This window comes from Flavitalea sp. (genome assembly GCF_035489435.1).
Taxonomy (GTDB): Bacteria; Bacteroidota; Bacteroidia; order Chitinophagales; family Chitinophagaceae; genus DATHKG01.
In genome coordinates, this window is sequence record NZ_DATHKG010000141.1 from 1 (window position 1) to 55,317 (window position 55,317).

46 protein-coding genes and 1 riboswitch are annotated in these 55,317 nt (G+C 41.4%); of the genes, 13 read left to right on the forward strand and 33 right to left on the reverse strand.

The window, feature by feature from the left end:
* The 5 genes from VK664_RS22140 to VK664_RS22160 all read right to left on the reverse strand — a co-directional run.
* On the reverse strand, window positions 1–328 hold a 328-nt coding region (locus tag VK664_RS22140), incomplete at its 3' end, for an NADPH-dependent FMN reductase family protein (RefSeq protein WP_461400889.1).
* 234 nt (window positions 329–562) lie between these two features.
* Window positions 563–1,189: a hypothetical protein gene (locus VK664_RS22145; RefSeq protein ID WP_461400890.1), complete on the reverse strand. Its 627-nt coding sequence runs from the start codon at window positions 1,187–1,189 to the stop codon at window positions 563–565.
* 138 nt (window positions 1,190–1,327) lie between these two features.
* Complete coding sequence (locus VK664_RS22150; protein ID WP_461400891.1) at window positions 1,328–1,798, reverse strand: (2Fe-2S)-binding protein; 471 nt, start codon at window positions 1,796–1,798, stop codon at window positions 1,328–1,330.
* A gap of 75 nt (window positions 1,799–1,873) precedes the next feature.
* Complete coding sequence (locus VK664_RS22155) at window positions 1,874–4,156, reverse strand: xanthine dehydrogenase family protein molybdopterin-binding subunit (protein WP_461400892.1); 2,283 nt, start codon at window positions 4,154–4,156, stop codon at window positions 1,874–1,876.
* Window positions 4,157–4,451: 295 nt separating this feature from the next.
* Window positions 4,452–4,715, reverse strand: a complete 264-nt coding sequence (locus VK664_RS22160; RefSeq protein ID WP_461400934.1) for a DUF4440 domain-containing protein — start codon at window positions 4,713–4,715, stop codon at window positions 4,452–4,454.
* A gap of 247 nt (window positions 4,716–4,962) precedes the next feature.
* On the opposite strand from VK664_RS22160, the gene VK664_RS22165 reads away from it, so the two are divergent.
* Together VK664_RS22165 and VK664_RS22170 are read left to right on the forward strand one after the other, a co-directional pair.
* Window positions 4,963–5,661 (forward strand): AraC family transcriptional regulator, encoded by a 699-nt coding sequence (locus tag VK664_RS22165; RefSeq protein WP_461400893.1) that lies wholly within the window; start codon window positions 4,963–4,965, stop codon window positions 5,659–5,661.
* Window positions 5,631–5,858: a helix-turn-helix domain-containing protein gene (locus VK664_RS22170; protein ID WP_461400894.1), complete on the forward strand. Its 228-nt coding sequence runs from the start codon at window positions 5,631–5,633 to the stop codon at window positions 5,856–5,858. The genes VK664_RS22165 and VK664_RS22170 overlap by 31 nt, the downstream gene beginning before the upstream one ends.
* 84 nt (window positions 5,859–5,942) lie before the next feature.
* Here VK664_RS22170 and VK664_RS22175 read toward each other — a convergent pair whose 3' ends face one another.
* The 11 genes from VK664_RS22175 to VK664_RS22225 form a co-directional block, all read right to left on the reverse strand.
* Window positions 5,943–6,665: a Dph6-related ATP pyrophosphatase gene (locus VK664_RS22175; protein WP_461400895.1), complete on the reverse strand. Its 723-nt coding sequence runs from the start codon at window positions 6,663–6,665 to the stop codon at window positions 5,943–5,945.
* Window positions 6,666–6,803: 138 nt separating this feature from the next.
* On the reverse strand, window positions 6,804–7,745 hold the full coding sequence (locus VK664_RS22180) for an ABC transporter substrate-binding protein (RefSeq protein ID WP_461400896.1): 942 nt from the start codon (window positions 7,743–7,745) through the stop codon (window positions 6,804–6,806).
* Between the two features lie 90 nt (window positions 7,746–7,835).
* Window positions 7,836–8,033: riboswitch (cobalamin riboswitch) on the reverse strand.
* A 67-nt stretch (window positions 8,034–8,100) separates the two neighbouring features.
* Window positions 8,101–8,940: an N-acetylglucosamine kinase gene (locus VK664_RS22185; protein WP_461400897.1), complete on the reverse strand. Its 840-nt coding sequence runs from the start codon at window positions 8,938–8,940 to the stop codon at window positions 8,101–8,103.
* A 30-nt stretch (window positions 8,941–8,970) separates the two neighbouring features.
* Window positions 8,971–10,263, reverse strand: coding sequence for a sugar MFS transporter (locus VK664_RS22190; RefSeq protein WP_461400898.1), 1,293 nt, complete (start codon window positions 10,261–10,263; stop codon window positions 8,971–8,973).
* A 35-nt stretch (window positions 10,264–10,298) separates the two neighbouring features.
* Window positions 10,299–11,129, reverse strand: a complete 831-nt coding sequence (gene murQ / locus VK664_RS22195; protein ID WP_461400899.1) for an N-acetylmuramic acid 6-phosphate etherase — start codon at window positions 11,127–11,129, stop codon at window positions 10,299–10,301.
* A 39-nt stretch (window positions 11,130–11,168) separates the two neighbouring features.
* A complete protein-coding gene (locus VK664_RS22200; RefSeq protein ID WP_461400900.1) occupies window positions 11,169–12,419 on the reverse strand; it encodes a sugar MFS transporter in 1,251 nt (416 codons plus the stop codon).
* A 35-nt stretch (window positions 12,420–12,454) separates the two neighbouring features.
* A complete protein-coding gene (locus VK664_RS22205) occupies window positions 12,455–13,645 on the reverse strand; it encodes a n-acyl-d-glucosamine 2-epimerase (RefSeq protein WP_461400901.1) in 1,191 nt (396 codons plus the stop codon).
* Window positions 13,646–13,664: 19 nt separating this feature from the next.
* Window positions 13,665–15,266, reverse strand: coding sequence for a beta-N-acetylhexosaminidase (locus tag VK664_RS22210; protein WP_461400902.1), 1,602 nt, complete (start codon window positions 15,264–15,266; stop codon window positions 13,665–13,667).
* A 7-nt stretch (window positions 15,267–15,273) separates the two neighbouring features.
* Window positions 15,274–17,406: a hypothetical protein gene (locus VK664_RS22215; RefSeq protein ID WP_461400903.1), complete on the reverse strand. Its 2,133-nt coding sequence runs from the start codon at window positions 17,404–17,406 to the stop codon at window positions 15,274–15,276.
* Window position 17,407: 1 nt separating this feature from the next.
* Window positions 17,408–19,141 (reverse strand): RagB/SusD family nutrient uptake outer membrane protein, encoded by a 1,734-nt coding sequence (locus VK664_RS22220; protein ID WP_461400904.1) that lies wholly within the window; start codon window positions 19,139–19,141, stop codon window positions 17,408–17,410.
* Window positions 19,142–19,159: 18 nt separating this feature from the next.
* Complete coding sequence (locus VK664_RS22225; protein WP_461400905.1) at window positions 19,160–22,300, reverse strand: SusC/RagA family TonB-linked outer membrane protein; 3,141 nt, start codon at window positions 22,298–22,300, stop codon at window positions 19,160–19,162.
* A gap of 162 nt (window positions 22,301–22,462) precedes the next feature.
* On the opposite strand from VK664_RS22225, the gene VK664_RS22230 reads away from it, so the two are divergent.
* Window positions 22,463–23,698 carry an ROK family transcriptional regulator gene (locus VK664_RS22230; RefSeq protein ID WP_461400906.1) on the forward strand — a complete coding sequence of 412 codons (1,236 nt, stop codon included), beginning with the start codon at window positions 22,463–22,465 and terminating at the stop codon, window positions 23,696–23,698.
* Window positions 23,699–23,800: 102 nt separating this feature from the next.
* On the opposite strand, the gene VK664_RS22235 is transcribed toward VK664_RS22230, so the two are convergent.
* The 4 genes from VK664_RS22235 to VK664_RS22250 all read right to left on the reverse strand — a co-directional run bounded on the left by VK664_RS22235 (window position 23,801) and on the right by VK664_RS22250 (window position 29,135).
* Entirely contained in the window at window positions 23,801–24,562 is a 762-nt protein-coding gene (locus VK664_RS22235) for an ABC transporter permease (protein ID WP_461400907.1), read from the reverse strand.
* 29 nt (window positions 24,563–24,591) lie between these two features.
* A complete protein-coding gene (locus VK664_RS22240; protein WP_461400908.1) occupies window positions 24,592–25,506 on the reverse strand; it encodes an ABC transporter ATP-binding protein in 915 nt (304 codons plus the stop codon).
* Between the two features lie 39 nt (window positions 25,507–25,545).
* On the reverse strand, window positions 25,546–27,978 hold the full coding sequence (locus tag VK664_RS22245) for a TonB-dependent receptor (protein WP_461400909.1): 2,433 nt from the start codon (window positions 27,976–27,978) through the stop codon (window positions 25,546–25,548).
* Window positions 27,979–28,487: 509 nt separating this feature from the next.
* Complete coding sequence (locus tag VK664_RS22250) at window positions 28,488–29,135, reverse strand: ankyrin repeat domain-containing protein (RefSeq protein ID WP_461400910.1); 648 nt, start codon at window positions 29,133–29,135, stop codon at window positions 28,488–28,490.
* Between the two features lie 174 nt (window positions 29,136–29,309).
* Between VK664_RS22250 and VK664_RS22255 the strand changes: the two genes are divergently transcribed.
* Window positions 29,310–29,786 (forward strand): PPC domain-containing DNA-binding protein, encoded by a 477-nt coding sequence (locus VK664_RS22255; RefSeq protein ID WP_461400911.1) that lies wholly within the window; start codon window positions 29,310–29,312, stop codon window positions 29,784–29,786.
* Between the two features lie 21 nt (window positions 29,787–29,807).
* Here VK664_RS22255 and VK664_RS22260 read toward each other — a convergent pair whose 3' ends face one another.
* Complete coding sequence (locus VK664_RS22260) at window positions 29,808–31,421, reverse strand: TonB-dependent receptor domain-containing protein (RefSeq protein WP_461400912.1); 1,614 nt, start codon at window positions 31,419–31,421, stop codon at window positions 29,808–29,810.
* Window positions 31,422–31,934: 513 nt separating this feature from the next.
* Here VK664_RS22260 and VK664_RS22265 point away from each other — a divergent pair.
* The gene (locus tag VK664_RS22265; protein WP_461400913.1) at window positions 31,935–34,097 is read left to right on the forward strand and encodes a TonB-dependent receptor; all 2,163 of its coding nucleotides are present in this window, start codon (window positions 31,935–31,937) and stop codon (window positions 34,095–34,097) included.
* On the forward strand, window positions 34,078–34,401 hold the full coding sequence (locus VK664_RS22270; protein ID WP_461400914.1) for a hypothetical protein: 324 nt from the start codon (window positions 34,078–34,080) through the stop codon (window positions 34,399–34,401). The genes VK664_RS22265 and VK664_RS22270 overlap by 20 nt, the downstream gene beginning before the upstream one ends.
* A gap of 67 nt (window positions 34,402–34,468) precedes the next feature.
* On the opposite strand, the gene VK664_RS22275 is transcribed toward VK664_RS22270, so the two are convergent.
* The 4 genes from VK664_RS22275 to VK664_RS22290 all read right to left on the reverse strand — a co-directional run bounded on the left by VK664_RS22275 (window position 34,469) and on the right by VK664_RS22290 (window position 37,218).
* Window positions 34,469–35,665: a winged helix-turn-helix domain-containing protein gene (locus VK664_RS22275; RefSeq protein WP_461400915.1), complete on the reverse strand. Its 1,197-nt coding sequence runs from the start codon at window positions 35,663–35,665 to the stop codon at window positions 34,469–34,471.
* 373 nt (window positions 35,666–36,038) lie between these two features.
* The gene (locus tag VK664_RS22280) at window positions 36,039–36,395 is read right to left on the reverse strand and encodes a hypothetical protein (protein WP_461400916.1); all 357 of its coding nucleotides are present in this window, start codon (window positions 36,393–36,395) and stop codon (window positions 36,039–36,041) included.
* A gap of 98 nt (window positions 36,396–36,493) precedes the next feature.
* Window positions 36,494–36,934, reverse strand: coding sequence for a hypothetical protein (locus tag VK664_RS22285; protein ID WP_461400917.1), 441 nt, complete (start codon window positions 36,932–36,934; stop codon window positions 36,494–36,496).
* A gap of 41 nt (window positions 36,935–36,975) precedes the next feature.
* Window positions 36,976–37,218 carry a hypothetical protein gene (locus VK664_RS22290; RefSeq protein WP_461400918.1) on the reverse strand — a complete coding sequence of 81 codons (243 nt, stop codon included), beginning with the start codon at window positions 37,216–37,218 and terminating at the stop codon, window positions 36,976–36,978.
* Window positions 37,219–37,423: 205 nt separating this feature from the next.
* Between VK664_RS22290 and VK664_RS22295 the strand changes: the two genes are divergently transcribed.
* The 4 genes from VK664_RS22295 to VK664_RS22310 all read left to right on the forward strand — a co-directional run bounded on the left by VK664_RS22295 (window position 37,424) and on the right by VK664_RS22310 (window position 43,059).
* Window positions 37,424–40,540, forward strand: a complete 3,117-nt coding sequence (locus VK664_RS22295) for a ligand-binding sensor domain-containing protein (RefSeq protein WP_461400919.1) — start codon at window positions 37,424–37,426, stop codon at window positions 40,538–40,540.
* A 46-nt stretch (window positions 40,541–40,586) separates the two neighbouring features.
* Window positions 40,587–41,219 carry a response regulator gene (locus VK664_RS22300; RefSeq protein ID WP_461400920.1) on the forward strand — a complete coding sequence of 211 codons (633 nt, stop codon included), beginning with the start codon at window positions 40,587–40,589 and terminating at the stop codon, window positions 41,217–41,219.
* Window positions 41,220–41,321: 102 nt separating this feature from the next.
* On the forward strand, window positions 41,322–42,020 hold the full coding sequence (locus VK664_RS22305) for a twin-arginine translocation signal domain-containing protein (protein WP_461400921.1): 699 nt from the start codon (window positions 41,322–41,324) through the stop codon (window positions 42,018–42,020).
* A 10-nt stretch (window positions 42,021–42,030) separates the two neighbouring features.
* On the forward strand, window positions 42,031–43,059 hold the full coding sequence (locus VK664_RS22310) for a c-type cytochrome (protein WP_461400922.1): 1,029 nt from the start codon (window positions 42,031–42,033) through the stop codon (window positions 43,057–43,059).
* Window positions 43,060–43,096: 37 nt separating this feature from the next.
* Here the strand turns inward: VK664_RS22310 and VK664_RS22315 are convergent, their stop codons facing one another.
* The 6 genes from VK664_RS22315 to VK664_RS22340 form a co-directional block, all read right to left on the reverse strand.
* Window positions 43,097–43,555, reverse strand: coding sequence for an SRPBCC family protein (locus tag VK664_RS22315; RefSeq protein ID WP_461400923.1), 459 nt, complete (start codon window positions 43,553–43,555; stop codon window positions 43,097–43,099).
* A gap of 12 nt (window positions 43,556–43,567) precedes the next feature.
* Complete coding sequence (locus VK664_RS22320) at window positions 43,568–43,891, reverse strand: ArsR/SmtB family transcription factor (protein ID WP_461400924.1); 324 nt, start codon at window positions 43,889–43,891, stop codon at window positions 43,568–43,570.
* A complete protein-coding gene (locus VK664_RS22325) occupies window positions 43,872–44,324 on the reverse strand; it encodes an SRPBCC family protein (RefSeq protein WP_461400925.1) in 453 nt (150 codons plus the stop codon). Before VK664_RS22325 ends, VK664_RS22320 begins: the two co-directional genes overlap by 20 nt.
* Before the next feature lie 166 nt (window positions 44,325–44,490).
* A complete protein-coding gene (locus tag VK664_RS22330) occupies window positions 44,491–46,143 on the reverse strand; it encodes an ankyrin repeat domain-containing protein (protein ID WP_461400926.1) in 1,653 nt (550 codons plus the stop codon).
* Between the two features lie 342 nt (window positions 46,144–46,485).
* A complete protein-coding gene (locus VK664_RS22335) occupies window positions 46,486–47,103 on the reverse strand; it encodes a DUF3667 domain-containing protein (RefSeq protein ID WP_461400927.1) in 618 nt (205 codons plus the stop codon).
* A gap of 130 nt (window positions 47,104–47,233) precedes the next feature.
* A complete protein-coding gene (locus VK664_RS22340) occupies window positions 47,234–48,289 on the reverse strand; it encodes a serine hydrolase domain-containing protein (protein WP_461400928.1) in 1,056 nt (351 codons plus the stop codon).
* Between the two features lie 361 nt (window positions 48,290–48,650).
* On the opposite strand from VK664_RS22340, the gene VK664_RS22345 reads away from it, so the two are divergent.
* Window positions 48,651–49,949, forward strand: coding sequence for a dienelactone hydrolase family protein (locus VK664_RS22345; RefSeq protein WP_461400929.1), 1,299 nt, complete (start codon window positions 48,651–48,653; stop codon window positions 49,947–49,949).
* A gap of 59 nt (window positions 49,950–50,008) precedes the next feature.
* A complete protein-coding gene (locus VK664_RS22350; protein ID WP_461400930.1) occupies window positions 50,009–50,485 on the forward strand; it encodes a DoxX family protein in 477 nt (158 codons plus the stop codon).
* Here VK664_RS22350 and VK664_RS22355 read toward each other — a convergent pair.
* Both VK664_RS22355 and VK664_RS22360 read right to left on the reverse strand, forming a co-directional pair.
* Window positions 50,476–51,546 (reverse strand): tetratricopeptide repeat protein, encoded by a 1,071-nt coding sequence (locus VK664_RS22355; RefSeq protein ID WP_461400931.1) that lies wholly within the window; start codon window positions 51,544–51,546, stop codon window positions 50,476–50,478. The two genes, VK664_RS22350 and VK664_RS22355, sit on opposite strands and share 10 nt — an antisense overlap.
* Before the next feature lie 399 nt (window positions 51,547–51,945).
* Window positions 51,946–54,099 carry a DUF4331 family protein gene (locus tag VK664_RS22360; protein WP_461400932.1) on the reverse strand — a complete coding sequence of 718 codons (2,154 nt, stop codon included), beginning with the start codon at window positions 54,097–54,099 and terminating at the stop codon, window positions 51,946–51,948.
* A 493-nt stretch (window positions 54,100–54,592) separates the two neighbouring features.
* Here VK664_RS22360 and VK664_RS22365 point away from each other — a divergent pair, with 493 nt between their 5' ends.
* A complete protein-coding gene (locus VK664_RS22365; RefSeq protein ID WP_461400933.1) occupies window positions 54,593–55,279 on the forward strand; it encodes a flavin reductase family protein in 687 nt (228 codons plus the stop codon).
* Window positions 55,280–55,317: the final 38 nt, after the last annotated feature.

Here is a 55,317-nt window from a genome sequence, read left to right on the forward strand (position 1 = left end):
CTATGAAAACCAGCTCGTATTTTTGAATGTTATCAATTTTTGATTTTAATGGTGGCAGAAATCCAGTCTCATTTTCTTTTACCACCTGTTGAACCGTAGCCTGGTAATTCTCAGGATATGGCTTTTCTAATTCGAGCGCCACCATTGTACCCCCAACATTGCTATGGATAATTTCAGCAATGGCTTTAGTATTCGATGTTCGGGATAAATAAACTATTAATATTTTATCGGGATCTACGGCAGCATGCATTTCAGCTTTCGAATCTTTTAATTCCGATGAAGAGCATGCAGAAAAAGAAAGTAATAATCCCAGTAAAACTTGTATCATGGAAGTAGTTATTTTCATTGCTTTACTGACCCATTAAACGGGTAAATGATAGCGAGCCCAACATCCATTTTCCCTTTTCCTTTACATATACTTCAGTAACCATAAATGGATTGGTCACTTCATTACCACCTACCACAGCCAACAGCGTTATTCTGTTTAATAGTATTGCAGTATTATGGACGAACATCGACTTTTCATGGAAGAGCGCTGCAAGGCGTTCGTTGCGCAGAATCTTTATTTTGCCGGAGCGTAGCCGCCCGTATTTAACCAGTTATCCCAGGCGGTAACAAAATCTTCATAGCTCACGGGTGGAGGAATTCGACCTTCACCCATATTCCATCCCGCCTTAACCAATGTATCACGGGCATGTTCTATCAGTTTTGCCTTGTCTTTGTGTCCATTTTGTTTGTAGTCCATGATTTGAATAGCTAACTGCCGCTCGCTCTTTCCTTCAAAAACCATTTTCATATCTGCCGGGGGCAGTGCCCATTTTGGATTGCCTGGAGGAGTGTTCAGTCCAGGGGTGTTTGTCGGTTGATGACAGTTCGAACATTTCATTGCATAGATTCCCTTACCATCCTTGCCTCTTTTGGGAGACATCTGATGGAGGTGGCTGTCATCGCCCTGTAAAGGAACATCACCTGTAGGATGACAGTTCATGCACCGGGGACTCATCAACACTTTATAAACCACACCAAATGCTTCGATCGAAGCTAAACTGTCCTTTACCGGGCCACCCGATGGATGAGGGGAAGGCAAATGGTTTTTCTCGTCAATCCCAAATGCGGTGATGCCAATAACTGCAATGACCAGGGACAAGACGATCAGCATTTTTGTTGGAAAGAACGTTTTTGATTTCATTTGAATATTTGTATTAAGTCTTCTTCATCCGTAATTTATCATCAATCAAATAAAGGATCCAATATTCCTTTCATTTTTGTACAGATAGGGAATCGTTGCTAAAAAGTTGGGGCCATCTATCGATATCATTTTACAACTTTACGTTTTTACAACTTTACGCTGCATCTCTGCTGCTAACTTAATCGCTTTCTGAATCCGCAGGTAAGTACCACAACGGCAAATATTACCTTCCATAGCGTTGATGATATCCTGATCTGTTGGATTTTTATTTTCCCGGAGTAGTACTGCAGCAGACATGATCTGGCCGGATTGACAATATCCACATTGAGGTACGTCTAATTCCTCCCAGGCTTTCTGAAGCGGATGATCGTTATTTTCAGATAATCCTTCTATCGTTATCACTTTCTTATCTACTGCCCTGCTCACTTTTGTGACACAGGAGCGGACCGATTCGCCATTGAGATGTACAGTACATGCACCACATTGTGCTATCCCGCATCCATATTTTGTTCCCATAAGACCAATCGTATCTCTGAGCACCCATAATAAGGGGGTATCAGGATCAACATCTACTTCATAATTTTTTTTATTGATGCTTAGCTTGATCATAAATTAGTTTTTATGTTGACTATTTTTGTTCAAATCAGTAAAGCCGCCATTACATGCAACAGTTGTGTATAATGATTAGAATGTCTTTTTATTACTATTATTGTTGTTCACCGGTTGCTCAGCATCAAGGAAAGGCTGGTTATAATGCCTTTTATTAGTGCTCTTGTATAGTGCATTCGCTACTGCACCAAATACAGGCGGAAAAGGTGGCTCACCCAAACCGGTGGGGTCGATATCATTCTCCACAAAAAACACTTCAATCTTTTTTGGGACTTCACTATGGCGAATCACTTTGTAACGGTGAAAATTATTTTGTTCCGCGGCACCATCCTTATGACTTAATTTTCCATAAAAGGCATTTCCTATGCCATCGATAACGGCACCTTCCACCATGTTTTTCGCTGACTCCGGATTAATCACAATACCACAATCCATAGCACTAAACACCCTTTCTACATAAGGTTTGCCATTTCTCATTACCATATCCACCACATGAGCGGCATAGGAGGCGTGGCAGAAATAGGCGGCGACTCCCCGATGATATTTTTTATTTTCCGCTTTGCCCCATCCTGATTTTTCTTTGATAAGTTTCAAAACTCCGGCATACCGGTCAGCATCATAATCATTGTTTTTACCAACAGGATTTTCTTTTGCGCGTTTAAGTAGCTCAAGCCTGAAATCAATCGGGTCTTTTCCCATAACTTCTGCCACTTCATCTAAAAACGATTGTTCTGCAGCCGCATTGAAGTTTGATCTTGGAGCCCTGAATGCTCCAATGGTAATATTAGAAGCTATCTGCCAACCTTCAGCCAGGTAATTATCAACTGCACCTGCAGGAAACCTGTTTGCATGAATAGCATGTTCAGGAATGCCGCCGCCCTTTACGGAAAATGCAATAAGATTCTTATTAGCGTCTAATGCTGCCCGATAGGTAGCCGTATACATAGGCCGATAGATACCGTAAGTCATATCATCTTCGCGAGTGTATATAAGCTTGATAGGGGCTTTCACCTTCTTTGAAATAAGGGCTGCCTCATAGAGGTAATGTCCATACGCCCTGCGTCCAAAGCCTCCACCCATCCGGGTCATCTCAATCTCAATTTTATCGGCCGGCAGGTTTAACAGTTTTGCAAGAGTAGGTTCTGACCAACCCGGAGCTTGCAGAGGTCCGGCCACCAGGGCTTTTTCATCTGTAACATGAGCAAAGAAATTTATCGGCTCCATGCAGTTATGTGCTAAAAACGGTGCATTATATGTGCGTTCAATAATCTGCGCGGCATTTTTAAAAGCCGTTTCGGGATCTCCGTCTTTTCTTAATTGTTGAGCTGGCTTTTGAGCATATTCCTGCATTTTTGCCAACTGTGCAGTGGTGCTTTCAAGTTCTCCCGGAACAACAACTTCTCTTTTTGCACCTCTGCCTCCAATTGTATCTTTTATATCTCCGGCAGGCTCCCATTCCACTATTAATTTTTTACGGGCATTCATTACTTCCCAGGTAGTATCGCCTACAACAACCAGCAAGTCGTTAAAAGTACGTGTATCAAAACCGCCTTGTTCGAAACCATCTTCATATAACTTCATACTAAACACTTCCTTAATGCCCGGCATTTTCAAAGCCTGAGATGCATCAAAAGATTTGAGTTTCATACCGAAACCCGGTGGATGATGAATCATGGCTATCAACATTCCTTCATGTTTATAATCCAATCCAAAAAGCGGTTTACCGGTTACGATTTTCGAGACTTCCACATTTTTCTTAGAGCTTCGTATTATCTTAAAATCCTTTACGTCTTTTAACTTAACTCCTTTTGGAATGGGAATGGCAGAAGCTTTTGATGCAAAGCTTCCATAGGTTCCTGATTTACCACTTTTTTCGTGATAAAGCAATCCGGATTTAGTCGTTACTTCTTCCATAGGCACGCCCCAGGTTTGGGCTGCGGCCTCTCTCAACATCTGGCGTGCTGCTGCCCCCGCTTCCCTTAATGGTTTCCAGTACATCCTGACAGAATTAGATCCGCCTGTAAATTGGGGCCCTAATTTTATACTGTCGTGCGGTCCCATTTCTACCACTACTTTTTTCCAATCTGCATCCAGCTCCTCGGCAAAAATCATGGGCAGAGAAGTCATTACATTTTGTCCAAATTCTGGGTTAGGATTAATGATTTTGATGATATTATCCGGTGTGATCTTGACATAACCGGTTATTTCAGTCCAATCTGCGACGTTTTTTAAGACTTTCGTTTTTTCTGCCAGTCCCAACCCCGGAAGTATACTGAAACTGATCATAAGACCCCCACCTGCCAAAAAGGAAGATTTCAGAAATGCACGCCTGTTACAGGCAGTTTTGGATTGTTCCATTTTAAAGTCTTTTTGTTTTTACAATTTAAACGAAAACGGATTGTGTTAAGATCCCACGAAGACTTCTTTGAAGCTACTCTATGGCTCCTTTAACACTACTCTGCTAACACCACGATTAATCCCTGGCAAGGGGCGGATAACGATAAACCTTTGAACTGCGTTACGGATAGTTACACCACAATAATTTACGAAATTTTTTGTTCATGTAAATCCTTTTATGAGATATTGAAAGGTTATAAGTTTACCTGTTAATGTTCAATTTTATGGGTGTCCCGGACACTACTAAAAGTCAATGTCAGCAATTTCCATTCCTTCTCTTGTTTTTATAGACTTCGGTAATGGTAAATTGAGTCACGGCGTCACTAATTTCTACCACAACATCATGGACATCAGCTTTCTTGTACCATATGCTGCCGGTTTTTATGATATCAAACTCCTCCTTCTTTTTCCAGGTACTACTCATATGGACAAATTTTGATTTGTCGTGGAAAAGTGAGGCCAGCTTATCGACATTCTTATCTGCCATCCACTGCCACTTTGCTTTGGAGAGATCCCTGATTTCCTGTTCAACTGCAGTGTTTTGTGCGAAGGACGATTGTCGTAATCTTCATGGCAGTTTTCGTGATTTAGCTGATGTTGTTCCAGTCAGTATAGACTAACGCTTCGACCCTATAAAGGTCATTGCATTTTTCTGCCTGGACTGTATACAGATTACGGTTTTACTTACCAATATCGCTGATTACTACAAGCGCTTCAATTACCGGATGCAGAAAACGGTAACTTTGATTCCTTTAAAAACTCCTTATATGGATGACCTGCGCCGGTTTGAAACAATCAATGATTACAATGTATTCAACAATAACGAAACACTCCATCCGCTGGTTAGTGTTGTCGATTTATCAAAGGCAAGTCCCCGACAGGGTTCCCGGATGTATTTTGGCTTCTATACTATATTCTTAAAAGATGTAAAATGTGGGGATATGGTTTATGGGCGTCACAATTATGACTACCAGGAAGGCACATTGGTTTTCCTTGCACCCGGGCAGGTGGCAGGCGTGAACAGCAATGGTGAAACGTATCAACCAAAAGGTTATGCCCTGGTCTTCCATCCCGATTTGATACCTGGCACATCACTGGGGCGCCATATCCAGGACTATACTTTTTTCGGTTATCAATCAAACGAATCACTTCATATTTCCGAACGCGAAAGAAAAATCATCCTGGATTGTTTTTCTAAAATTCAGTATGAACTGGAACATGCCATAGATAAGCACAGCAGGAGATTGATCGCATCCACGATCGAACTACTTTTAAATTATTGCATTCGTTTTTATGATCGCCAGTTTATTACCCGTGACCAGGTTCATAAAGGGATCTTAGAAAGATTTGAGCAATTGTTGAATGAATATTTTGCAACAGACAAACCTCAAACCATTGGTCTGCCTTCAGTAGCTACTGTGCCAACGAATTTCATTTGTCGCCTGGATATTTTGGCGACCTGGTAAAAAAGGAAACAGGAAAAACAGCACAGGACTACATACAATCGAAGGTGATTGAAATAGCCAAAGAGAGAGTATACGACCAAAGCAAATCAGTTAGCCAGATCGCCTACGAATTAGGATTTAAGTATCCTCAACATTTCACCCGTTTGTTTAAACAACGCGTTGGTCAATCGCCAAATGAGTACAGAATGCTTAATTAGCTGACCCGCTTTTGTTGTTATCAAAAACAGTAGTAAAAGGAGAGTGAATCTATTAAAAGGTATAAATTTTCTCTCATCAAGGTTTTAAGGGCTCAATAAGAGATCACAAAACCAGAAACCTTTTGTGCCGACATCCGGGACCTGGGTCGGATGATCAGACAGTTTTATTTCCAAAGCCTTATATGTTTTTTCACCGGTGACGATGCTGATGGCCTTATTAAAAAAAGGCGCCTCAAAACAAAAGGAATGGAATTCGCCATTCTCCCCGCAGGGATCTACAGTTGAGGGCAATTCTGATATAAAATCATTATCTATTATCCGACCGCACCAGGTTTCATCGAGGTAACCATCATTTATACAGCAGGTAACGGTCTTAAATCCTTTGCCAATGAAATCATCGACAATCCCAAGGGTTTCCATCTTCCAGAGCGGGAACACGCAATACATATCCAAAGCTGCCATTTTATTTTCCCGGTACTGCCTCAGATCTTCCAAAAAAATATCCCCGAAAATTACATGGTATATTTTTTCTGCTTTTGCTTTCTGCAATATAGTCTGCATCTGCTCCTCATATTCTGCATTGCTGGCTTCATAGACGTAGGCTTTCAGTATTGGTATGCCGATGCTGTCAGCCTGGGCATCGATTAATTCTTCCCTGACACCATGCATACTAAGCCTTTTGTAATGACCATTGATTGTACTGAGCAGGTACTTCACTTCATACAAACCCTCTTGCCGTATTTTGTGCAACGCATAGCTGCTGTCCTTTCCACCACTCCAGCTGAATATGGCAGGTATTTTATTCATAGAGACCTGCTTTAATTTTCACGCTCATGGCACCACCTGATATTAATAACACCATTCAATACTCCTTTTATAAATATATCATTCAATACTCCTGTTATAAATATCAACACTCAATACCCCGGTGATAATTATTCTCGTTCAAGACTCTTGTAACGAATACGAAGGATACAGCGGAGCTGATTTTTCCTGCAGATGATTTGGCATTGTAAACAATGCAGGATGAAACAAAGCAGCTAACAATTCAATGCCATCTACCAGTCCCGCGGCCGAAGGTTGAGTGAACAGATCAAAATCTGCGATGTAAACCTGTTTTGTTTTAACAGCAGCTATTTCATCCCAATTTGCCCTTTGCTCCAGCAGGTGTATTTCCTGTAGCGCCCTTTCCTGGTGAAAACCACAGGGAGCAATCACCAATACTTCGGGATTGTATTTTATAATTTTATCCCAGGGGGTAACGATGCTGTCTCCGGCGGGATTGCCCAACATATCAATACCACCAGCCATAGCCACCTGGAATGGTATCCAGTGCCCGCAATTGTAGATAGGATCGATCCATTCCATCATCATTACTCTTTTAAGCGGCATCTGGTGTTGCCGGAGTATATCAAGCAAAACCGATGTTCTTTTTTGTAACGAAGCCAAATAGGTATAGGCCGCTTCTTCATGACCCAGAGCAGTAGCGATGGTAACTGCTGTCTGGTACACATCATCAAGGTTATTCGGCGTTAGCGGTATTATGCGAGGCTGTTTGGTCAATTTAGCTACTGCTGCCGCTGTGCATTTGGTATCTATCTGGCAAACCTCGCAGGTGTCCTGTGTAAAAATAATATCGGGTGCTATCCGTTCCAGCATTGTTTCTTCGACATAGTATAAGCTTTTACCCTGCGCTTTGCTGGCAGAAAATACCTTGTCTATCTCCAGGCTGGTGTAATTTTTCCCTTCCATCACACAACGCACTACTTTCTGTTTCTCTGCCAGTGCCACAGCCGGGCACTCAAAGGTTACACCCTGCAACAAATGCTGAAGGCCCATGTCATATATCATCTGGGTAGCAGCCGGTAAAAAGGATGAGGCGATCATTGTAAATTTTTTTGTGACTGCTCCCGGTTATAAAAAAGATTGAAAATATAAATGCCTCACGGCTTCTACATCTGCTGCCTTTCACCCTGAATGATTGTTTCTGGTGCGGCAGGTCTTCTGACTTACTCCATTGTTCATTGCCTTCCCATAGCGCCTTGGCGCCAAAGTGGCTTGAAGATTGAACAACATATGAAGGAGCTTACAGCTACGGGGATAGTCCCGGAATTACACCGGATTCCCTTTTAATCCCATGCTTTGAAGCAGGAAACCGTTCCGCAGCAAATGTAGCTTTTAAGAACAATCAGACAAATTGATTTTTTATTAGCCCTTAAGTATTGGGTCGATGTTACCTGTTCTACGTTCGATGAAATTTAACAAGATCAACCATCGGATACCTGGTAATGCGACCGAAAGTTAAATCATGCTCTTCGCATAAGCCAGCTACTATATCTCTGTAGTTCCATGCGATTCCGCCGGTAAAATAAAGAGGTGCCTCACACTGCCGGACGCAATCAAGAATATGACGAACAAAAAAATCATTCAGCCCATTTTTCAGGATTTTTTCAATGAATTCATGACCCCGATTCTTTGCAAGAAAATAGGAAAACGAAGCAAGGTATCTGTTTGGTAAAGAGCTTTTATATACCCCTTCAAGAATCCTTGCATAGTTGTTATCATTGTCCTGTTCAAAACTGTTTTTAAGCTCCTCAGGAAATTCGTTGTAGAGATAATGTTGCAATAATATCTTCCCAAGATAGGCCCCGCTTCCCTCATCGCCCAAAACATAACCCAACCCCGGCTTATTCCATGTAATATCCTTACCATCATAAAAACAGGAGTTAGAGCCTGTGCCCATTATGGATACTATTCCTTTATCGTTTCCGCAAAGCGCCCGGGAAGCAGCCATCAGGTCATGTGTTATAGAAATTACCGCTTCCGGAAATATCGCCTTTAAAGCAATATCAACTACTTCGATATTGGCTTTGGAATTACAACCGGTTCCGTAATAATAAATCCTTGTAATCCTGGCTTGTTCGGGAAGCTTGACAAGAAGTTCAAGCTTTAAAATTTCACATATGTCAAAGCTTGTTTGAAAATAAGGACTTATTCCCTGAGTATTGACATATATATCATTGCCATCGTTTACCAGGCACCAATGCGCTTTGGTAGATCCACTGTCCGTGATCAATATCATTTCTATTATTTTATTTGAAGTCTTATTCAGCTATTCCGAATAAAGCGAAACGTTGAGCTTGTTACGCTTTCGGGTTTGTAATATGGATCTGATACAATAACAGATACTAAAAAAGTAACAGGGTAATAGCACCCAATACGCAGTTTGATTGTCAGAAATTTCCGCCATCCATCCATATAGCAATGGCATGATTGCTCCGCCTGCGATACCCATAATCAATATTGATGAACCCCTGTTAAGACTTCTACCCTTCAGGCCCTGCAACGCCGTCGGCCATATAGCGGGCCACATCAATGCATTCACTGCCCCGAGAAGGGCCACGAAAAAAACAGATGATCTTCCCGGAATGATTATAATTAAAATTGTTACTGCAATTCCAGCTATGGAACAATACAAATAAGCTCTTTCCTGAGTGATGAATTTTGGTATGACTATTACTCCGAGTATATATCCAGCCATCATCGCCGCAAGGGTATATGAAGTGAGACCTTTTGAAAAATCAAAGCTTAATTCATGATAAAGGCCATAATTACCTATTGTATCTCCGGCGATCACCTCCACTCCTACGGCACAGAAAATTGCTATAAAGCCCATCACAAGATTCATTGAAGATCCGGGAGCTTTCTTAATATCTGATAGACGGCCATTACCGGTTTCAGATTCCGGATTGATCTCGGGAAGATGTGCATATTTAAGCGCATAAGCTACCAGGATCAACAGCAGGGCTATAAGGCAATAAGGTAAGATCACAGCTCTGGCCAGAATATCCAGTTTTATGGTTTTTTCAGCAGCACTCAATACAGCCAGTTCTTTCATAAACTCATCAGCGTCTTTAAATATGATAGCTCCCAGAAGAAGTGGAGCCAGCATACCGGCAGTTTTATTGAAAATGCCCATCATGCTGATACGTTGAGCTGCACTGTTCACCGGACCAAGAATAGTGATGTAGGGATTCAACGCTGTTTGAAGCAAGGTAAGACCTATACCCACCACGAACAGGCCAACCAGGAAGATGGCATATGTGCGGGTTAAAGCTGCAGGTATGAACAGGAGACAACCAAATGCCATAACGATCAAACCCAACCGCATCGCCGTGATCATTCCCGTTTTATTTATCAATCGCCCTGAGGGAAAGGCCATGATGGTGTAGGAGATATAAAAAGCAAACGTCACCAGGTAAGTCATCCACTCTTCAAGTTCGCAGGCTATTCTAAGGTAAGGGATCAACGCACCATTCACCCAGGTGATAAAGCCGAATATGAAGAAAAAAAATCCAATGATGATAATTTGTCTCTTATAATTATGAACTCCCTGAATATCCATTGATAGTTGATATGGTACCTGGTTATTATTTCTGTTTATTTAGTCTTATGGTCTTCCTGCAAATGCTTAAGAGCAGAAGGAATGTTACCGTATTTCAATAATATGTCTTTGGCAACTGCGTAATCACTAAGTCCCCATTTCTCCATCAGCATTTTTACACCCCGGTCCAGCAGCTTATCATTACTGATCTGCATATTGACCATCCTGTTATCCTCCACTCTTCCCAACCGGATCATAACGGCTGTGGAGATCATATTCAGTATAAGCTTTTGCGCAGTACCGCTCTTCATTCTTGTACTGCCCGTAACAAACTCAGGACCTACGGTCACCTCTATGGGGTAATCAGTATGCTTTGCCACTTCACTTCCGGGATTACACACAATACAACCTGTTACAATATTATTTTCCCGCGCAATTCTTAACGCACCCGCAACATAAGGAGTTGACCCGCTCGCGGCTATACCTATCACTACATCATTATCAGAAACAGCATTTTTTTCAAGATCCTTCCATCCCTGGTATTCATCATCCTCAGCATCTTCAACACCGTTTCGTAGTGCGCCATCACCACCAGCCATTATTCCTGTGACCATGTATTCAGGTACTCCGTAAGTAGGTGGGCATTCACTGGCATCCAACACCCCAAGTCTGCCGCTTGTTCCTGCACCGATATAAAATAATCTTCCACCGTTTAACAGCTTTTCAGAAACAACATTGACCAGTTTTTCCACCTGCGGGATCACCTTCTCAACACTATAAGCAATTGATTTATCTTCATTATTAATATTAGTGAGTATCTCGTTTACAGACATTCTCTCCAGGTACCGGTAATGAGAAACCGATTCAGTAATTTTTTCAAAACTCATCAGTAAAATATTTATTATGATTTCATTAATTCAGATGATCTACCGGACATATTCACTGTTCTTTGACTTATATCCGTTAAGCCCGTAAAAGATTATATAGAGGTAACATATCATTGGTATAAGAAATGCTGTAGACCATGAAGACCGATCTATCAGTAGTCCTTGTAACACCACGATCACCGCTCCCCCGCAAATAGCTGTGGATAATATTGCAGAACCCTTAGTGATATAGGATCCCAGGCCGCTGACAGCCAACGTAAAAATAATCGCGAACATCACTGAATTGAACAGACCAACACCCAGCAAAGTCCATACAGCTACATAACCCGTTGTATTGATCGAGAACATTATCAGAGTCATTGCAATCAAAGCATTCGCTACCAGCATGGTGGTAGGACGTATGCACTTCAGCAGCAGTACACCAATTATTCTCCCCAATAACATAAAACCCCAATAAAAGGCCACGTAAAAATTAGCATCCGCATCCTTGATATGCAGGGTGTCAGCAATATAATTTGTCAGGAAGGAAGCAACGGCTATTTCTATTCCAACAAAGAAAAAGATACCAATCGCTCCTAATCTCAGGTTTCTGAAAGCAAAGACATTTTTTTTCTGAGAACTGGAATCATTGGATTCTTCAACTCTACTGATTTTAGGCAATTTCAACCGGACAACCACCATGCTGATCACCAGCATCGTAACCGCAATACCCAGATAAGGCATAGCGATCCTATCATTTGAACCGGCAGTTTGAATTCCCGGCATGATCACTGCGGCTCCGAATAAAGGCGCGACAATCGTTCCCACGGAACCAACGCTCTGGATCATATTCAGTCTCGCTGATGCTGTAGAAGGGCTACCCAGTGTAACGATATAAGGATTTGCTGACACCTGCATAAACACAATACCTGCCGCCAGAAACAATAACGCAGCCAGAAATAAATAATACTCATGAAATATTGCTGCAGGAAAGAACAGAAGGGCTCCGGCAGCAGTGATCAAAAATCCCCATATCATTCCCGACTGATATCCTACACGCTCGATAATTCTGCCTGCGGGTATGGAAATGATGCCATAGGTTAAGAAAAAATAAAACTGAACCAATGAGGATTCCGCATAGTTAAGTTTAAATTTTATTTTGAAGAACGGAACGAGGGTATCATTCAGACAGGTAATGAAACCAAGCATGAAATACAATACTGCCAGTGAAATCAATGCTGGTGTATACTTACTCTTACCTTGCCCCGGCGGGTCGGCCAGAACAACCACCGGAAAATTTACATTTGACATTCCATCATTTTATTTCAGCATTAAACATGCATCAATTAACCAATAACAGCACATTCATATTTCTTTTCTATCAAAAGGAGTGTTTTCCAACCCTGGTAAAGACAGCGTGGAACATGAAAGCATCCTTTCCATTTACCTCCCTTCAGGGACAATAACAGTTCGCCCTGCCTGTTAAGGTAACCAAACCATTCGCCTTGCTCTTTATCCTGAAAGTGTTTCCAGGTATAGGTATGCAACTTTCTAAACCAATCAAGACATCTTTCATCACCCGTATGGTTATACCCTTTAAGCATGCATACAATTGCTTCCAGATGCACCCACCATAATTTCTGATCCCAATCGAGTTGTTGAGTGGGATGACCTAGTATATCTTTCATATAAAAGATCCCTCCGTATTCTTTATCCCAACCAAATTCCATAAGGTTTAAAGATATATCAACAGCTTTTCGTATCAGGTCTTTATCTCCTTTTCTTTCTGCAATATCCATCAGGAACCACATAGATTCAAGGCTATGTCCCGGCATTACTAATCTGCCTTCAAAAGAATCAGAGAATTTTCCTTCGGGTGCCACGTTCTCCAGCAACAAACCTGTATCGTGATGATAGAAAGACCCCATCACCGTTTCGGTACAATACTTTATTACATCTTCCACCTGCGCGGGGTCGAGAATATGTTCGATCTCCAGCACCAGGTTCGACATGATCATTGGTAAGGATAAACTTTCCAACGGTCTTGTGCCGGGATATGCTTTTGAATATTTTCCTTTGGGGTTAGCCCTCCGTTCAAGTATTCTGTTGAAAGTATCTAAGGCGATCATACGATAACCCTTATCCCCAGTCGCTTTATATAACTGTCCAAAAGCCATGACCGCAAAACAATCTGAAAAAATATTGTACGCCTGCACCAGAGGTTTGCCTTCCCTGGTCAGCGAAAAATACCAGTCACCCGATGTATCGCGTCCAAATTTTCTCAAAAATTCAGCTCCCTGGATAGCAAATTGAAGCCACTCCTGCTTTCTTTCTACCTGGTTATATAAGCTGGAAAATGTCCACACCTGCCGGCACTGTAACCAGATAAACTTATCCGTACTGTATATTTTTCCATATTGATCAATGCAGGTTAAATATCCTCCGTATTCTTTGTCGTGAGAATATTTAAGCCAGAAAGGAATAACATCCTGCAATAGATTGTCGCGATACAGATCAGCATAATCCTTAAATGTCATATTACTATTACTTATTTCTTTAGAAATTGATATTCTTACCGCTGATCCCGTTCTTTTTCCATGTGCTTTCTAATGCGGGCAGGGCTGCCTTGAAACGGTTGTAGTTTTTATTTCGTTTATCTGTCCATCCTACTTCAGCGTAAGCAGCTATACGCGGAAATATCTGTTCGTACATTTTTTCATGAGTAGTGATCCACTCTCCCCACATCTGGCATCCCAGGCCAAGCACCTTATGATGTAATTTCGGATCAAGCGTTTCGGGTACAGGCTCGAAACTATAAGCCTTTTGCAAACTGATGCTGGTATAATTATAATCCAGGTAAGTGAATTCGTGATAGGAATTCACAACATCATACCCGTTCAGCACTGTTTCATTCACAAGGGCGGGATCACCTTTCCAAAAATGAACTATGGTATTGGGTGACAGTTTACGATCCGGTTTTGTATCTCTGATACCTGTTGTTTCATGTATCTGATGACCGGTGATATCATTCCATCCCATCATCCTCAGTTGTTTTTTGCCGAGGTATGATGAAATGCTGTTTGTAAACCAAAGCTGCAGATCAGCCGGCGATTTAACCTTATTCTTTTCTATGAATTGCTGAACACAGGGAGAACTTTTCCATTGATCAAATATCACTTCATCTCCTCCGATATGGATGATATTCGAAGGGAACATAGCAGCAACTTCATTAAGTACATCATGAAAAAAGCCTACTACCCTGGGGTCGGCTACGTTAAATATATCTTTGAATACGCCATAGGTTACAGCCACTTCAATTTTTTTACCTGTTACTCCAAGCCAGGGATAGGCAGCTATTGCCGCACTTGCGTGTCCCGGCATTTCGATCTCGGGTACAACTTTGATATGCCTTGCGGCAGCATACTGAACGATCTCTTTGATCTCTTGCTTTGTGTAATAACCTTTATGAACAGTACTGTCGAATGTCTTACTTCCTATCCCCCCGGTTTGTGTAACTTTTCGCACAGAACCAATAGTAGTAAGTAATGGATATTTTTTTATCTCTATTCTCCAACCCTGATCATCAGTTAAATGCCAATGGAATGTGTTCATCTTAAGAGCGGCCATCTGATCCAGCAGTTTTTTAACCACTGGCGTTCCCTTAAAATTTCGTGCTTCATCCAGCATAAAAGAGCGCCATACAAATCTTGGTTTATCTGTTATCTGCTGACATTGAAGCGACCTGATAAGTGAACCATTCTGGTCTGAAAGGAGCTGCAGCAAAGACTGGATACCGTAAAAAATACCTGCTGAAGAAGGAGCTGTAATACGGATACCCTCACCTGTTATTTTCAGCTGGTATCCTTCAGCCACAGCATCCGCTTTTTTAGTTTCTGTGATGATCAGTTGTATATCAGCACCTGGTCCTTTTGAATTTCTTGCATCAATTCCGAACCGATCTTTCAGATAGCCTGCCATCAAAGCAGCTTCATTTTTACATTTAATGCTAAAACTATAAGCAGGGGAAGAAGGCAGCGCATATCTGCCTTCCAGTAATTCAGTTTTTAATGGAGAAGGTATGATCTCAGAAGCGATCAGTGACCCAACAAAAAAAATGATAAACAAACTGCTTAAGCCAATCTTAGTGTATTGCTGCATGATATGTTTATTTGTTGAGCATTGTTTCAACGGCCTGATCCATATATTTTTTAACATCGGATCGTTTCGTCAGTTCCCAATAGCTCTGTTTTTGTTCTATTAACACCTGTGTGGCAATGATCCAGCTTTGTATCCATCCGGTAAGGGTTGACCATGCCCCCCATCCGGCATCTGCATTGGATGCCCAGTAATCCCAGCGTCCATAATCGAAAGCACGAAACCAGGCTCCATCCACATCTTTATGTTTTTCACTCTTAACCTGTATCCTGGTAAGAAAATCGGAGAGCTTATTGACCGCCCCGGCGTATTTCTTATTTCCTGTGGCCTGCGCAGCCTCATTGAGACTGAAGAAAGCAAAATTGCTGGTGTATAACATATCAGCCACTTTGTCGCCGTTTTCGAAGATAAGGGGAGCTTCGTGCAAGCCATATTCCTTATTGGAGGCAGTTGTACCAAACATACCCTTTCCTGTTCCCAGTTCTTCACGAATGGCTCCCGATTTATCCTGGTTTTCCAAAAGCTTATTTACCACTATATCCAGCCAGCGTCTGTGTTCTTCAGTATCTTCAACTCTTACCAGCCATGCCAGCGGCAATATCATTCTCGCACGTTCCTGCTGAATTCCGTTTGTCCATTTCCATTTATCGGGGTAAGCTTCCATGGTCATACGAATAGCGGTTTTTGTTTTTTCCAGTAAGGGCGCATAGCCGGTAGCGTTATATAGCCATAGGTAACATGCCCACATCCATGATTCAAAATGTGGATGAGGACTAACGATATCACTTTCCTGGAAATGCTTCCACCCCAATCGCTGAATATCATTCTGCTCCAACCTGTCCCCCCTGAAACCGAACTTGCCGGTGGTGCGGAAATTAGCGAGGATGTTCTCAACAATTTCCTTATCCCATTTTGCAGTATTCATATAAGCGGATGCGCCAATCACTCCTAATGTAGCCCTTGCATTATCATCACCATAAAATACATAGGGATGGGTGAGCGACCAGCCTACCAGTCCAAACGCGGCGCTATCTTTATTTGCCCTGGCACCTGCACGCAGATTGGATTTGTGATATATATAATCAACCAGGTTGCCGGCTACCTTGAAATATTCCTTATTGTTAAGAAATTTACCCGCTGCTGCAAAAGCATAACTTACTTCTCCCTGAACATCATTTCTTAGCCAATAACGGTATTGCTGGGAACCATCAGCGTTAATATCGGAAGAATGTCCCTCGATTATGCCCAATGATCCATCACCACTCGGGAGCTTCAGGCTTACCGGAGGCCCCACTGGCTGGGTACCATCTCCCTGTTCTTTTTCCCATAGATCTTTCCATTCGGGGTGTATCAGAAAACGGCCATTGTAAAACCAATTAGTTCCTCTTGCAATGGCATTTCTTTTTGCATTGGCGGGCAGTTTTTGTTCCATTGAGTATGCGGGACTTACCTGTACCGGCCATGAGGCGAACTGAACTTTTGAAGCACCCGTCATCCAGCCAACGATATATTCCCACACCGTTTTCCAGGAATCTGCCGGTCCATACCGGCCCGTGGCAAAATTGCTCAGGCTTGTCATAGCTACCATCATGTTTTCCTGCTGAAACAAAACAGGATGAGATTTTACATCTGCAATCCCATATTCGGCCTTATCGAAACCGGCTACCTTACCCAGAACAATCAGGGGGTCCTTCACCGATACCGGAAGAATAAAGCAACCATTTATTCCAAGCAAACTCATTGCCGGAAGCTTTTCTCCAAAAAGCTTACTGGTAACCACGGCTCTTTCCAGTCTGTCTGTTACCGGTTTGGTAACAATGTCAATACCGGGTACAAACGAAGGATATTCCAGGTACAGTTTCATATTCTTCTTTGCGGCAGTTTTGAATAATGAGGCCTCAAGGGCATTCATTTTCTCAGGATACCCGTCTGCCACAATAAATAAGGCTGTTCCGGAAGGCATACTATTGATAGCAGCCGATGGCTCACTGAAACGTTTTATTGAATAGCCTTTCTTTTTTAAAAGCAGGTACAGATCATTGGTAATATTACCACAGAAGGCAATTTCACGAGTCTGCGCAAAACCGGTCAGCGAGGCAAACAACAAAATGCAGTAACAAAAAATTACCTTGAATACATTCATATCAGTAACCGGGATTTTGTTTAAGACTATTGTTAAGGGTCATTTCATTTACCGGCAAAGGCCGCAGATAATTTTTTGTCTTATCAAACTGCCAGCCATTGGATGCCGGCGAATTTAAATAAGGAAAAATATAACCATCGCTGCTCACTGGTATGTTCGATAATGGAGGATTGAATGTTTTACCTACAAACTGAGCGTATTTAGCCCCCTTTAATGGTGCTTTGATCAGATCGGTTGCAGCCCAGCGGAAAAGATCATCATATCGGAAACCTTCACAGGCAAGTTCCACTCTTCTCTCCCTTCTGATCTCATTGAGTAATGCGGAAAGTTGAGGAAAATCCCAGGCCGGATCGGCAAAACCGATAGCTACAGTCATGTGTGGCATAGCCACTTTATCGCGCAGTTTATTTATACTTGCATCGAGCACCTGTTGAGTGCAGGTTCCCAATTCTGCATGTGCTTCTGCATAGTTAAGTAATACTTCAGCATAACGGAATAGGATAGCTGCAGTTGTAGCTCCAGCTCCACTTCCCGGACCTGCACCCTGGGGTTCTATATTTGGCGCAGCTCCTTTAAATAACTGGTAGCCGGTAGTATTCCTGCTTTCGCCCGACATATTGATAAATGGCTCGCTGAATTTTTTAACAGTATCCCCATTCTGTATCACCATTGGATGGTCGCGCACAAAGATCGTCTGGCGTAAACGCGGATCCCGGTTTTGCACAACACCGGCTATGGAGTCATCACCTTTATAGAGGGGACTCAATGCTATAGGCTTTCCGTCAATGCCGAGGTATGAATCAACAAGTTGTTTAGATAAGCCTGTATTTCCTCCCTCATACAACAGGTAATTCTGTGCCTGGTGTGTGAGCGATTGTGAAAGACTGTATTTTCTCCAGAGAATAACCTCAGTATTTCCTGAAAGATCAAGCCGGTTGAAAAGATTCCAGTAATCCCATTGGGGATCATTACCTGCAACGATCTGGTAATTATTGCCGTTGATTACTTGTTGGGCAGCTGCTGCTGCCTGTTGAAAATATTTATTGTAATCTGAACCCTCTACTCCAAAGGGAGTTCCCTGATGGTATTTTTCCCATGTGCCTTCATATAGTGCTACCCTTGATTTAAATGTGCGTGCAACATCCTTATTGAGGCGGAGTGTTGCTGCTGTATTTTTATCATTCAGCAACTCGATTGCTTTGTCAAGACTTGCCAGTATGGAATCAGCAACAACATTTCTCGGGAGCCTGGGCGCATATAATTCTTCGGAATTGGTACCAAGAGGTTTGTTATACCAGGGGAGATCGCCAAAGGATTTCAACATTCCAAAATAGTACCAGGCTCTCCAGAAATACATTTCGCCTACATAAGTTTTAATTTCAGCGAATGGCTCAGTGGTTACATGATAATTCGCTAAAAAATAATTCACGCTCCTGATAGTCCCCCACGACCATCCGCCGTCACTGGAAGGAACAGTAATAATACCTGATAGCAATGCATTGTAATTATAATTTCCATGAACCATATTATCGGATGAATTATCCGCATAAAATGCATCCAGGAAATTCGGAAAGCTGGTATAGTACTGATTGCTATACAATTCCATCTCCGTTTTTGAGAATGCCATTTCCTTATCTGTAATAGTGTCCAATGGTGGCCGGTCGAGGAACTTTTTACAGGATGGGATAGCGATGACCGTTATAAGCAACAGTATTAGGCTATAAATATTTTTCATGTTATTTTTTTTGGAAGATTATAATCCTAAGTTTAATCCAACAGTGAGAGTCTTCATCAGCGGATACATTTTTCCTGAACCCCAGCCCCCACCGATCACTTCAGGATCGAAATTTTCATTGATGGAAGAGAAAGTGATAAGGTTCTCTCCTGTTACAAAGACCCTGATATTTTTCATTTTCCATTTTGACAGGATCTCAGGCGCTATGGTATAGCCGAGTTGCAGATTTTTTAATCGCATGTAAGCTGCACTCTGAAGATACCTGGAAGAAAGTGAGCGGTTTTTATTGATCTCACCGGTGTAGTAAGGTTTTGGCCAATATGCACCCGTATTTTCCGGCGTCCAGTAATCAAGTGTGTTTTCCCAAACAGCGGAACCATAACCACCCAGCAGACCATAAAACAGCGTTCCGTTCAGCGCGATATCCCTTTTGCCAACTCCCTGCCAGAACATATTGAAGTCAAATCCTTTCCAGTTAAACCCGGCGGTGATACCGAAACTATATCTTGGAGAAGCATTTCCAATGATCGTAAGATCGCCATGATCGTCCAGGGTATTCTTTCCAACAGTCATTTTATTATCGCCATCAAGATCCTTATATAACAGATCACCCAGACTCCACTGTCCGTAGAAGATAGACTGATCAGGCATCTCATCCAGTTGTTTTTGAGTTTGTATCAGCTCGGAAGCCTCGAATCCCCAGAGTTCACCAATAGTAAATCCATTATAAAAAGTAGACAGGAGGTTGGTTGGATTATTATATTTCTTTACCCTTGATACATAGTCGGAAAGCACAACAGATACATTGTAATTAAAGTCTTTACCTATCCTATCCTTCCATCCGATAGCCAGTTCAAATCCCTTCGTTTGCAGATCGGCGTTGTTCATTTGTGGAACACCGACACCTAAAGTAGCGGGAAGTGCTTCAGCGGGACCGAGCATATCCATGGTATTTCTAACATACCAGTCGAATGAAAAACTCAGGCGGTTTTTAAACAAACTCGCATCAACTCCAAAATCCAGGGTCTTTGACCGTTCCCAGGTAAGATCGGAACTGACCAATCCGGGAGCTCCCAGGTAATTTGGCCGCTGAGTAGAGAACAGGTAACCCAGGTTTGAATAGATGGGCACGCTTGCAAGGTACATGTAGTTAGCAACGGCCTGGTTTCCCAGCGAGCCATAAGATCCCCGAAGTTTAAACTCGCTGAATATATTTTTGAAAGGAAAAAAGTTTTCACGGGCAATATTATATCCGGCCGATACTGAAGGGAAAAGACCATAACGCTCATCCTCAGGGAATTTGGAAGTTCCGTCGTAGCGGGCATTAAATTCAACCAGGTATTTTTCATTGAAATTATAACTGAGCCTTCCGAAAGTGCCCATTGTTGCCCAATGAGAAATAGCTTCTGAAGAAGATTGAGTGCCGGTGGCTACACCCATTGAAGGTATGGCATCCGTAATAAGATTCAAACGTGTACCATATAAAGAATTGAACCGGCTTACTTCAGCCTGCTGGCCGACAAGAACTTTAAAATAATGTTTATTAAATGATTGCTCAAACGAAGTATACACATTAAAGGAACTGTATTCATTACCTGTTGAACTCTTGCTGATCGCATTCTGTGCATGGGCAATATTGTATTTGCTGCCATCTATCGCATATGAGTAAACGAAAGCATCGTGGTCGGCGCCTTGTCCGGAAACTGTATTCCATGAATAATCGGCATTGATCTTCCAGTTTTTGACCGGTTCCATTTCAACAGCTCCTGTAAGCCACAGATCGTTTGATTTGCCGATACTTCTTCCCTGCGAAGTGAAATAAGGAATGGTAGAGATCTGGCTGTATTGGCCATCCGGATTTTTGACCGGCCATATAGGCTGCCTGGTTCCTGCAAGGTGGAACCAGTTTCCCGCCAGATCCGAATAAGGGAAAGGTTGGTCACTTACACTGCGGGCATATCGTACCCTCAGATCCAATCTTAACCATTTCAGGGGCTCAGAATGAACATTACTCGTAAGGTTGAAACGTTCAAACTTATCATCACCATAACGCAGTTGTCCACCCTGGCCAAAATATCCAAACGACATATAATAAGAAGTAACATCACCACCACCGCTTAAACTGAGATCATGTTTCTGGTTGAATGACCAGGGTTTGATGAATTCTTTAAACCAGTCTACGTTTGCATTGGCATTGTTCCAATCCCACCGGTTAGGGTCGCCGGGATTTGGGATAGTAACCGGAATGCTGTTCGGATCTGCCATATACTGCTTTATCCTGTTTATCGCTTCCGGACTAAAAGGTGCTGCTAACCCACTATTGGCAGCGGAAATATTATAGGTCTCTGCGAACTGCAGGGAGTTGGCCATTTTAGGAAGGGAGGTAGGTGTGCTGAATGAAGCCAAACCGTTATAGTTCACAGAAATTTTATCGCCCTTCTTTCCTTTTTTGGTAGTTATCAGTATTACACCATAAGCCGCCCGGGCTCCGTATATGGCTGAGGAAGCGGCATCCTTCAATATGGTAATACTTTCTATATCATTCGGATTAAGATTATTGATATTGCTTGCAGGTATACCATCTACCACAAAGAATGGATCACCTCCATTTAAACTGGTATTACCGCGTATATTATAGGTCGCCGGTTGTCCAACCCCACCAGGATCTCCTACTGTGGAAATATTCAGGTTACCGACAACACCCTGTAATCCCTGTCCTATATTAACGATAGCACGATTTGCCAATACTTTGCCGTCTACCTGCACTACTGCGCCGGTAAGATTTGCTCTTTTCTGTGTTCCATAACCCACCACTACTACATCAGCTAAATAATTAGCAGAATCTTGAAGTACGATAGTAAGGGCCGAATTATCAGGGCTCCAATCCACTTCCCGGGTGGCAAAACCAATCAGGCTGATAACAAGCGTTTCGTTTTCGCGAAGAACGTTTAATTCAAATCTCCCGGATCCATCGGATTTAGTTCCTGTATTGCTTCCCTTTACAGAAACGGAGGCTTCTTTAAGAGGCTGGTCTTTGGAATCAGTTATCCGCCCGGTGATAACCCTTGTCTGAGAAAATGCTTCGGGCGAAAAGCCGACCAGGGCCAGAAGGATTAAATAATTAAAAATAGTTTTGGAACTAAAGCAGCGTTTTGGCATAATCGAATCGTTTAGAAGAGTAATTAATTATAACTTTATTATCAAATACCAGATCAATTAATAAATTATTTTATTAACTCTAGCTAAAACTAAATAATATTTTATTAATAACACTGTTATTGTTAAATTATTTTTTTGTCTTGTATTTTTTGATATACCAACATGGAAACCTTCATAACCTTCCTGAAAGATCTCGCTGATGTAGATATTACTGGTGTCGCTTTCAAAAACCTTCAATTGAAGAAGCAGATACTGATATATTTTGCCAATGAGGGAGATGCCACTATTGCCGACCTGGCAAAACATCTGAACAGCAGTAGTCCAAAAGTCAATGATCTTATAACAGAGCTGATAACAGACGGACTGGTGAAAGACTATGGCAAAACCGAATCCGGTGTTGGCCGTAAACCCAACCTTTACGGATTGGAACCGAAGTCAATATATTTCGTTGGGGTTGATATTAAAATGAATCATATCAACATAGGCCTGCTTGATCTCAAAAAAAATCTGCTTAATGTAGAGGAAAGGATCCCCTATCAGCTTACGAATACACGTGAAGCACTTAACCATTTATGTGACATTATAGAGGAGGCCATCAATAAATTCCCTGTGAGCCGGGAAAGGATCGTTGGAATAGGCGTAAACCTATCGGGAAGAATTAATTACAGAAACGGATATAGCTACAGTTATTTTCATTTTGATGAGGAACCGCTGAGCAAGGTCATGGAAAAAAGGTCAGGCATTCGGACCTATATTGAAAATGATTCGCGTGCAGTGGCATACGGTGAGTTCAGCAGTGGAATCGTAACGCATGAAAAAGATGTTCTCTTTGTTAATATTGAACATGGTATTGGTATGGGGATTTTTATCAATGGACAACTGTATTATGGAAAATCTGGTTTCTCCGGTGATCTTGCGCATACCCCTATGTATAATAATGAGATCATTTGTCATTGCGGAAAAAGAGGCTGCCTTGAAACAGAAGCTTCCGGCTACGCTTTGATAAGATTATTAAAACAGAAAATGGAAAACGGCGCTTCGAGTATTTTATCTGCGGATCATAAGGATTATAATAATATTCAGCTCGAAGACATTATAGAAGCCGCTAGAAAGGAAGATACACTCTGCATTGAGCTGCTTGCCGAAATAGGTGAGAATCTTGGAAAGGGTATAGCAGTAATAATTAATCTTTTCAACCCAGAACTTGTGATCCTCGGGGGAAGCCTTGCTGCAACCGGCGATTATATCCGTCTTCCGATTAAAAGTGCCATCAATAAATATTCTCTGACGCTGGTAAATAACGATACAAAGCTCAAGATGTCAAAAATTGGCGAACGCGCCGGCATAATAGGAGCCTGTTTGTTAGTAAGGGACAGGACGCTTGGATTGTTCGTTTAGAACATTCAACTACACTAAGCGAGAATTAAAACGAAAACAGGAACATGGCGTTACACCACAGGAGTGGCGGATGAGCAAAAAATCACTATTTGATGAACAGCGTTATGCGCTGATTCTTCTACGGTTAAAATCTATGAACCCGAGTATAAGAACAATTACACTGTATCCCAATGATGTCCATTCAACTTCATTGAGCTGTGGTTTTATTTGTGGCAGGCTGCTGAAAATCTGGAAACTATAAGGAAAGTATTTTGCATAAACTGAATGAGACTCGAATACCATCAGGGTACCTGCAATCCATAGAGCGAGACCGATGGCTATAGGTACAATAAAATTCCTGAATCTTAATCCTATCCAGAATTGAATTGTACCTATTGCAAGCACCGTAAGATATAGATTGGTATTGTTTACTAGTAACTGGCGAACATTTAAGGGCTGATTTAAGAGGTCCAGTTCCGGCAAAATAAAATGTGTTGCAAATGCAGCGATAAACATAAAAATATGGTTTGCAGTCAAAAAAAGCAGGAGAAGCAAATGTATACTGAGAAATTTCGCCATAAACACCGTTGCTTTTGTTTGAGGTGATGCGAATACCTGTTTCCAGGTATTATTCTTGTACTCTATTTGCGGCATCAATGTACAAATCAGTATCAGGAACCAGGGAAAAAAAACGAGTGAATTCATTTCGAAATCGATCTTAAACATGGCATTAAAAGGATCTTTCCTTGTGTCATTAATTTCGTCAAAAACCACGTTAAACAGGTATACAATTGGCACAACGGCCGCGCCTACCAGGGTAAAATAAAATGCTGCCGTACGTTTTGTCTTTAATATTTCAGAACGCAGAGAAGTTAATAAGCTCATGGTTAGTTTTGATAGTTGAAAAATAATTTTTAAGATTGATTGGAAGTCAGATCAATGAATAAACGTTCAAGATCATTTTCCTTTGGGTGGAGAAGGTATACATCAAGGTTATTTTGAGTAAGCTTTTTATTTATTGATGCCACCTGGTTCAGATTCTCAAATGGAAGCGAAAGTTTATCTCCTGTTATTTCGGGATAATAGTCAGAAAGCAATCTAAGGGCAACATCATTGTCTGAAGTATTGACAAACAATTTTGAACCCTTTTGCTGGAAAAGATGCAGCTCCGGCAATGAACCCTGGAAAAGCATCTTTCCTTTGTATATGATACCAACATGACTTACCATCTTCTCGACCTCACCAAGTAAATGGCTTGAAATGATTATGGTCATGCCATATTCTTTATTTAACTTCTTTATTAGTTGACGGAGTTCAATTATCCCACCGGGATCTAATCCATTTGATGGTTCATCAAGAACCAGCAATTCAGGATTTGGCAGCAACGCCAGCGCAATGGCCAATCGCTGTTTCATACCAAGGGAAAATCTTTTTGTTGTTTTCTTTTTCGTATCCTCCAACCCGACAATTTTTAAAACTTCATCAACTCTTGCCTTTGATGCTCCATAGACAGGCCGATAAACCTCCAGGTTTTCTTTTGCGGTGAGATGTGAGTAAAGAGATGGAACCTCGATTAATGAACCAACCTTTCGCAATATAGAAGTCCTGTTTGAATGAAGCTGCTGACCAAAAACTTCGATGCTGCCCTGTTGATTATTCAGTAAGCCAAGTATCAGACTCAGCGTAGTAGTTTTACCTGAGCCATTGGGACCAAGGAATCCATAAATAGTTCCTTTCTGAACATTCAGATCAATATTAAATAGCGTCTGTACACCTTTCGAGTAATAGTAGGAAAGCTCCTTAGTTCTGATCACAGATGAATTAACCATTTTTTTTTATTTAAGTCTTTAGATTTATCTTAATTACTATTATTGTCCGATTCGACCCTGCTCTTCATTAGCACTACCTGCCGTTCTCTTTACTGGTGCAATCTTTTTCCCTTTGCTGAAATTGTACGAGAAGCCTATAGATACAACCTGGGTTTCTGCCACCTGCTTCAGTTCAACATCAACATTACCATAACGTGCCACGCCCCTGAATTTTTGCGTATAGAAGATATCCCTCGCTGTCAACCGAATGGTGCCTTTGCCTTTGAAAATTTGCTGGCTGATTCCGGCACCGATAAAACCCACAGACTTTGCCCTCATCACACCTTCAAGCCAGCCATTTCTAAACCTGCCATTTAGTTCTGCTGAAAACGTTTTGGTTATTTTAAACTGCTGTGTTCCATTGATCACAAAACTTGTTACAGCCATATCAATCGAAGTGCCGTCTATGACACCCTTGTAGTGATCATTATACACGTTGATATTTATGTTGCTTGTCCACCATTTGTTAATGGGTGTATTTGCACTTACTAAAATTCCAAATTGGTTAAGTGCTGCAACATTTGCGGGCATGTTATAAGCTTCCTCCCCTTTCTGTTGAATTATTTCCTGTATGATGTCCTTGACATTTGTATAGTTTAAGGTGGTGGTAATTTGGTTTTTCCAGGTATGAGATAGCTCGATGTTATTGCTTATTGAAGGTTTCAGACCTGGGTTTCCCTGGCTAAAAGTGTAACGGTCGATGAACCTGATAAATGGATTCAGACTTTGATAACTGGGCCGGCTAACCCTCCTGCCGAAGTTTGCACCAAGATTATTCTTATCATTTACTTTATACTGAAAATAAGCTGTCGGAAAGAGTTGTGTATAGTGCCTGTCGAAATATTCGCCCGTTGTTATCTGGTTACCTTTTGCATTTGTATTTTCCAGCCTTAACCCGAACTGAGCATTTAATTTTTTAGATAAGGGCGTACTCAGGTTTAAGTAAGCTGCATTGATGTTTTCTTCATAAATAAAATGATTGCTTCGATTAATGTCATGCACGATCATGCCATACTGGATACTATCATAGTTCGCATTGTTATCTGTTCTGACAATGCTGCTTTTGATACCGGCTTCAAATCTTGCGCCTTTTTTCATTGGGTGTAAATAATCAACTCTTGCGCTGTATACATTAATATCCTGGGGCAACACACCAAACAATGTATCTGCCTTCGCATATGGATTACCGGTTGCATCGGTATACGAGTTTACCATGTACAAATCATTGTCTGATCCGTATTTCTGGATATCAATATCAGAAGTAATCTCTTTTCCTTTTTTGTCCAAAATGGTACGGAAATTCAGATTGGTGCTAAAACTTTTCCAATCATTCTGATTATCAACCATTGCTTTTGTTATACTTTCAAAAACTTTGGAGGCGTTTGAGATCCTGGTAATGTTTGGGTTCACAGAGGTCATCTGCCTTGAATTAAGATTTACGACCGCGCCAAATGTTGTTTTTTTGGTCGCAAAAAAATCAATACCAACCTTTGCATTATATGCGTTACCCGTTGACATTCGATCCGCCACCTGGTTAAAAACCTTATCAATCGAATTTGTGCTGCTGTTAAAAATGTTTCGATCAATACTCATTGTAGAAAGCCTTTGCTGGTAATTGTGACTTAAGTTGGTGAAGACATTTACTTTGCCTTCCCTGTAATTGAAGTTGAAGCCCTCATTTGTTTTGGGGTATATTCCCTGTGAATAGGTGAGATTCAACGAACCATTAAAACCTGCTTTGATGGCCTTCTTCGTTTTCAGGTTAATTACACCGGCTGAACCTGCAGCGTCATAACGCGCAGGTGGATTTGTCATGATCTCGATCTGGTCCAGCTGGCTGGAATTCATATTGCGAAGAAGGTTTACAAGGTCCGCTCCTCCTAACTGCGTTGGCCGGCCATCCACCATGATTAATACACCTTCTTTTCCTTTAAGACTAATATTGCCATCTCTGTCTACAGATACGCCGGGCGCCTTCTCCAATACTTCCAATGCTGAAGTACCAATATTTGTAATTGATGCATCAACATTTAAGATTGTGCGGTCAATTTTCTGTTCAATTAATGGTCTCCTGGCATTAACAGTAACACTCGCAAGATTTTTACTTTCGCCGGTTATATTGATTGAAGAAACCTGTATGCTTTGTGCCTGTGGGGTAATTACTAATACTTGGGAAAAGGCTTTTTTGTGACCGACAACAGTAACAGCCACCAGGTACTTGCCATCTGTGATTTTCTCAAACAGGTATATGCCTTCCTTATTTGAAACAGACAATTTAACGGTTGCCGAATCTTTGGCACGTAAAAGGCTAACGGTGGCACCTTCTAAAGGTGTTTCGGATTTTAAAACAGATCCGGAAATTTTACCGGCAGATTGTGCAAAGGCACCAAAGCAGAAAAGAAGGAGGTGAATAAAGAAAGCAGAAATCTTCATAAAAATAATTTTAAAGGTTTTGGTTAAGCGGCACTCAAGTCTTCGATCGGGATATTTTAGCGGGATTATTGATCCTCAACGTGCTATTCCTTTTGCTAAAACGTTTTGAAGTAATCCGCAATTCCCTCAAAATCAGTCCACTGCAACGAAATAAAACAGATATATCTCAAAATGACAATAGTGATTTAGTGTACTACTTCATTAGTGCACTACGAAAATAGGGCTTATTTTCGGTTTACAAAATTTTATACGGAAAATGTGATGAACGGGCTGAAAGATGTTACAGAACCCCGGATTTTGGTTTTAAAGCAATTCCTGGGAGGAATAGCTTAAAGGGTAAAGAACGAATTGGCGCCCTGCGTGATTGACGGTTGTGCAATAAAAGTAGTGATCGAGGCAGGCACAGAAAAAACCCGGAGCAATATCAACTACGAATGATGGTTTTGATAACAGACTGTTGAATTAAAAAAAGGTAATGCCATGAATTTAAGGCAAGAGGTATTGATAGTTCATCTGATGCCAGCTACATCACCGTATAACAGCAACCGCAATATATCCGAATCTCTCAGGTACCAGCTACCCCAAGAAATAGGAGAATCTCCATTGGCGTCCTTTTCCGATGGATCGGCCCCGGCATCCAATAACAATTTTATGATACGCTCGTTTCCATAAGCCGCGGCACGGTGAAGTGGAGTCTCGCCTTTTAAGAAAGCATCCCGCATAAAGCAAAGCGTTTCTGCCCTGATAATTGTCTTCTTGTTTACATCTGTACCTGCATCTACCAACAGCTTTACAATTCCCGTTCTTGCTTCCATTTCACTGGTCTTACAAATTGCATAATGCAAAGCATTTTCACCAGTCTTCTTAAAACTAAAATTTGGATTTGCTCCTTTTTCTATCAACCATTTCACGGATTCAAACTTACCATTATACGCCGCGTTACAAAGTGGGTTATTGTCTTCCAGCTCAAGTACAGCACCCAATTTATAATAGAGGTCCAGTGCTTTGACATTCCCCTCCCAGGCTGCAGTGAACACCGCACAATTTCCCCAGGGGTCAATATAATTTATATTTGCCCCTTGCGAAACCAGCGATTCAACTGTGTTCAGATTACCTTCCACGACGGCATCCATCAATTGCTGGTCTAAATTTGGCATATTCATTAAATAATGTTTGAATAAAATTATGCCGATTTTTTTTGCTATTAATTCCTGAATATCCTGCCTGTTCACAACCGCTGGTGGCATAATTATTAGAGCAATCTAATATTAACACACGACACCATAAAATTTTGTATGAACCGGATTTATCTCATTTTAATTTTTGCTTCAATGATGCAACCTGAAATTGTCTTATCCCAAAACAAAACAGCCGACACTGATGCCCGATATATTAAAACACCCACAGGCTATCTCATGGTCCTACGCCAGGGTGACGATGTTTTACAATATATTGAAAAGCTGGCAACCACTGAAAATATCCCTTCTGCTAACTACTCGGGTATGGGCTTTGTAAATGCAACCTTCGGTTTCTTCAATTTCAAGACAAAAGAATATGAGCCTAAAGAATTCAAAAACGTTGAGCTTGCAAGCATGACCGGATCCATTGCCTGGCAAAAAGGCAAGGTTTCATTACATACACATGGAGTGGTAACAGGCAAGGATTTTACTGCAAATGGCGGTCACCTCCTGGCGGCAACGGTCGGGACCGGTTCTGTAGAAATAAATATTATTGTTCATGACAAACGCCTTGAAAGGGTTGAAGAACAGCCGCTGGGAGCAAATGTGCTGCAACTTAACAGCAAGTGATCTAGAAACTAAACAAATGATCTAGAACTTACAAGCCATACTTACAGCAAAATTTCTTGGTTTCTGTGGATTAACCGACCAATAACCGATATAATATCGTTTATCAGCAAGGTTGTTTACGTTAACTGTGATCCGGAACCTATCACCGTTATAAAACAAACTGGTGTTAAGCAGTGAATATGAAGGAAGGTAAAAATTTCCTGTTTTACTGTTATCAATCACTTTGTACTCGCTTGCATAGTTTCCACCGATACCGATACCAAAGTTTTTTAGCTTCCCACTCAGTAATTTATAAGTTGCCCAAATATTAGCAAGATTTTGTGGCCCTTGTCCACCGGGTGCACGCCCGGGTTCAGCATAAAAATCTTCTTCGTCACCTGCTATTACCTTTGTTTGATTGTAACTATATCCGGCAATCAGGTTAAAACCGGGATAAGGATTGGCGTTGATGTCGATTTCAAAACCTTTGCTTCCAACCTTGCCACCTTGAAGAACATTATTAATATTAGTCGGGTCCGGACTAACCCGGTTGCTTACCCGAATATCATAAAAGGAAACTGTTGCAAATAATTTGTCGCTCATCAAATTTGTCTTTACCCCGAATTCCCACTGATTTGCCTGTTCCGGTTCAAAAGATTTTACCCGTACATTACTGCCATCCGCATCTGCTACCTGTTGGGGCGCTACGTTAATAAATGCATTCATGTAATTTCCAAAAACAGAAACTTTATCAGGCACCGGTTGCCAGATCAAACCAAATTTTGGAGACAGCGCCCATTGGTTGAAATCATCCTCTTTTGTTGATTTTTCTCCCTTTGAATCAAAATAATCGGCACGAAGACTCAACATTGCCATAAGCCCGGAAGTGATATTAATTACATCTGAAACATATGCACTGTATGAACTATTCACAATGTTGCTGTTTGCAGAGGCTGTTCCAGCCAGCAGGTTATCAATGGATGCGCTTGTAAGATAAACGGGCGCCTGTATCTCTTCCATATTGGCAGGATCAAGATTGCCGCTGGTTAGTCCAGGCAATCCATTAATAAGCGTTGGCTGTGCATCAAAACCTCTTAAAGCAAAATAGGACCCACCATCGCCGGATCTGCCGGTTGATTCCCAGGTACGTGTGATTCCAGGTATATTACGCATGGCATCGTCATAGTTTAAAATCGCCTGTTGTTTCAGAATTTCAGAAATGACTGTGCTATAAACCTGTGGGTTTTCCATATTCTTTAATGGCATTTTCGCAACAAACGCATTCCGTTTGTTCAATAGCCTGCTAGAAACCACTACGGCCTCCAGTTGCTGTGCACTCTCGGACAATATAAAATCCTGCTGTATGGTTTCACCCGCACTAATTGTGAGTTCTTTTTCCTGGGCAGCGTTTGCTACAGCTGAAACACTCAATTTATATGATCCCGGTGTGATGTTCCGGATACTGAATTTTCCGTTTTCATTTGTGATCGCACTCCATTTCGACTTTAGCAGTCTCACGCTGACTCCTGCTGCGGGCTTACCATCGCTGGTAGTCACATTCCCGTTAAGTACTGCTGTGGCTGATTTTGCGGACTGAGCTGATAATGAAGACGCGAACAAAATGATGACCGCGAGCAGCAAGGATAGTTGTTTCATTGTAACGGCTGATTAGTTTTGACTTATAGCCGCGAATGTAGATCACGAGTGTTGCCAATGGTAGCGAGAGACGGAATTTGAATTTAGGGAAACGGAAATTTGAAAAGCAACAGTTCCATTTTGATTGCCAAAGATTAGTTTGTAGTTTTACCCGGTGAAAAGATTGTTGGGCATTCTATTGTTGATCATTGTTACCGTGACGGTTCTGACTCCCTGTTGTACCGATGATGATTGTGAGGCTGACCTGATTGCGAATCAAGACAAATCAAAAAAAGCGGATCCGCAAGGTTCCTGTTCGCCTTTTTTCTCCTGTACTACCTGTCCTGGTTTTACTTCTACAGTTAAATTGATAATCATTCCTGACCCCGCTGTATTAAATCTGCAGCACTTTGAATCCTATTCGGATTATAATTTGTTTACTTATGCTGATTCTCCCTGGCAGCCTCCACGACTGGTTTAACGATCATCCGGATTATTAAAACAAGATTTTTAGATTCACTATTAATTTCAATAATGAAAAAAACATTATTGTTGTTTATAGCTTTACTGATCACTTGCATCAGTATCTATGCGCAACATAAATTATCCGTTTCCGTAAAGAATGCAGAAACAAAAGAACCACTGGTTGGGGCTACAATAACGATAATCACTTTACAAAGATCGGTTGCCGCCGACAGTACAGGACTTGCTGAATTCACCAATTTGCCCGAAGGCACATATAATATAAAAATTTCGTTCATAGGATTTACTGAACAACAGGTTGCTGTTATCGTACCACAGCTCAAAACTGAGCCAGTGGAAGTATTACTTGCTGAAGCTGAAGAAGAGCAGGAAGAAGAGGTAATTGTCCAGGCTACAAGAACCAGCCGTACGATTGCGAATACACCAACACGAATTGAAGTTATTTCAGGAGAGGAACTGGATGAAAAAGCCAATATGAAACCAGGTGACATCCGCATGATGTTAAGTGAGAGCACGGGCATTCAAACACAACAAACTTCGGCAACCTCGTACAACTCCAGCATCAGGATACAGGGATTGGATGGCCGTTATACCCAGATCCTGAGAGATGGGTACCCACTGTATGGTGGATTTTCCGGTGGACTTAGTATCACGCAAATTGCACCGCTCGATCTTCGCCAGGTAGAAGTAATCAAAGGTTCCAGCAGTACGCTTTATGGTGGTGGTGCCATTGCCGGGCTGGTGAACCTTGTCTCAAAAACGCCCACCAAAGAGCGGGAGTTGTCGTTCCTGGCCAATGCCACTTCTGCAAAGGGATTGGATCTAAGCAGCTTTTACAGTCAGCGTTTTGGTAAATTAGGGGTCACTTTTTATGGTTCCCGCAATACGGCGAGTCCATATGATCCGGCTGATATTGGCCTGACTGCCATCCCAAAGTTTGAACGCTACACCATCAACCCAAGGCTATTCCTGTATGGCAAGAATACTACAGCTGATGTTGGGGTAAGTTATATTACTGAAGACCGCATCGGCGGGAGCATGGACTTTATAAAAAAGGGAACACCTGGTTATTTCGAAAAAAACAATACTGATCGTTTTACAGCACAGGCTGGTATCGCTCACAGGTTGGGAGAAAAATCAACGTTAACGTTTAAGAACAGCTATACGCGATTCAACCGCGGGATTTCTATACCATCCTACCTGTTCGAAGGTGTACAACAATCGACTTTCTCTGAGCTTACTTATAATAAAAAAGGCTCAAAAGCTGACTGGATCGTGGGAGCCAATATTCTGACTGATGATTTTGCCGAGAAGCCACATTCTGCCGGTCCGCTACGTGACTACCACTTCAACACCTTTGGTGGCTTTGTACAAAATGCCTGGTCGCCCGGTAAATTTTTGACGCTTGAAACGGGATTGAGAGCAGACTATGTTGACGAATATGGCCTGGAACTTCTTCCCAGGCTATCTGCAATGTTTCGTTTCTCACCAAAGATAACTGTGCGCATAGGTGGTGGGTTGGGTTACAAAACTCCAACTGTGTTTACCGAGGAGTCCGAGCGATACCAGATGCAGGGCATTTTGCCGATCAATATCAATGAAACTGAAAACGAAAGATCTGTTGGTGGCAACTTCGATTTGAACTACCGTACAAATTTTGGTGACGTTGGTTTTGACATTAACCAATTGTTTTTTTATACCAATTTACAACAACCCTTACTCTTAACAAGTACCGCCAGTGGAGAACAGGAGTTTCGAAATGCTAACGGTCAGATAGACACGAAAGGATTTGAAACGAATGTAAAACTGACCTATGGCGACTTTAAATTGTTTGTAGGTTATACTTATGCTGATGTAAATAATCATTTTGATGGCCTTAAAACGCGCCTGCCACTTACGGCCAGGCACCGGCTGAACAATGTGTTGATGTATGAAGTGGAAGAAAAGTGGAAACTCGGGCTTGAAGGATATTATGTTTCGAAGCAGTTGTTAAATGATGGTGCAACCGGCAGATCTTACTGGATGACGGGCTTCATGGCCGAAAAGTTATGGGAGAAGTTTTCGGTTTATATCAATTTTGAAAACTTTACAGATACGCGCCAAACCCGCTTTGATACAATCTATACGGGCTCAATTGCTGATCCAACTTTTAGAGATATTTATGCACCTGTTGATGGTTTTGTGGTGAACGGTGGTGTCAAAATCCGCCTTTGAGCACAGGAATGCTTATCTGAATGAAGATGCCAGGAGATTTCTCGCGCAGTTTCCTGACGTTAATAAAATATCGCGTCTTACAGTGGCGACCAATACCGATAGCTCAGGGTTTGAATTGATGCAGCCAGCCAGTACTGGTTCAATGTTATTGTATAAAAAAGAAAAAGATCAATTGCAGTACTATGCAAACCTCTGCGCGTTAAAACAAGCCGACTGGAATACGAAAGCGGCGCTCCACGATCGTTTACTACAACGGGCGCGGGATCTGATCTCTGCATTAAAGGATGAATATGTGCTGAAGTAAAGTTAATAACCCAGGTTATTTACCGAATACAAGACTCTAAGCTTGTGGTTTGAAAGCAAAATAAAATTCAACCGGACTTGAGTGATAGACGAATCGCTTTCACGAATTCCTTGTTGTTTGATTTTGTAACCGTAATCCCGTTGCATCCATTGAACCCGGCGAATGCTATTATAGTATCACAAAGCTTTGCCATCATCGATCCGCTTATTTTCACTTTCTCGAAATGAATGTTGTGAACAATAAACATTTTTTGCTTCCTGTCAGCCTTCGAATCCATACGTGCTACGAATTCATCGCCGATCAGTATGGGCAGTGAAAAATATCCGTATTTTCTTTTAGCTGCAGGCACAAAACATTCCACCTGGTAATCGAAATCAAAGAAATCGCGTAGCCGGTGACGAAATACATTCAGGATATCAAAAGGTGAGAGAATAAAAGCATCGCCGGAGATGCTGATCTTTTTGTTTTTATACAATGGCAACATATACAAAGGTCCTTTCAGTCCTTCAATGGCAACTTCAACTACTTCGCCTGCGTTCACAAGATTTTTCAGTTCCTCTTTAACAGGATACTTTACCAGTCTGCCGTTCCATGCTATCTCTTTAACATAAGCAATACCAAGAGCCTTAAGTGATCGCAGAATAAGATGCGTGGTACCCTCTTCCACCGTTGGTATAGTCCTGTCAATTTCTATGGGTACAATATTGTTATTAAGGTCATATAATTTGTGAAAGTCTTTTTTTCGCGTAGTTAACAGCTGACCGATGAGGTGAAGCCTTTCCAGTGCGACCTTAGATGGCCTCCAGTCCCACCAGCCGGAACTTTTTTCGGTACGGTCGTATTCAAAGTCTTTGGCGCCCAACGGTCCTTCCCGCGCAATACGGTCCAGGATCCTGTTCATCAGGTTAAGTTCAGCCTGAGGCAACAACTTGTATTTCTCCGAAAAATTAACTTGTATAGGCAAAGAGAAACGATATTCACTCATTGGCATGAATCCGGAATCGCGGGTCCAGAATTCATAGATCCTTCCATCGGCCTGTAGCTCTTGCAGCCACTCAGTTTTATAATCCGGCACACGAGTGGCGATTGCATGGTGATGTGCCCTTTCAACAACGTAGTTTGTATCGACCTGGACAAAGCCGAGTTGATCTATGACCTTATAGGCAGCTTCTATCCCTTTTCCGAACTGCCCACGCTTAGTGAGACCGGCCGCATGGAGAATTATTTTGCGAGCCTGGGATTTTGTGAGAGTAAACGGTTTCATAATATCGAATATAGCTACGCATCATTAAAAAATTCAATGCTCCCCAAAGTTGGCCAGTAAGCAAATTCACACAATAATAAAAAAAACTATTTTCGACACTTTGTAACCGGTCGTATTTTTTCCTGCTCTGAACCGGGCCAAGACCGCTTTCTAAAAGCACCAGTTTTACTAACTTCGCAAAGTTTACTTTGTGATTATGTGAAATCAAAGGCTGCCTTCCTGCGTCAATCGGTACGTCCTTTATGAAACTTGTCTGACTATCATTAGTATTAGTCATTTCAAATCCTTGTAATTATTCGATCGACTTGAATATATTAAGAGGATAAAAGCCAGACATCGTGTGGAGCTAAAAGGACATACCAGTTATTGCCAGTTATTGCATTTTAAAAGAACCTAAATAGTAATTTGTTATTGAATTCAATTGTTCTCTACTTTCCTTTTTAAACTTTTCAGTTTTGTAATATCGTTTCCCTTGGTACACAATAATATCTTCCTTTTTAATATCAAAGTATATCGTATCAACTTTTATTTCACTTGGAAACTTTTCACTAATCAAAGGCACATGCTTATGCAAATCTCTAAAATGCACAATTGCTGTATTGTTATTTGTTTCAATTGTGCCGGCCGAAAAATTTAGACCAGGCTCTGCCATAAAATGAATTGAATCATTATCATCTTTAGCTTGAGTAGATGATATCTGCGCAAAGTTGGTATTTTCTGGAATATTCATCTGCACATTTGTGAATATAAACAATTGACATTCTGGAAGCATTCCGCGTAAATATACTTTTCTCAAGTAAAATAGAAAATGGATAATGAATTCATCGTTTATTGCAAAACAACCTTGTCAATCATTATATCCCAGTGAGCCAACAATAATTCAAAACGGTGCTGCTCATCTTTCTTAAGTTTTTCAAGATCAGGATATAATTGTTTCTGGTAAGGGGTGGTCAGGTCATGGTCAAAGGCAGCAGCACTGTTCCCAAATACAATTGTTACCCTGAAGTCCCACCTGGTATCCTCTCCCTCATGTAATTTTGGAGCCGACGCATCCACCGAAATGATATCGCCTTTCTCAATTGCATTTTTTAGCAGGGGATAATGATTTTTCTTCCACAGGCTGATAAATTCCCCGGCATAGCCCCATTTTACTTTATAGTAATTTTCAACAGTGAAATAATCTTTTGATACCTGTGCATTCACTGAACAGGTTGTAGCTACCACCAGGATAGCTGCAATCAAACCTGGCATTACTCTTTTTCGCATCATTTTTGTCATTTATGATTGTGAAGGAATAAGTAGATGTTGATTTATGTTTTTATGATTTTAGCTGTTTCAGCTATTTGATCCTTTACATCGATACGGAGCTGGTGAGTATTAAATACCTGAGAACCTGGTTCCACGCTTTTTGTCAGGAATACGCTTCCCCCGATTACACTGTTTTTACCTATCACCGTTTTGCCACCGAGGATAGTGGTCCTGGCATAGATGATCACATTGTCTTCTACCGTTGGATGTCGCTTTACTTCGGCAAGCTCTTTAGCTACCTGCAATGCTTACCTGCCCATCACGTCCAATTTTAGAAAAATAGAAACCTTTTTTGATAATATTCCGCCTAAATAAAAATTGCTTCATATTCGTTGTAGCCTGCCAGACCCCGTTGATTCCTTGAAGTCAAACTCCTCAAAGATCCGGCAAATGTTATTCCAGCAATTATTCGACCGGAAAATGGTAAATTAGTAATGGTAATCAGCGGTTATGAAACAGCATTACCTTGCAAGTGTCCACCTCATCTTCTGCCTGGCAATTTCTTTTACAATTCCAGCACAGACACTTCAATACTATTCCGAAAAACTTACTATCGACGAGGGTCTTAGCAGCAACAAAGTAAATGATATAGCACAGGATGATTATGGTTTTTTATGGATAGCTACAAGTGACGGCCTAAACCGGTTCGACGGTACCGAAGTTGTAAAATATTATCACCAGGCAAATAATAATTCCATTCCTCATAACTATGTGTACTGTCTGAAAATGTTGCCTGGTAATAACCTGGCCATCGGCACCCAGGCAGGTCTCTGCTTCTATAATGGTGCTAAGGGGACATTTAAGGATTTCTATTACAGACTTAACAACTCTTTGGACGAATATAATAATGCGATTGTTGGGATAGAAACAGATAGCAAAAAAAACTGTTGGGCTTATTCAAGAAACTGCATCTTTATTTTCGATTCGTCGCTGAATCTTAAAAAGGTTATTTCTTCTCCCTATGATGAGCCGGGGATAACAAAAAAAAGACTGAGGTATATTGAAAAGATATACCCTTTATCAGACGGAAATGTTTTGCTGTATTTAGACGATGGCTATAAGATATACAATGCTCAAACAGAAACAATATCGACAATCGAAAACTCTTCCTATCACCAGAAATTATCGTTTTTAAAGAATAATTGCTCTTCACCTGATCGTAAACCTGATCAGTATTTCCCATCTTCAAATATATTTAAGGTATATGATAAATATTTTCTCTCTGTCGTCCAGTGCATGGATAGCCTGTTTCTTTTTGATGAACAAGGGCTAAAAGTTAGCAGTTGTTTTTTTCCTTTTAATAAATATCCTTACATATTATGGTCGCAACGCGTTTCTACCATGGATTCAGCCAATCTCTTATTTTCATTTCACAATTATGGTGTGGCCATTATCCCCGTCAGTTGGGATAATGGGAAGCCTGCAATTCATTTCCCCTCATCATTGTTGTTTGAATCAAAGGAATTTGGGAGCGGCTTTCGTGACCGGCAGGCTAACTGGTGGCTGGCTACCATCGAAGATGGTATTCAGAAAATTTCACCGCAGAAACAACACTTCAAAAGTATTCACCTGGTAAATAGTTCCGGTGAACCCATCAAGTATGAAGTTGCCTCATTTACCCGGGAGAAAAATACGCTTTGGGTTTCCGTTTATGGTGAAGGCTTTTTTGAAATCGATCTTAAGACCGGGAGACAACAGCAGCACAACCTCGCCTTAACTATGAAGAATAATTGGGCTGATTTTACCTGGAATATTCGCCAGGTTAGCGATGATACAATTTGGATAGGTACCCAGGCTGGAATGTTCTGGTATCAGCTATCTACCAAAAAAGCAGGTCGCATCCGTGCTTTCCAGGGAAAACCTTCAATTATTGACTCTGTTGCTATTACCATGCAGTTTGAAGACAGCCATGGAATGGTCTGGATGGGGTTGGGAAAAGCAAATGGCATCTGTAATTATAATTATAACCAAAAACAATTTAACTATTACCCATCCAATACTGCCGGGGGATATCCCCTCCGTTACGCTATTTCTGCTGATGAAGATAAAAAGGGTAATCTGTGGTTCGTAAGCGATGCAAGTACCAGTTTGGTTCGATGGGATCGCTACCACGATCGTTTTCAGACTATCCCTTTACCTTTTAGATTCAGGCAGCATGTGGCCGGTTTAACCTCTATCTGCTACGAGTCAGATTCAATACTATGGCTGGGAACTTTAACAGGTGGATTATTAAAATATAATCCATTGAACAAATCAATATTAGTATACGGACATGACAGGGGTTTGATAAACAGCCACATCATCAGTATTCATAAAGATAAGTCAAATAGATTGTGGCTGTCTACAGATGTAGGTCTCTCCTGCTTTGATCCACGCACAGAGATTTTTACCAATTTTACTACAAAAGAAGGATTGCCTGCAAACTATATCTCAGGTGCATTTTATTATGATAGCGATCAGCAATATCTATTTAATGGCAGCAAGGGATTGATATTTCATTTTGATCCTGACAACCTGGATTTGCAATTACATCCTCAAAAAACAATGATCACCGCAATAAATGTAAACGGCAAATATTCTTACAGCCTCGTTAACAAGACAAATTTTAATTCAAGGCAAAATGATATCACTATTCACTATACCAATATCGATCTGCTAAATGGCGCTTCCACAAATTATGCTTATCAATTATTAAACAAGAACAAATCCAACGAAGACAGTGATTGGATAATGGCAGGTCATCAACGCCAGATAAACTTTAGCAGGCTAGCCCCGGGTGACTACATATTCAACGTTTGCGTTTCGATTAATAATAAAATCCAGGTAGATAAGTCGGCAAGTTTTAGTTTTTCGATACGCCCGCATTTTACACAGACCAGCTGGTTTTATGCTTTGCTGATGCTGACTTTAGCCATTGTTTTTTACTGTATGTACCGTTACCACTTAACACAACTAAAACGAACAGAACAGGTAAGAAGCGAAATATCCAGAAACCTTCATGATGAAGTAGGTTCTACATTAACAAACATCAGCCTGGGAAGTCTCCTCGCACAAAAACAGTTAATACCAGACAGTCCTGTTAACCGTATACTTGATCGTATTTACCAGGATAGTCAAAGTGTATCGCAAACAATGCGGGATATTGTATGGAGTATCAACCCAAGGGTCGATACTTTGAGTGAGGCCTTACCACGAATGCTTCATTATGCCTCAGAATTACTCGAAGCCAAAAATATTGAACTGGAAGCTGAGATTGCACCAGGCATCGAGCAGGTAAAACTGTCTATGTATAAGCGGAGAGATCTTTATCTGATTTTCAAAGAAGCTGTAAATAACCTCGCAAAACATTCAAATGCTCATCATGTTAAAGTTAGCATCCAGCTGGTACGCCATACCATTACTATGACAATTTCAGATAACGGCACTGGTTTCTATATGCCTGTTGTGCCCGACGGAAATGGCTTAAAAAACATGCAGGAACGGGCCCGCAATCATCATTGGCAATTAAGAATAGAATCTATTCCCGATAAAGGAACTGTGATCACCCTTAAAGCCCAGATAGCATAAATATGCTATTGACAGCACATAATTTCAATGTTAACTTAGACGAATTATGCCTACTCGCATTTTGATTTTTGAAGATAACCAGAGACTTCGTCAGTCGTTAAAAATTTTATTGGACGGGGTGGAAGGATATTGTATTTGCGGTGATTATGAAAATTGCAACGATGCAGCCGCTGCAGTAGATAAACACAGGCCGGATGTGGTGATCATGGATATAGATATGCCAGGGACAAATGGAATAAAAGGTCTGCAGATCATCAAAGAAAAATATCCTCAAACTTATATTATTATGCACACCGTCTTTGAAGATGAAGACCTCTTGTTTCAATGTCTGTGTTCCGGGGCCAATGGTTATATTCTTAAAAATACTTCATTTGTCAATCTGCTTGAAGCCATCGATAATGTGTTACATGGTGGCGCCCCTCTTTCACCTTCAATAGCAAGAAAGGTCTTGCAATCATTCCAATCAATTCCAGCCTCGCGTTTACAATACAATCTTTCCGAACGGGAAATAGAAGTCCTGAAATATCTCGTAAAAGGTTATAGTTATAAAATGATTGCATCTTCCTGTTATATCAGTGTAGATACAGTTCGGGGTCATATACGTAATATCTATAACAAGCTCCATGTAAACTGTGGCCGGGAAGCGGTAGTTGTGGCTTTACGCGACAAAATTGTTTAATCATAAAGTATATGGAGCAGCTTATAATATTAGTTCAAAACAGCATGTTTATGCTATTGATATAGCACGATAGTACTGGTAATTTTATCTAAAATACTGGGTATGAAAAAAGATAAAAATTCCGGTCGTCGCGAATTCCTGGGAACTTTGACAGCGGGTGCAGCTGCTATAGGAATCGCAGGTTTCATAACTCCAATCCAACAGGTACAGGCTGGTTCTGCCAAAACGATCAATACTCCAATTTCTGATGTCGAAGAATGGTTTAAAAAAATCAAAGGCAAACACCGTATGGTATTTGATGTTACCCAACCTCACGAAATATTTCCGTTTGCGTGGCCGAGGGTGTTTTTAATGACCAATGAAATAACCGGTACGGTCGCAAAGGACTGCAGTGTAGTAGTAGTATTAAGGCATGATGCTATTCCCTATGCATTACAAAATGAATTATGGGCAAAGTATAACCTGGGAGAAGTATTCAAAGCAGACGATCCTGCCACAAAAAAGCCAGCAAGCCGAAATCCTTTCTGGAAACCAGCAAAGGGTGATTTTAAAGTACCGGGCATTGGTGAGGTAGCTATTGGTATCAATGAATTACAGGAAAGTGGTGTTATGTTCTGCGTTTGCGATGCTGCCATGACAGTTTATAGCGCTGCACTTGCTGAAAAGCTCAAAGTTAATGCCGGCGAATTGAAGAAAGAATGGGTTGCCGGCTTGCTTCCGGGAATACAGCCGGTTCCTTCTGGTGTGTGGGCAATCGGGCGTGCCCAGGAAAATGGCTGCTCTTATTGTTTTGCAGGATAATACTGGAAAGATGCAGCTACGATCTTCCAAAACCTTCCGACAGGCTGGTGCATTAATTTTGATTTTGGCCGGTATTTCTGCCGCAAAGATCATGGTTAACCTTTCAAGGTCAAATAGTAAAGGGCCCAACTCAAATATCGGGACAACAATAGCGCCGGGATCAAAAATGTGGGAACCCCCTGATACAAACCAGATCCCTTTTTCAGCAGAAGGAAATCTTATCCGGTATGGAAGAGATCTTGTAGCCAACACTTCCCTTTACCTGGGTCCAAAAGGTAAAGTTGCCGCTGTCACCAATGGCATGAACTGTCAGAACTGTCATTTAGATGCCGGCACCAGGTTATGGGGTAACAATTTCAGTGCAGTGTCTTCAACCTATCCGCAGTTTCGTGGACGTAGCGGAACGGTAGAGAGCGTTTATAAACGTGTGAATGATTGTCTCGAAAGAAGTTTGAACGGAAAAACACTGGACACTAATAGCCATGAGATGCAGGCTTTTGCTGCATATATAAATTGGGTCGGGCATAATGTAGCAAAGAATGTGAAGCCTGAGGGCGCTGGTGTCAAAACCATCCCTTTCCTGGGCAGACCTGCAGATCCTGAAAATGGTCTCATCGTTTATAAGCTCAAATGCCAGCGATGTCATGGTGCAGATGGACTTGGCTCTCTCAACAGCGATAGTACTGCATACTTTTATCCCCCGCTATGGGGTAAAAATAGTTATAACACCGGGGCAGGATTATTTCGTCTCAGTCATTTTGCAGGATATATAAGATATAACATGCCATTCGATGCTCAGGTCAATGTTGCATTGTTAACGGATCAAGAAGCCTGGGATGTGGCTGCATTTGTAAACACCCAATCAAGGCCGCAAAAAAAATTCATCGCAGACTGGCCGGATATTTCCTGGAAACCATTTGATTATCCATTCGGGCCTTATGCTGATAGTTTCTCTGAACATCAGCATAAATTTGGCAGTTTTGGACCTATCTGGCAGGAAAACGAAAAAATGAAAAGTAAAAAACTTAAAGCTTATTGAAATTGAATTGTCCTGATGTTTTATTGCCTAAGTATTTTTATACTGTGGTAAACTCCTTTGCATTCGGCTGTCCTTTCCCGGTAGTAATCAGACTTCGCAGACTACTGTTGATATAACGCGTCCAGGCATCAAAACAAATATTATAACATTCATACTCGGGGACCAACCCCCAATGCGTGAAATGTAGCTGGGTTTTACCATCCTTTTCCGAGATCTCAAACCCGATCTTTGTACCGGTCCACTCTGTCTTATCTTCAGTGAAATCGAAATAGTTATCCAGGACCTGCCATACTACTTTTTTGCCTGGGATAATCTCAATCAATTTCATCGTGCACTTGTGAACATCCTTATACTTGTAAGTAAATTCATCATTAAGTTTATCTGTTGAGCCTTCGATATTTTCGGACCACCAGCCACGTACATTATTAATCGCGTTGAATACTTCGTCAGAAGTTTGATCAACTGTAAAGCTGGTGTTAAAATCTGATGTAGTCATGTTGTTGTTTTTTTAGTTAGGTAATTTGTTATTTAATAAAGTTTCTAACTTCTTTAGTTTCGATGTCCAGAACTTGTCAAAATAGGAGATCCAGCCCTGTAGTTCGTCGAACCCTTCTTTTTTAAGCGTGCAATACCGCTCCCGACCGATGTCCCTGATTGAAATAAACCCACCGCTATGCAAAATTTTTATATGCTTTGAAACGGCAGGACGGCTCATATCAAAGTTTTCTGCCAGGCTGTTTATCGTGAGACTATCCTCTGAGAGCAACATCAGCATCTTTCTCCTGCTGGGATCGCCGATAACCTGGAATGCATCAAGCGTTGATTTTGTCATGGGCACCGGTGTTTAAAAGGTCAACGATATTTTGGAATTTTTCCAGCCAGCCTTTAAGTAAGCCACTATAGAAATTCAGGTTTTCCTCTTTTGCGAAACCGCTATGGTCAAGGAAAAGCTCAGTCCCTTTATCTTTTCTTTCCAGTTTCCAGGTAACCGTAGAATCTAGCGTAATTTCGCCATCTCCGGGACCGCTCTTCCATGAATAAGAAAGCTTTTTATGGGGAACTAATTCTAAGACTTTACAGTAAAAGATTCCGTCGAAATTAAGAGCGGGTATCGGGTTGGTTCGAAATTGAAAGTCGAATCCTACTATTGGCTGAAAATCATTTTTCATGAGCCATAGCTCCATCAGTTCAGATTTAGTGAGATATTCCCAAACCACCTCGGGTGGATGAGCAAAGAAAAATTGATGTTTGATACTTTTTATCATAATAGGTAACTTTTAGGTTACCCAAAGATAAGTAACTTTTGAGTTACTTATCTTTTTTTGAAATTTTTTTTTGTGATTTTATCTGTTCTTTGAATCCGTTACTGTTTCCTTGATTATATGGAGGTTTAAGAATTCAGAACAGTAGGATGTGATGAAAAACTTAGTCTTATTCCAATAACCGTACGATCGCGCTATGCCCGCGACGTAAAGCCCAGGCTATAGGTCTTGCCCAGGGTTCATCAACAGGCAGTTGAGGATCTGCGCCCCTTTGCAGGAACCAGTGCACCATTTCGATGTTACCTTCTTTTGCTGCCCAACCGAGTGGCGTGGATGACCATTCAGTCTCAACTGCATTAATATCGCCTCCAAATTCCAGGCAGACAGCAGCAACTTCTTTATCCCCTTTGGCAGCACAACGATGCAAAAGCGTAATACCAAGCCAGTTCCTGCGGTTGGGACTAAATCCCCGTTCAAACAACCACCTGGCATATCCTGATGATTTAGCAGTTGCATGATCATACCAGGCTTGTTGATCAAAATTCAGAAGTTTTAAAGCATCAGGTTGATAACGGAGTACAAGTTCAACGTGTTCCCGCATTTCTTCGTTGATGAAATCATGCACCAGATGATTTAGTTCCATATAAGGATTGTCATCCAGTTTTTCAGCAAGTGCCTCCACGGTTATTTTCAGGCGGCCCTTATCAAACCTGTTAGTTTTGCGCGAATAAGATGCGATCAGGTCAATGACTTCCTTTGGAGCTTTTACCCATTCAGCAATAAAAAGACAATTTCCGGATGACTCAATTTCAGCATCAGCATCTGCACCTTTTTCAAGTAGAAGTTTTACGATGTCAAAATGTTTAGCTCCAATCGCGGCATGTAGTGCACCCCCGTCAGGTGCAATTCCAGGTTCAGGCTCGTTGGGATTGGCTCCGTTCTCCAGCAATAGCTTCACGATTTCCATAAACCCGGCCCCGGCAGCGCATCGCAATGGAAGACCCGAGTAATAACCTACATAAGAAGGAAGCCGGTTAACCAAACCGGTATCCTCTTTCAATAGCTCGCGCACCCGGTCATAATAACCTATTTTGGCAGCTACGCTGATATCACAATAACCACCCCGGGCGATCAGGTAACCGACCACGACTTCATGTTTTTGCAAGCCGGTGCCAGGTAAATCCCGATACCAGCTTCGATAATTATAATCACCATTGGTAAGATCGATAGGCCGGGCACCATCGGGCCGTCGCGCATTGACGTCAGCTCCCTTTTCCAGCAGGTAATCGATCATATCAATCTGCCTTGTAAGCGCAGCCCAGTGAATGGGCTGGTTGCCATTTTGATCAGCGGCATGAACCAGCGAAGGTTCTTTATCGATTAAAGACCTGACCTCTTCCTTGTCAAAAGATTTAATAGCCGCTGCCACGGTTTCACCTTCAGGTTGGATATGATATTGCCGGAACAACTCCGTTTCGATGAAAGAGATCATATCATGATAATCCCTGTCTGTTGCAATCTTTATCAATGAATCCTGCGATTCATTCGCAATACTGGCACCATGCGCCAGCAGGAATTGAACTACCTGCAGATGGTTTTCACGCACTGCAAAATGTATTGGCTGCAGGTATTCATATTCGCAGGTTGCAAGTGCCGGATCACTTGCTACCATCTTTTTTATTAAAGACAGATCACCCGTGATGGCCGCGCAGATCATCTTCCATACATCTGAACCACGACCACGGCTCCAGGGTAAGTAGTCATCTGTTTTCAGCGAAGAAGGCTTAAACATCCCGGCTATCTTTTGCTTTGATGTGAGCATTGACAAGTTTTATTTGATTGTGTAGAACCAGGCATTACAAGTTCCGAAAATTATTGCTTCAAATTAATCCGAGAATAAGCCCTGGTACTTCAAGACAAGTTAAAATACTTTCCCCAGCTACAATTTTATCTGCAACCGTACGCCTGTTGTTCGAATACGAACAAAACAGTGTTTGTCTTAGATTTGCATGTCGCTGGCAATAAACCGGTTATTGCATTGGCACTGAAATTGGCGTTCCAACCCGGGAATCAATCCGAAATCAATAAACACCAGGACTTAAATGCAATCCCGTCAAAAGTTTGAGAACAGAATAAATAAAGAGAGCTTGTGACTTGCAAAAAATTAAGAAGAGAGATAGAGTTCTACGATCCGATCCTGGATATAAGCAACTGTTAGAAAAAATAAACTGGTAATGACCATGCTCTTCAAAACTACTTTCCACCTGGGTTCGGTTCTGAAGAAGTTTATATTGGTTATCGCGGAGTATAGAAGAATTAATGGAAGCTCGATAATCCTTGTTTCAAATCCCGGAAAAATAATCCTCGTACAGTTTGCAAAAATTACGATAAGAAAAATCATTGGCATTGTATACAAAATAAGTATCCCTATTTCTGCAAAATTGTACTTCGAGCGATAAAAAGTTATCCAGGTCAATAGCGTAAGATAAGGCAATGAGAATAAAAGCAGGAATATCATGTATTCATGAAAGAATGTCCCTTCCGCCATATTTACATCTCCATAAATCTTCTTAACAACCATATTAACCCAATACAGGGATAAGCCGGTAAGGGTTGCCGTTATAAAAAAGAAGGAAAAAGGCTTCTGATGTTTGCTCCTGTATCCTTCCACATACTCCCTCTGCATCGTACCAGGTGATGTAAATAGTTTTTTAATCGTGTAGGCAATTCCTTTATCGAGATGTGTGAAAAAATGAAATATCTCATGAAAAAGATTAGCCATGCTAATTTTTTTTACATGAAGTGAGGCTCCACAACGGGAACAATAATTTCCCGTGCCCTCTTGTTTACACTCTTTGCATACAACTGAAATTTCAGGATCCATTGTAGTTAACGGTGTTTGAATGAATAGTCTATCCCCCGATAGCCGGGTATATAAAATCAGCTAACAATTCATAGGAAGCTTTCTTGACATCCCATTTATTATAGTTACCGGAGGTGACAACTACCACAAGTTGTTTTTTCCGGTCGATAAAAATTCGCTGATCGCCATTGCCGACTGCGGCGGGCAATGTACGTTTATCACTATTACCCGGCGTCTTAAGTATCCAGAACTGGTACCCGTAACCTCCATCATTATCCCTTGCGATGTGACTGCTTAACGATGTTTCTATCCAGTTTTTATTAAGCAGTTGCTTGCCATTAACGAGTCCGTTGTTCAATAACAATAACCCGATCTTCATAATATCGCGAGAACGCAAACGCAATCCTGAGGCCGCTGCCGGGACTTTACTCATATCCGAAATCGTATGCCAATAATAATTTGCTATCCCAAGTGGGGCAAATATATATTTCGTTACAAATTTATCTAATGTCATACCACAGGTTGACTCAATGATCGCGCCGAGCAGTTGCGTATTGCCTCCATTATAACCAAAAGTTTTCCCTGGCTGCTCAGTTATTGGCCTGCTCAGAATAAACCGGATGGGATCTGCACTGGCAGACATAGCAATTTCTGAATTCATTGTATCAGTATAAGGCAGGTTTTCATTCCATTCCATACCCGATGACATGATGAGCAAATGTTTGATGGTTAGTTGTGAACGCATGCCCGTATCAAGGCCTTTATAAGACGGGAAAAACTTCATGACTCTTTCGTCTTCGTTTTTTATTTTTCCTTGCTGGATGGCCAGGCCGACACAAATGGATACAATACTTTTTGTAACACTACGCAGATCATGTAATGTTTCTGCCGAATGCTTAATGACTCCCAGATCCTTTCCGAGGGCTTCATCTTTCGCGGTATAATACTTTTCATAAATGAGCCTGCCTTTATGCACAACCAACACACTGTGGATGTTTGGATATTCCTTATTCAGAATCGCTTTATCCATTTTATCAAGATGCGGACTGTTGGATTTAGCCAAAGCTAAATTCATATCAACCTGGGCAAGAACCGGTCTTGCCATTAAACCTGTAATTAAAAGCATTAAGATTTTAGATAAAGTTGACATAAATTTAGAATGAACAATTTGCTGACACTTATTTGAATATGAATAATGGACAAATCACATCAACAAAAGTATTGATCGCCGGGTTGAATGAAGGGGGTAAAACTGCCTTTGAGAGGGGGCGAATGCGACTTTGGATTAAAGTTAAAAAACAAAAATAACTTTTCTGTAAAAGAGCTGGAAGAATATCAAGCCAGGCTCCGGCATTACAAAAACCTGTAGGTGAGACAAAATTTTCAGGTTGTTCCAATCTCAATTTGCTATTATTGTTCCGGTTTTTAATGTAGAAATTTTTTGGGAACGTCTAAATAACCGGATTATGTCAAAACGCAGAGATTTTCTGAAATTAGCCGGCTTATCCGGTTTTGCTCTTGCACAAGGTTCTATTCTTCCTGAAAACGCTTTAGCTAATACCGGGAACAGCGATGTCCAGGACAGCACTAACGATAATGCTATTCATTTGCAGGATAATGAAGATGATGCAGATCTAAGCGTAATCGGGCTTTATGGAGCCTGGGCAAATGGCCTGAATAAAAACAAACTACCGTCATTGTCATTCCGCAGACCAGAATTTACAAACGTCGAAAAATGGCGAAAAGTAGCAAAACAAAAACTCACTGAAAGAATGGCTATTCCTGATATCGGGATCCCAAAAGTGACGGTACAAAAACAATATAATTACGACGGACTACATATTGAAGAAATTACCTGGCAACTACCCTATGGACGGCCCACTGAAGCCATCCTTATGAAACCAATGAATGCAACAGGAAAATTGCCGGCGGTTCTTGGCTTTCATGATCATGGTGGAAATAAATATTTTGGTTGTCACAAAATCACCAAAACCTCCGACAATCAACATCCCATGATGAAGGAACACCAGGAGAAATACTATTCTAAAAATGCCTGGGCGAACGAACTTGCCAAACATGGTTATGTTGTACTGGTGTCTGATGCCTTTACATTCGGGAGCCGGAGAGTAATGCTGCAGGATGTACCTGCACGATTAAGAAACGGATTAACGGATGGCAATCCTTCTGACGAGGAAAAAATCAACTCTTATAACAACTGGGCAGGTGATCATGAACACATAATGGCAAAGTCTTTATTTTCTGCCGGCACAACCTGGCCGGGTGTATTTTATGCTGAAGATAAAATTGCTGTCGATGTTTTAAGTGCACGCCCGGATGTCGACGCTTCCAGGATAGGTTGTGGTGGTTTATCGGGCGGAGGATTAAGAACTACATTTATGGCGGGACTTGATCCAAGGATAAAATGCGCTGTTAATGTTGGGTTTACAACTACCTGGACGGATTTTATTTTGAACAGATCCTTCACACATACATGGATGACTTATGTACCCTTGCTTCCAAATGAACTGGACTTTCCCGAAATCCTGGGTTTAAGGGTACCGCTTCCCACGCTTGTTTTAAACGACCGGGAAGACCAGTTGTATACCCTCCCGGAAATGCAAAAGGCGGAAAGCATCTTAACTGGAGTTTATAAAAAAGCCGGAGCAGAAGATCGTTTTAACTGCTCTTACTATCCTGGCCCTCACAAATTTGATAGTGACATGCAGGATGAAGCCTTTAAATGGTTCGGTCGCTGGTTGTCATGAATAATAAGTAACTTTAGGGGGCTAGGGAAACGCTCAATTTTCATGTCTAATCTTCGGTTATGACAAAAGCAATCTTAGACAATCGCATCATCAGATACCCCATCTTTTACACTGTTTTACGAATTGTAGGAGGTATCATTTTACTTTACAAATCATACCTGTTTATTCGCAATACTGTCGTTGCAGAATTGGAAATTCAACAGACCGGTATCGGGTTTTTTACTCAGAATGCAGAAACGCTTGCACTGATTATAACCTGCCTGGGATTGTTGTGCGGTTTTTTTATCACAGTTGGTCTTTATACAAGAGCGGCATCCATCATCCAGATTCCAATCCTTATTGTAGCCGTATTTTTCATCAACATTAAACACATCGGAGATAATTATTTCGAATTTTTTCTTTCGATTATCATGCTGCTTTTGCTTATTCTTTTTGCTATAAAAGGAAGTGGGCCACTATCTGCCGAGGAATACTTTCGCAGGGGAGCCAAAATTGATCAAAGGGGGAATCAGCAAAGGGTCCCGGATCATCTTTGAATCTCTTTTAAGACAGCCCGGCTTTCTTTCTCCAGCTCTACCGGGATACATGGATTATTCTTTAAAGCATCACTGAGTAATATTTTTGCCTGCTTTGATTTCCCCGATTTAGCATATATCAGGCCAGCGTGGCAAAGCAATTCAGGATTTTTGCAGTTTGTCTTCAATGCTGTATCAATAAATGAGAGAGCTTTAGCATAGTCACCCTGACCGTAATAAACCAGGGCCACTGTTTCATTTACTTCGATGTTGCTAACCCTCCGGCGATATTCCTGCAAAGCATAGATCAAAGCATTATTATAATCCCCTACTCCCATATAAGCATGGGCCATTTCATGATCTTCATTCTGACCAGCATCTTCTATGTCCGGATCCGGCGCGGATTTTTTTGTTTCAGAAGAAAATTGTTTCATGTATTCCAGGTTTTCCCTGGAAATTCTTTTTGCTTTTTCTGACTGACCGGTTATCGAATATACCTCGGCCATACCTTCTTTAAATGTATGATCAGGAATCAATGAATCTGCATGTTCAAACAGCCTGAGCGCATCTGAATATTTTTTTTCTGCAATGGCTATCCTGGCCAGGCCCGCTACTGCATATGGATAGTTTGGCCGGTTCTCCTGCGCAATGGTATAATGCATTTTTGCTTCTTTAACCTTTCCAAGTTTTTCAAACAATTTACCTGCCTGGATCCGGCACCATTCGGTATTCTCATCACCGGGTGCACCTGCATCGACTGCCATTTTCATTGCTTCAATAGCACCTGGAATATCTCCATGAATCTCGCGCAGATAAGCAATACGTGAATAAGACCTTATATCCGGACGGATACTGACCATTTTTTCAGCGGCTTCGACAGCATCCTCATATTTACCAAGTTCTACATCTGCGTCCACTAATAATCCATACACATAAGCATTCAGCGGATACAATTGCTGCAACTGTTGGGCAACCTGGTGTCCATTATCGAACTGGTGCTGCGATAAAAGAATAGTTGTTTTAAATGTGAGTGCTTCAAAATTACTGGCATCCTGCGCCAGGATCCAGTTTATACATTTCATGGCGGCGTGATTATAATAGTTGAAATTGCCGGTGATTCTTGCTTCCTGCAAATACAAAGCAGTTAATGCTACCAATGCTTTTGTATCAGTCTGATCCTTTTTGATCCTGTCCGATAAAATATCCGCATTTCTTTTTACAACCGTCTACTCAGCAGGATATAAAAGAGAAGCTTTCCTGGTAAGCAGATTGCTATAAACGTTTTCATTGTTATTTTTAAATATCTGCGATTTTTTTGCAGACCTGTTAAAGTATAAAGCCAATGCCAAAACAAAGACAAAATAAAAGAATAATAAATGTATTTTCTTTTCATGGCCCATAAGTTTAATTAAGCATGCAGGAAACAACAGGCCTGCATATGACAGCCTGTCGCTTTCTTTTATTAATGATGTTTTTATTTGTTAGTTTTTAACCACTTTTAGTAATTGTTTTGCGTTGCCATTCTTTATTGCAGAAATGACATAGGTTCCCTGGGCCAATGCGCTATTATCCCATTGCATAGTATATACCCCGGCTTTTTGCATTTTGTCTGAAAGCACTTTTATCAACTTTCCCTGCATATCATACACTGCAATTTTTACCAGTGCGGGAACATCCACACTATATTTCACGGTCATTACACCATTTCCAGGATTTGGGAAAGCTTCAAGGTTCATTTCGGGTGTAGCAAGACCGACCTTAGCCAGGGGCGCTTTTGAAATATTATTATCAATGTTCACAGGGTCTGCCTGACCGATAACAGGCCCGGCTTTATCAGTGCCGGTTCCATTAGAACATGTACAGTTGTGTGTACCAGGCCAGGGTGAGGCTACATAAGGGAAATTAATTTTAAGCGGTGCGTCATTAGAAGTTACTCCTGCGTTGTAGGTAAGTACGTTTAGTAAATTCGGCGTGACCGGGTTTCCACCAGTGAAATCATCATACCATAAACCAATTGCAGCCAGCACTATTCCACTCACCGCCTGCAGTTCTATACGAACGATATCATCTTCAAGTCTGCGTCCGTTCGGGAAACCATCCATATTAGGAATAGGTTGCAAAGTTGCATTCGTGTTGTATGCCGGATCTGTTAATCCAAGCACTGCTGTCTGCAATAGCCCAAGATTACTGAACTTAGGATCATTACGTGGGGTAACCGGTACTGCCATATTCAACCTAAGCATATCACCACCGGTCGGCAGAAAATTATTTATGAAAGGTTTACCCGGCTTCAATGGATTGCCCGCTTTACCCGTAGCCAGCTGGTATGGAACCAGGTTGGGAACACCGGTATTAAAAATGGGGTACAAATCAACAGAACGCGGCGAAGCTTTGGCAGGTAACAACAGGGTGCCAAATATTGCATCATCCAGCGCAGTGCCTGTTACCGCGGTAGTTCCCTTCAAACCAAATAGACCATCCTGCCCGTTTCCAAAACCAAATTGCCCCAATGAATTCTTCTGTATACGTAATGGTTTAAGTGCAGGAACCGCGCCACCAAATTTAGCGTCATCCATATACAGCGCCAGTTCAGGATTATAAAAATGATTTCCGAATATTTTTATTGCTGCAAGATCCTCGTATGGTGTTATTGAGTTCCAGTAATCTTTGAGACCAATGGGAACAATCACCTCATTAGTCAGCGGCATCCCGAGTCTTGAAACCTGGACCCAGGGGCCTAAGTTACTTTCCTTCATATCATATTTACTATCATCATTATCGCGACCACTAAAATTGAAATAGCTGTCGTGGGTTTTTAATACCCTTATTTTTTGCCGGCTGGCAGAGGCCCAGATACCTATTACATAGTCGGGATCAAGAATATTTTTAGCATATGAAACTGACCGGCGGTTTTTCTGCAATGTTGAAATATCTACCTGCAAAGCGATAGTAGAAACATTCAGGCATTGTAACCCGTCAATGGATTTTGTTCCTGTAGTTCTTGGTGCATCTCCCAGGTCAAAAATGCCCCCAAGATCAACAAAAAACGGATCATCGGCAGTACCGCAGAACACCTTCTCACCGGTATTCGCAGTTCTGATTGCATCCTGTATCAGTGACTCGTAGCTGGGTGCATTAAGCCCTACAGGACTGCTTATGGAGCGGAGCCCGATATTAGGCGGAGGTACAGTACCTTGTTGAAGAATGGTATGAAAGCTTTTTCCACCATTCGTACTTCTTTGGAGCTTGTAAGTAGTTTTCAGATTTTGTTTTCCTAAACGGATATTGAAGAATGTGGTGGGATCCTCATTTTTTTGTTCAAATGTGAACCGGTAAATAATATCATCACCCTTTGTTGCAACATTGTTATCAATGTGAATTTCATAACGGATATTTTCTCCAAAAGAATAATAGTTCGGACCACCCTGCGGCAACTGGCCAGGTACATAATTAGCAATGATCGTTATTTTGTCCGGGTTATCCGGGCTTCGGAAAGCATAAACATCCGTGTTGTCGGCCAACGGATCATTTGAAATCAATGGGGCTTCCCGGTGACTGGAAGCAAATGCCCAAAAGGGAAAAACATCAATCAGCATAACCATAAGAAGGACAGATGTATAGATTTTCCTTTTCATAATTGTAAAAGTTTAAAGGTTAAGAAAAACACAGTGGTGAACCCATAACTATCTTAAGGCGCTACGCATTAATGGAAAAAAGTTATCATCAGGTACAGTTTAGGGAGGATCAGATAACCTCGAAGAGTCGTCTTACCCAGGGTGGGATTTGTATATTCAGCAGGATACAGCAAGCTATATACAAGGCAATATGGAGTGATATACGGAGCCGGCCATTTAAAAGATTTGCCTGCTACTTAAACAATGTGGTGAATGATCAGATTCTGAGAATTGATAGGGAGGATCTATCAAAATAATACTAAGAAGAATTTTGAAAGGATATAGAATTTTCTCAGTTTCTTTTTCGAAGGAAAATTGTCAGGTAAATATAACAATTATTCAAAAATCCATGAAAATTATCAGTGTTGCTTTCAGCAAGAAACGGGTTTTCAAACTGACAGGAATTCAACAGATTTGCCCGTATTAGATCATACAAATTTTTATCTTAAAAATCATGCATATTGTAAGTGAAACTCCTATCCTGTATTTCGGTACACCCGTTGTGCTCATCAGCACTATCAATGAAAGCGGGACCTATAACCTGGCGCCGATGTCATCTGCATTCTGGTTAGGATGGAGATGTATCATTGGATTATCGGCGCTTTCTAAAACAACAGAAAACCTGGTACGAACCAAAGAATGTGTATTAAATCTTCCATCAGCGAACCAGGTTGATGCTGTCAATAAACTGGCACTTACAACGGGTTCAAACCCGGTACCTGATGGAAAGATCCGGAAAGGCTATCGTTATGAACCTTCCAAATTTGAAATCGCAGGGTTAACCCCGGTTGCTTCCGATAAAGTATTAGCACCAAAGGTGCTTGAATGCCCCGTACAATTAGAAGCAAAGGTCATGCATATCCACCCTGTGGGTGAAGATGAACCTCTGCAACAGGGGCGGATAGTTACATTCGAATTGAAAATTCTGAGAGTGCACCTGGATGAAGCCATACTCATGGGTGGATCGCCAAACCGCGTGAATCCGGATTTATGGCGACCGTTAATGATGAGTTTCCAGAAATTTTATGGATTGGGGGAACAGCTTCATGCTTCGGTCATCAGTCCACCAACTTCGGTGACCAGTCCTTTTATAGATACAAACGCTGTCCAGCTGGGATATCTTCTCTGTACTGACCTGTAATGATTTCCCCATCAGACGTGAAAACACGTGGGAGAGTT

Bases quoted from the DNA above. Each gene is read 5' to 3' on its own strand.
- VK664_RS22145 (WP_461400890.1), bottom strand. From the start codon at position 1,189: ATGAAATCAAAAACGTTCTTTCCAACAAAAATGCTGATCGTCTTGTCC.
- VK664_RS22150 (WP_461400891.1), bottom strand. From the start codon at position 1,798: ATGATCAAGCTAAGCATCAATAAAAAAAATTATGAAGTAGATGTTGAT.
- VK664_RS22155 (WP_461400892.1), bottom strand. From the start codon at position 4,156: ATGGAACAATCCAAAACTGCCTGTAACAGGCGTGCATTTCTGAAATCT.
- VK664_RS22165 (WP_461400893.1), top strand. From the start codon at position 4,963: ATGGATGACCTGCGCCGGTTTGAAACAATCAATGATTACAATGTATTC.
- VK664_RS22175 (WP_461400895.1), bottom strand. From the start codon at position 6,665: ATGAATAAAATACCTGCCATATTCAGCTGGAGTGGTGGAAAGGACAGC.
- VK664_RS22180 (WP_461400896.1), bottom strand. From the start codon at position 7,745: ATGATCGCCTCATCCTTTTTACCGGCTGCTACCCAGATGATATATGAC.
- VK664_RS22185 (WP_461400897.1), bottom strand. From the start codon at position 8,940: ATGATATTGATCACGGACAGTGGATCTACCAAAGCGCATTGGTGCCTG.
- VK664_RS22190 (WP_461400898.1), bottom strand. From the start codon at position 10,263: ATGGATATTCAGGGAGTTCATAATTATAAGAGACAAATTATCATCATT.
- murQ (WP_461400899.1), bottom strand. From the start codon at position 11,129: ATGAGTTTTGAAAAAATTACTGAATCGGTTTCTCATTACCGGTACCTG.
- VK664_RS22200 (WP_461400900.1), bottom strand. From the start codon at position 12,419: ATGTCAAATGTAAATTTTCCGGTGGTTGTTCTGGCCGACCCGCCGGGG.
- VK664_RS22205 (WP_461400901.1), bottom strand. From the start codon at position 13,645: ATGACATTTAAGGATTATGCTGATCTGTATCGCGACAATCTATTGCAG.
- VK664_RS22210 (WP_461400902.1), bottom strand. From the start codon at position 15,266: ATGCAGCAATACACTAAGATTGGCTTAAGCAGTTTGTTTATCATTTTT.
- VK664_RS22215 (WP_461400903.1), bottom strand. From the start codon at position 17,406: ATGAATGTATTCAAGGTAATTTTTTGTTACTGCATTTTGTTGTTTGCC.
- VK664_RS22220 (WP_461400904.1), bottom strand. From the start codon at position 19,141: ATGAAAAATATTTATAGCCTAATACTGTTGCTTATAACGGTCATCGCT.
- VK664_RS22225 (WP_461400905.1), bottom strand. From the start codon at position 22,300: ATGCCAAAACGCTGCTTTAGTTCCAAAACTATTTTTAATTATTTAATC.
- VK664_RS22230 (WP_461400906.1), top strand. From the start codon at position 22,463: ATGGAAACCTTCATAACCTTCCTGAAAGATCTCGCTGATGTAGATATT.
- VK664_RS22235 (WP_461400907.1), bottom strand. From the start codon at position 24,562: ATGAGCTTATTAACTTCTCTGCGTTCTGAAATATTAAAGACAAAACGT.
- VK664_RS22240 (WP_461400908.1), bottom strand. From the start codon at position 25,506: ATGGTTAATTCATCTGTGATCAGAACTAAGGAGCTTTCCTACTATTAC.
- VK664_RS22245 (WP_461400909.1), bottom strand. From the start codon at position 27,978: ATGAAGATTTCTGCTTTCTTTATTCACCTCCTTCTTTTCTGCTTTGGT.
- VK664_RS22250 (WP_461400910.1), bottom strand. From the start codon at position 29,135: ATGCCAAATTTAGACCAGCAATTGATGGATGCCGTCGTGGAAGGTAAT.
- VK664_RS22255 (WP_461400911.1), top strand. From the start codon at position 29,310: ATGATGCAACCTGAAATTGTCTTATCCCAAAACAAAACAGCCGACACT.
- VK664_RS22260 (WP_461400912.1), bottom strand. From the start codon at position 31,421: ATGAAACAACTATCCTTGCTGCTCGCGGTCATCATTTTGTTCGCGTCT.
- VK664_RS22265 (WP_461400913.1), top strand. From the start codon at position 31,935: ATGAAAAAAACATTATTGTTGTTTATAGCTTTACTGATCACTTGCATC.
- VK664_RS22275 (WP_461400915.1), bottom strand. From the start codon at position 35,665: ATGAAACCGTTTACTCTCACAAAATCCCAGGCTCGCAAAATAATTCTC.
- VK664_RS22280 (WP_461400916.1), bottom strand. From the start codon at position 36,395: ATGAATATTCCAGAAAATACCAACTTTGCGCAGATATCATCTACTCAA.
- VK664_RS22285 (WP_461400917.1), bottom strand. From the start codon at position 36,934: ATGATGCGAAAAAGAGTAATGCCAGGTTTGATTGCAGCTATCCTGGTG.
- VK664_RS22295 (WP_461400919.1), top strand. From the start codon at position 37,424: ATGAAACAGCATTACCTTGCAAGTGTCCACCTCATCTTCTGCCTGGCA.
- VK664_RS22300 (WP_461400920.1), top strand. From the start codon at position 40,587: ATGCCTACTCGCATTTTGATTTTTGAAGATAACCAGAGACTTCGTCAG.
- VK664_RS22305 (WP_461400921.1), top strand. From the start codon at position 41,322: ATGAAAAAAGATAAAAATTCCGGTCGTCGCGAATTCCTGGGAACTTTG.
- VK664_RS22310 (WP_461400922.1), top strand. From the start codon at position 42,031: ATGCAGCTACGATCTTCCAAAACCTTCCGACAGGCTGGTGCATTAATT.
- VK664_RS22315 (WP_461400923.1), bottom strand. From the start codon at position 43,555: ATGACTACATCAGATTTTAACACCAGCTTTACAGTTGATCAAACTTCT.
- VK664_RS22320 (WP_461400924.1), bottom strand. From the start codon at position 43,891: ATGACAAAATCAACGCTTGATGCATTCCAGGTTATCGGCGATCCCAGC.
- VK664_RS22325 (WP_461400925.1), bottom strand. From the start codon at position 44,324: ATGATAAAAAGTATCAAACATCAATTTTTCTTTGCTCATCCACCCGAG.
- VK664_RS22330 (WP_461400926.1), bottom strand. From the start codon at position 46,143: ATGCTCACATCAAAGCAAAAGATAGCCGGGATGTTTAAGCCTTCTTCG.
- VK664_RS22335 (WP_461400927.1), bottom strand. From the start codon at position 47,103: ATGGCTAATCTTTTTCATGAGATATTTCATTTTTTCACACATCTCGAT.
- VK664_RS22340 (WP_461400928.1), bottom strand. From the start codon at position 48,289: ATGGCAAGACCGGTTCTTGCCCAGGTTGATATGAATTTAGCTTTGGCT.
- VK664_RS22345 (WP_461400929.1), top strand. From the start codon at position 48,651: ATGTCAAAACGCAGAGATTTTCTGAAATTAGCCGGCTTATCCGGTTTT.
- VK664_RS22350 (WP_461400930.1), top strand. From the start codon at position 50,009: ATGACAAAAGCAATCTTAGACAATCGCATCATCAGATACCCCATCTTT.
- VK664_RS22355 (WP_461400931.1), bottom strand. From the start codon at position 51,546: ATGAAATGTATAAACTGGATCCTGGCGCAGGATGCCAGTAATTTTGAA.
- VK664_RS22360 (WP_461400932.1), bottom strand. From the start codon at position 54,099: ATGAAAAGGAAAATCTATACATCTGTCCTTCTTATGGTTATGCTGATT.
- VK664_RS22365 (WP_461400933.1), top strand. From the start codon at position 54,593: ATGCATATTGTAAGTGAAACTCCTATCCTGTATTTCGGTACACCCGTT.